This window comes from Photorhabdus laumondii subsp. laumondii, assembly GCF_003343245.1.
In the GTDB taxonomy this organism is placed as follows: Bacteria; Pseudomonadota; Gammaproteobacteria; order Enterobacterales; family Enterobacteriaceae; genus Photorhabdus; species Photorhabdus laumondii.
Genome location: NZ_CP024901.1, coordinates 4843710 through 4901380 on the forward strand (window position 1 = coordinate 4843710; position 57671 = coordinate 4901380).

The 57671-nt window shown below is 43.6% G+C and carries 42 protein-coding genes (2 of these 42 cut by a window edge); 8 read left to right on the forward strand and 34 right to left on the reverse strand.

Features of this window, described 5'->3' with window-relative positions:
- The 4 genes from PluTT01m_RS21285 to PluTT01m_RS21295 all read right to left on the reverse strand — a co-directional run.
- Window positions 1–881, reverse strand: the beginning of a protein-coding gene (locus PluTT01m_RS21285; protein ID WP_011148261.1) for an ABC transporter ATP-binding protein. It extends 973 nt beyond the left edge of the window; 881 of the gene's 1854 nt are visible here — the first part of the coding sequence; its start codon is at window positions 879–881; its stop codon lies beyond the left edge, outside the window.
- Between the two features lie 8 nt (window positions 882–889).
- Window positions 890–1327 carry a hypothetical protein gene (locus PluTT01m_RS21290; RefSeq protein ID WP_011148262.1) on the reverse strand — a complete coding sequence of 146 codons (438 nt, stop codon included), beginning with the start codon at window positions 1325–1327 and terminating at the stop codon, window positions 890–892.
- A 150-nt stretch (window positions 1328–1477) separates the two neighbouring features.
- A complete protein-coding gene (locus PluTT01m_RS27030; RefSeq protein WP_157866909.1) occupies window positions 1478–1783 on the reverse strand; it encodes a DUF6137 domain-containing protein in 306 nt (101 codons plus the stop codon).
- A gap of 66 nt (window positions 1784–1849) precedes the next feature.
- Window positions 1850–5533, reverse strand: coding sequence for a hypothetical protein (locus tag PluTT01m_RS21295; protein ID WP_011148264.1), 3684 nt, complete (start codon window positions 5531–5533; stop codon window positions 1850–1852).
- Between the two features lie 497 nt (window positions 5534–6030).
- Here PluTT01m_RS21295 and PluTT01m_RS21300 point away from each other — a divergent pair, with 497 nt between their 5' ends.
- Window positions 6031–7056, forward strand: a complete 1026-nt coding sequence (locus PluTT01m_RS21300) for an IS630-like element ISPlu19 family transposase (protein ID WP_011144720.1) — start codon at window positions 6031–6033, stop codon at window positions 7054–7056.
- Window positions 7057–7616: 560 nt separating this feature from the next.
- Here the strand turns inward: PluTT01m_RS21300 and PluTT01m_RS21305 are convergent.
- A complete protein-coding gene (locus PluTT01m_RS21305; protein ID WP_041380367.1) occupies window positions 7617–9284 on the reverse strand; it encodes a hypothetical protein in 1668 nt (555 codons plus the stop codon).
- A gap of 517 nt (window positions 9285–9801) precedes the next feature.
- Between PluTT01m_RS21305 and PluTT01m_RS21310 the strand changes: the two genes are divergently transcribed.
- The gene (locus PluTT01m_RS21310; RefSeq protein WP_041380369.1) at window positions 9802–10092 is read left to right on the forward strand and encodes a hypothetical protein; all 291 of its coding nucleotides are present in this window, start codon (window positions 9802–9804) and stop codon (window positions 10090–10092) included.
- 215 nt (window positions 10093–10307) lie between these two features.
- Here PluTT01m_RS21310 and PluTT01m_RS21315 read toward each other — a convergent pair whose 3' ends face one another.
- The gene (locus PluTT01m_RS21315; protein WP_011148265.1) at window positions 10308–10772 is read right to left on the reverse strand and encodes an Lrp/AsnC family transcriptional regulator; all 465 of its coding nucleotides are present in this window, start codon (window positions 10770–10772) and stop codon (window positions 10308–10310) included.
- A 261-nt stretch (window positions 10773–11033) separates the two neighbouring features.
- Between PluTT01m_RS21315 and PluTT01m_RS21320 the strand changes: the two genes are divergently transcribed.
- Window positions 11034–11648, forward strand: a complete 615-nt coding sequence (locus PluTT01m_RS21320) for a LysE family translocator (RefSeq protein ID WP_011148266.1) — start codon at window positions 11034–11036, stop codon at window positions 11646–11648.
- Between the two features lie 341 nt (window positions 11649–11989).
- Here PluTT01m_RS21320 and PluTT01m_RS21325 read toward each other — a convergent pair whose 3' ends face one another.
- The 3 genes from PluTT01m_RS21325 to PluTT01m_RS21335 form a co-directional block, all read right to left on the reverse strand.
- The gene (locus tag PluTT01m_RS21325) at window positions 11990–12301 is read right to left on the reverse strand and encodes a hypothetical protein (protein WP_125026256.1); all 312 of its coding nucleotides are present in this window, start codon (window positions 12299–12301) and stop codon (window positions 11990–11992) included.
- Between the two features lie 248 nt (window positions 12302–12549).
- Window positions 12550–12978 (reverse strand): IS200/IS605-like element ISPlu2 family transposase, encoded by a 429-nt coding sequence (gene tnpA, locus PluTT01m_RS21330; RefSeq protein ID WP_011145659.1) that lies wholly within the window; start codon window positions 12976–12978, stop codon window positions 12550–12552.
- 68 nt (window positions 12979–13046) lie between these two features.
- On the reverse strand, window positions 13047–14129 hold the full coding sequence (locus tag PluTT01m_RS21335) for a PLP-dependent aminotransferase family protein (protein ID WP_041381140.1): 1083 nt from the start codon (window positions 14127–14129) through the stop codon (window positions 13047–13049).
- Between the two features lie 390 nt (window positions 14130–14519).
- On the opposite strand from PluTT01m_RS21335, the gene tnpA (PluTT01m_RS21340) reads away from it, so the two are divergent.
- The gene (gene tnpA, locus PluTT01m_RS21340) at window positions 14520–14948 is read left to right on the forward strand and encodes an IS200/IS605-like element ISPlu2 family transposase (RefSeq protein ID WP_011145659.1); all 429 of its coding nucleotides are present in this window, start codon (window positions 14520–14522) and stop codon (window positions 14946–14948) included.
- Window positions 14949–15319: 371 nt separating this feature from the next.
- Here tnpA (PluTT01m_RS21340) and PluTT01m_RS21345 read toward each other — a convergent pair whose 3' ends face one another.
- Window positions 15320–16369 (reverse strand): 5-bromo-4-chloroindolyl phosphate hydrolysis family protein, encoded by a 1050-nt coding sequence (locus PluTT01m_RS21345; protein ID WP_011148268.1) that lies wholly within the window; start codon window positions 16367–16369, stop codon window positions 15320–15322.
- A gap of 60 nt (window positions 16370–16429) precedes the next feature.
- Window positions 16430–17533 carry a toxic anion resistance protein gene (locus PluTT01m_RS21350; protein WP_011148269.1) on the reverse strand — a complete coding sequence of 368 codons (1104 nt, stop codon included), beginning with the start codon at window positions 17531–17533 and terminating at the stop codon, window positions 16430–16432.
- 726 nt (window positions 17534–18259) lie between these two features.
- Here PluTT01m_RS21350 and PluTT01m_RS21355 point away from each other — a divergent pair.
- Window positions 18260–18526 (forward strand): hypothetical protein, encoded by a 267-nt coding sequence (locus PluTT01m_RS21355; protein WP_041380373.1) that lies wholly within the window; start codon window positions 18260–18262, stop codon window positions 18524–18526.
- Window positions 18527–18564: 38 nt separating this feature from the next.
- Here the strand turns inward: PluTT01m_RS21355 and PluTT01m_RS21360 are convergent, their stop codons facing one another.
- From PluTT01m_RS21360 to tnpA (PluTT01m_RS21370), 3 genes are all read right to left on the reverse strand, one after another.
- Window positions 18565–20070, reverse strand: coding sequence for an IS66-like element ISPlu20 family transposase (locus PluTT01m_RS21360; RefSeq protein ID WP_011145417.1), 1506 nt, complete (start codon window positions 20068–20070; stop codon window positions 18565–18567).
- 63 nt (window positions 20071–20133) lie between these two features.
- Entirely contained in the window at window positions 20134–20469 is a 336-nt protein-coding gene (gene tnpB, locus PluTT01m_RS21365) for an IS66 family insertion sequence element accessory protein TnpB (RefSeq protein ID WP_011144475.1), read from the reverse strand.
- A complete protein-coding gene (tnpA, locus tag PluTT01m_RS21370) occupies window positions 20463–20765 on the reverse strand; it encodes an IS66 family insertion sequence element accessory protein TnpA (protein ID WP_011144474.1) in 303 nt (100 codons plus the stop codon). The genes tnpB and tnpA (PluTT01m_RS21370) overlap by 7 nt, the downstream gene beginning before the upstream one ends.
- 69 nt (window positions 20766–20834) lie before the next feature.
- Between tnpA (PluTT01m_RS21370) and PluTT01m_RS27035 the strand changes: the two genes are divergently transcribed.
- Entirely contained in the window at window positions 20835–21008 is a 174-nt protein-coding gene (locus PluTT01m_RS27035) for a hypothetical protein (protein ID WP_157866910.1), read from the forward strand.
- An 80-nt stretch (window positions 21009–21088) separates the two neighbouring features.
- Here PluTT01m_RS27035 and tccC read toward each other — a convergent pair whose 3' ends face one another.
- The 15 genes from tccC to PluTT01m_RS21445 form a co-directional block, all read right to left on the reverse strand.
- A complete protein-coding gene (gene tccC, locus PluTT01m_RS21375) occupies window positions 21089–24220 on the reverse strand; it encodes an insecticidal toxin complex protein TccC (RefSeq protein ID WP_011148271.1) in 3132 nt (1043 codons plus the stop codon).
- 133 nt (window positions 24221–24353) lie between these two features.
- Complete coding sequence (tccB, locus tag PluTT01m_RS21380; RefSeq protein ID WP_011148272.1) at window positions 24354–29048, reverse strand: insecticidal toxin complex protein TccB; 4695 nt, start codon at window positions 29046–29048, stop codon at window positions 24354–24356.
- Window positions 29049–29142: 94 nt separating this feature from the next.
- Complete coding sequence (gene tccA, locus PluTT01m_RS21385) at window positions 29143–32043, reverse strand: insecticidal toxin complex protein TccA (RefSeq protein ID WP_011148273.1); 2901 nt, start codon at window positions 32041–32043, stop codon at window positions 29143–29145.
- Window positions 32044–32470: 427 nt separating this feature from the next.
- The gene (locus tag PluTT01m_RS21390) at window positions 32471–32938 is read right to left on the reverse strand and encodes a DUF6392 family protein (RefSeq protein ID WP_011148274.1); all 468 of its coding nucleotides are present in this window, start codon (window positions 32936–32938) and stop codon (window positions 32471–32473) included.
- Window positions 32939–33046: 108 nt separating this feature from the next.
- Window positions 33047–33514 carry a DUF6392 family protein gene (locus PluTT01m_RS21395; protein WP_011148275.1) on the reverse strand — a complete coding sequence of 156 codons (468 nt, stop codon included), beginning with the start codon at window positions 33512–33514 and terminating at the stop codon, window positions 33047–33049.
- Window positions 33515–33605: 91 nt separating this feature from the next.
- Window positions 33606–34073, reverse strand: a complete 468-nt coding sequence (locus PluTT01m_RS21400; protein WP_011148276.1) for a DUF6392 family protein — start codon at window positions 34071–34073, stop codon at window positions 33606–33608.
- Window positions 34074–34182: 109 nt separating this feature from the next.
- Window positions 34183–34644, reverse strand: a complete 462-nt coding sequence (locus PluTT01m_RS21405) for a DUF6392 family protein (protein WP_011148277.1) — start codon at window positions 34642–34644, stop codon at window positions 34183–34185.
- A 107-nt stretch (window positions 34645–34751) separates the two neighbouring features.
- Window positions 34752–35219 carry a DUF6392 family protein gene (locus tag PluTT01m_RS21410; RefSeq protein ID WP_011148278.1) on the reverse strand — a complete coding sequence of 156 codons (468 nt, stop codon included), beginning with the start codon at window positions 35217–35219 and terminating at the stop codon, window positions 34752–34754.
- A 108-nt stretch (window positions 35220–35327) separates the two neighbouring features.
- On the reverse strand, window positions 35328–35795 hold the full coding sequence (locus PluTT01m_RS21415) for a DUF6392 family protein (protein WP_011148279.1): 468 nt from the start codon (window positions 35793–35795) through the stop codon (window positions 35328–35330).
- Between the two features lie 108 nt (window positions 35796–35903).
- Window positions 35904–36362: a DUF6392 family protein gene (locus PluTT01m_RS21420; RefSeq protein ID WP_011148280.1), complete on the reverse strand. Its 459-nt coding sequence runs from the start codon at window positions 36360–36362 to the stop codon at window positions 35904–35906.
- A complete protein-coding gene (locus tag PluTT01m_RS21425) occupies window positions 36359–38020 on the reverse strand; it encodes an S-type pyocin domain-containing protein (RefSeq protein ID WP_011148281.1) in 1662 nt (553 codons plus the stop codon). The genes PluTT01m_RS21420 and PluTT01m_RS21425 overlap by 4 nt, the downstream gene beginning before the upstream one ends.
- A 400-nt stretch (window positions 38021–38420) precedes the next feature.
- Complete coding sequence (locus PluTT01m_RS21430; RefSeq protein WP_011148282.1) at window positions 38421–39344, reverse strand: GNAT family N-acetyltransferase; 924 nt, start codon at window positions 39342–39344, stop codon at window positions 38421–38423.
- The gene (locus tag PluTT01m_RS21435) at window positions 39341–40612 is read right to left on the reverse strand and encodes a phenylacetate--CoA ligase family protein (protein WP_011148283.1); all 1272 of its coding nucleotides are present in this window, start codon (window positions 40610–40612) and stop codon (window positions 39341–39343) included. Before PluTT01m_RS21435 ends, PluTT01m_RS21430 begins: the two co-directional genes overlap by 4 nt.
- Window positions 40613–40641: 29 nt before the next feature.
- Window positions 40642–43047 carry an acyl-CoA reductase gene (locus PluTT01m_RS21440; RefSeq protein ID WP_011148284.1) on the reverse strand — a complete coding sequence of 802 codons (2406 nt, stop codon included), beginning with the start codon at window positions 43045–43047 and terminating at the stop codon, window positions 40642–40644.
- A gap of 1 nt (window position 43048) precedes the next feature.
- A complete protein-coding gene (locus PluTT01m_RS21445) occupies window positions 43049–44179 on the reverse strand; it encodes a LuxE/PaaK family acyltransferase (protein WP_011148285.1) in 1131 nt (376 codons plus the stop codon).
- Window positions 44180–45891: 1712 nt separating this feature from the next.
- Here PluTT01m_RS21445 and PluTT01m_RS21450 point away from each other — a divergent pair.
- Entirely contained in the window at window positions 45892–48789 is a 2898-nt protein-coding gene (locus tag PluTT01m_RS21450; protein WP_011148286.1) for a YwqJ-related putative deaminase, read from the forward strand.
- A 316-nt stretch (window positions 48790–49105) separates the two neighbouring features.
- Here the strand turns inward: PluTT01m_RS21450 and PluTT01m_RS21460 are convergent, their stop codons facing one another.
- Complete coding sequence (locus tag PluTT01m_RS21460; protein ID WP_049789799.1) at window positions 49106–50206, reverse strand: cytochrome P450; 1101 nt, start codon at window positions 50204–50206, stop codon at window positions 49106–49108.
- A gap of 1031 nt (window positions 50207–51237) precedes the next feature.
- On the opposite strand from PluTT01m_RS21460, the gene PluTT01m_RS21465 reads away from it, so the two are divergent.
- On the forward strand, window positions 51238–51582 hold the full coding sequence (locus PluTT01m_RS21465; RefSeq protein WP_011148288.1) for a hypothetical protein: 345 nt from the start codon (window positions 51238–51240) through the stop codon (window positions 51580–51582).
- A 643-nt stretch (window positions 51583–52225) separates the two neighbouring features.
- Here the strand turns inward: PluTT01m_RS21465 and PluTT01m_RS21470 are convergent.
- The 4 genes from PluTT01m_RS21470 to PluTT01m_RS21485 form a co-directional block, all read right to left on the reverse strand.
- Window positions 52226–52927 carry a helix-turn-helix transcriptional regulator gene (locus tag PluTT01m_RS21470; protein ID WP_011148289.1) on the reverse strand — a complete coding sequence of 234 codons (702 nt, stop codon included), beginning with the start codon at window positions 52925–52927 and terminating at the stop codon, window positions 52226–52228.
- A 952-nt stretch (window positions 52928–53879) separates the two neighbouring features.
- Entirely contained in the window at window positions 53880–55034 is a 1155-nt protein-coding gene (locus tag PluTT01m_RS21475; protein ID WP_011148290.1) for an alpha/beta hydrolase family protein, read from the reverse strand.
- Between the two features lie 19 nt (window positions 55035–55053).
- The gene (locus PluTT01m_RS21480; RefSeq protein ID WP_011148291.1) at window positions 55054–56496 is read right to left on the reverse strand and encodes an SRPBCC family protein; all 1443 of its coding nucleotides are present in this window, start codon (window positions 56494–56496) and stop codon (window positions 55054–55056) included.
- Window positions 56496–57671, reverse strand: partial view of a class I adenylate-forming enzyme family protein gene (locus PluTT01m_RS21485; protein WP_011148292.1) — the 3' portion only. 372 nt of this gene lie beyond the right edge of the window; the window shows 1176 of its 1548 coding nt (coding positions 373–1548); its start codon lies off the right edge, out of view; its stop codon occupies window positions 56496–56498. Before PluTT01m_RS21485 ends, PluTT01m_RS21480 begins: the two co-directional genes overlap by 1 nt.

Below are 57671 nucleotides of genomic sequence, written 5' to 3' on the forward strand. Positions count from 1 at the left end.
ATATAGAGCAAGATAGCTATTCCAAATAACCATTTGTAGGTACTTTCAATCAGCAACACAAATACCCAGTAGCTACGTACCTGCCGACAGGCGTAAAGATCTTGTCGCAATGCCTGACTGAAACTGTGTCGCTCCGAGCGATAAGCAACAAAGCTCCTGATCAAAGGTACGTTAGTCACTATCTCCGCCAGATCTGAGATCACTTTGGCATGAGCATCGCTGGCGTCCTCAACAATATTCATACCGGTATAGGCTAAATAACTAGAAAGTAATAATGCCGTTATCATCCATATCCCAGCGGCCATTGCCATAGGTGCTGATACGCTGGCCAACACCAATGTAGTGAGAAGCGCCACAGAGAGTAACTTGACCACTGTCTGCGCCACCAAACCCACAACGTCTTCTAGGCTATTAGAAGCTAACTCAACACGTTCGACAAGATTGCCGACAGAGTTCTCCGCCAGATTCATCGGCTTAGCATGCATTAGCCGGGTAGAAAGATGGTCTGTCACACCAATACGCAGGTTTTGGCTTGAATACAAAAGGGCCAGGCTGTGAACAGCTTGCAACAGTGGCGCAGACACCCAAAGTGAGATAATAATGGCAAGCATCATCAACACTTGTTCCTGCTGACCTTGCAAGGCTAGCGCAGTCAACCCACCCAGCACATAAGATTGGCCAACATTACATACAGTACCCAGCACGGTAGCGACAATCATGATAATGGTACTTACCGGGGCACAAGCCAAGATTGCTGCACGAATGTACTGATATATACTGTTACCTGACTGTTCAAGCGGAATCGCCTTTGGCTTGGCAATATCTAAAGAGGCCAAGCGAGCAATGCTATGCCGCCAGGCCGATTGAAAAATGGATTGCATTAGGGTCCTCATAAGGGCTCAATTAATAGGCCACCCAAACGAACTATCATTCTGACGAGTTCAGCCACAGCCGCGGGACTGATCTTTCCAGCAACACTGCGCTCCAGTACCTCATAGGGTACTCGCTCACCAGAATTCAACAGTTCACACAAGGTTGCGAAGAGCTCATTAGGACGCCCCCAGATCACTCTACGCCTAATCAATAGTGCCTGCCGGCTGCCGAGATTCATACACAGCAAAGGGCAACATGGATGAATACGCAAAGTGCTGAGACGCAACTCTGCTTCATTCACTGGAGCAACCACTACCGTACTCAACTCGGGTGGCGTTATGATGAAGCCATTGCTACGTACTGCCAAACGCCTGAGCTGAACCAGTTCCTGCAAAGAGATAGGTTGTTCAGCCACTGCCGCAAACGACTTATCATCCGGTGCAAATAAACGCAAACCTTCCGCGGCAAAATCTATTTACAAGCTCATGCAGTAATTCTCATAAATTTTTCAACCTTCACTCTCTGTATCTCATACATCATGCCGGGCTTATAACGCTTGATCTGGACCAGTTGTTCATAGTATTCAGCAAATCCTGCCAGTGCTTCATCTCACTGACGCAGCTCCTCTGCTTGTTGACGAGCAACAAAATGTTGATGCAGTAGATACGCGCACGTTAAGGGCATTGTTCACGATTGCCGAAAATTCATCGATCTCTATTGACAAAGGCTCGTATCGCAAACATCCCAAGGTACAGTCGAACAGTGCTTCCAGGCGTACCATAAATTCAATTGCATCACGTGGAGGGATCTCCAGCCGCCCGCGCCCGATTAATTCTTCTACACTATCACCTGTCGTATCGCAGGCGACTTTGATAATTAATTGCCGAATGTAATTCACTGATATTGACATGATTTCTCCCAAAATCTTTCTGCATGATAGGCTGGCTGATATTGACATCAGGTTGAAAAGTCATACTCAAGCCTCCGTGCCTATGGCACGAATAATAGCAATAGGGTCAACTTCATCCAGTTTAAAACGACCTTTCTCCTCTGCTGCGGTGTGAATCAGAGCACGTTGAATATAGGTTTCAATTTCCTCAGTTATGCCATAAGGCACCAACCCAAGCTGTTTGACGCATTGCTGGCATTGGCTGTCAGAGAGTAAATTAGCATGATAAGCGAGTAGGTATTCCTTGCAGCGCTTAAATTTACTTTGCCAGCCTGCAACTTCATCTGCAATCGTGGCGGCAGAGCTTGCATTCACAGCGATTTCAGGTACATGGTGTAATACCAAATCGCGCAAAGCTGCATTTTCTGGCTCTGCAATTAGCTGTTGCAATGTGGCAGTCAAGTCACGACGATGCAACAGACTTACACCTATTCGCTCAGCGGCAACAGGTGATAGCGGCACTTGTACCATCCTCAACAGTGTCTGTTCCGGCCACATCGCTGAAAGCAGCAATCCCAATTGCCCTGCTGTGGTGTGAAGGACATGCCATTGATTTTGGTCAGCTTCTGTTTTCTCCAATTCTTCAGCCATACAACGAAAAGCTTTCCAGGCACCTTCAAAACCGGCAATGCAAGCTCCAATTACCTCATCACGTACAAACTGGTTCAGGCAGAGTGCTGCTAGAGTTGTGGCAAAGGGCAATGAATAGACTGTGATACGTTGAATAGAAAAATCAACCGCTGCTCGGTAAGCGGCATAAGCACGAAACAGGTCACGCCAAGGAGAATGACCAACCATTTCATATACATGTGAAACTTCATCGTTAGGAACATACGAGAAGTCGTAAGCTGTATCGAACAGCACTCGTAACCAGAGCACCAATTGATGGAGATCCTCAGCTTGCCAACGGGCACCATCAGTACGCTGCATGCGCAAGAAAAGCGTCCAAGTTCCTAACTGACAGACTCGATTCGGTGATACTCGCCATATGGGTTTCCATTCGACAATACGCAATGCCAACGCTTCGAATACATGTAAACGGCCAATGTCCTCTTCCGGAGCGTTCGGTAGTTCGGCAAATTCAACGATCAATTCCTTCTCATTAAAGAGGAAGCTGGCCTTATGTACTACAAAGGGGAGTGAAATCTCTAGAATGTTCCGTGTTAACCTCAGCAGGCAAGAGCGTGCATCACCAAAACCATCTGCGATATTTATCAGTTTGCGTAGGGGAGCAGGCAGTTCAGAACCGGAGTGAGCTCGAAAGTGAGCCAACATCCACTGATGTAAAAGATTATGTAGTTGATGAGCATTTTCCATAGGCAGTTGATCAGGCATCATATTGCCAGCAATGGGTATTAAAACTTGCCAGCGCAAGAAGTCGTCGCCCAAACATTCCACCATGTCTTCTTTTAACTCAAGCAAAAAATTGTCTGGCATGGGTTGATAACGAACATGCTCTATCCACCTTAGGAAAGAACGCAATGCCGCCGCCTCCGTGGCAGAAAGAGTCGACAGTTGGGCAAATGCAATCCAACCACTTAGCAAATCCAAGTAACGCTGATGTGTACTGGGATCACGCCGATCGACCACATCGATTAATACCGCTTTAAGCACTTGATCATAAGTATCCACCAAGTCAATGCGACAAAGGCCCTGCAATGTCGGTAAGTTTGCTTTATGTAGAGTCTCCATTAGGCTAGCGGTGGCTTGCAGTAAATCAGCAACTTCGCTGGCTCCAGCTAATGCAGCGGCAGCCTTAAAACATCTCAAAGGAGTTAAAAACGCCAGATAGGCAGCACATGCTTTTGGGGCACACACCAAACTAGCGAGTGCAGTCGGTGCTAGTTGGCCGTGATGTATTATCTCTAATAGAGAGGCCGGAGAAAGCGTAGATTCTGCTACATTGACCAGAGTATATACAATATTTAACCGTTCAGTATCCTCGTAAATGGACAGAATTTCTGTATCTGCAAGTACATGGAGTATACATTCTAACAACAAGCGTGCATCGCTATACGGTGCAGTTATCGCAGCATCGACCAATGACGTTAATTGGATAGACGGCAATTTTTCAATCCATGCTTCAGTTTTAATTAACTGCATAATTAAGCACAGATCATTGAATCGGGTGAGCCTGCCTGCAAGCGTTGGGATAGCTTTGCATAAGCGCGGTAACACAGATTGCGGATTGCTTTTAGCGGTAAGAGCACAGAGATAATCTGCCGTTGCATCAGTTGTCGGCCAATCAGAGGGGAAAAACTCAATAGCTCTCTCTCCTGCCTGTGCGAGGAGCCAACCTGTTAAACTGGGGCTTCGGATAGCATTACCATTTTGTAGCCAAGTGTCTGTTGGGAAAACCGTGCGTCGTTTAAGTGTGGTGTAGGTCTTTTCCGTTAACACAGGTAAGCCAATCAACGCATTTTGCAGAATATCGGTAACACGTTGAGATGTAAGCTCCGTTATTCGCAAGGATTCACTGTCGTCAAACACACGTTGTACTGAGATAGGCAAATTAACCGATTCGGCAGTTTCCGTTTTCAATTCGATAAGTGGCTTTTGTGCACTAAAGTAGGCCAATTCCCCCATACTATCAATGACTACCCAAGGAACAGCGGGTATATCCGTTAGTTGGGTAAGAAAAACCGGCAAATTTTGTTGTCGGAACATGATACCAGCATGTTCACTGCCCACCCCAGATTCAACGAAGACAGCGGTAAGAGCCGTTTGCACAGACAGGGGAAAACGCAGGTAACGAGACCAAGCATCGTTCAATGTCGATGCAGAAAGGAAGCTACCTAAAGAGGGAAAAGAAGGGGGTAATAGCGCTGCCACCGGTACTGCTCGCATACAATGCGCCAGCTCGGTGCGTACTTCGGCGGTTAACCGTTGAACACGACGTTCAAGCGTGTAACCAGGAGCAGGACGCACCTGTACTAACCAAAGTTTATCTACGTTCACTTGACGTAATTGTGTGCCATACCACAAGGGAGCGGCTAATGTTGGCCAATGATAGGCGACCGAGTTTACCCTTGAACCGGGCGATTGCGCCGCCGCAAAGCCAAAACCAAACGCCAGTTCTCCCCGAACACCATTAGAACCGGCTAAGGTCAGTCCGGTGGCCGATACCAATCCATGATCTGTTTCCAATACCCACTCAGTATCCAACGCAATTTCAGAAAAGTGCTGATGTAACTGCCTGATAATTTTGTACAAACTATGACATACATCAGCTGTCAGATAGGGTGCCTGTAAAAGTTCCACTTGAGGTGGAGTGCCTTGAATCAACCGCTGAACAAAACAAGTGACTGGCTGTGGCTGATAATCAGGATTGATTAACCGTTGTTGTGCGATAGCTTGAGGTTCAAAACCACTGAAAGTAACCTCAGCAACAGTGTCGGCAAAATCTGCTGTACGATGGCAAATGACACTCGCATAGCCACCCGCATTGACGAAAATATCACCATCTTCCAGACCTGCACTACGAACAATCCAGAGAGGTGGACCACATACTTCCTCTACTTGTTTTACCCAATCGTGATGCTCTGTAATATATTTGCTGTAGATGGTGCGTAACAGCTCAGCATCAGCATGTGGAGAAACCGCGGTGATGGCAAACGCTTTATCGGCAGGAAATGCCAACAAAGGGGGAATAAGAGCCGAAAAATCGACGTGCCGGGCGAGCTGTTGTAATCGTTCAAATTTTGCAGTCATACGTTTTATTTTCTTACCTTATAGAGCCAGAATCCCAAATGAGTTTTCACGTTGACAAGGGCGAGTCGCGATTTTCTTCCCATCGCTTGATTTATGCCAACACTAACAACATCGCTAATTAAGCCCCTAATAACACAAATATTACCAGCTCGATAGTCAATATATGGGAAAAAACAACTGTTAATTTTTCCTTGTCATAGTATCGATGTCGTTTATATAAAAAACTGGTCACACGTGCTTGTGTGTAATCTTAGTTTCTACCTCCGGTTTTACTTCAATTATAGGTTGTTCAAACGTTCTTAAAGAATTGCCTATACCCTATGGATTCCAAGATGAATCGCGACGGCAAGGGAGCGAATCCCCGGGAGCATAGATAACGATGTGACCAAGGTGAGAGAGTGTAGCCAACAAAGAGGCAACTTGAAAGATAACGGGTATATACCCGTAATCATTGAAGATGCTTGATTTTATCCGAAATGGAGATCATTATCCTCGCTATGAAAATATTCATTACCGATGAACAAAAAGCCGAACTTGAACATCTCCATCACACCTGCCGTGATAAGAGGGAGTGTGATCGCATCAAAGCGGTCCTGCTGGCCTCTGAAGGCTGGAGTTCAGTGATGATCGCTCAGGCCCTGCGTCTTCATGAAATGACCGTTAACCGTCATATCAGCGATTACCTTAATCAAGGTAAACTTAAATCTGATAATGGGGGGTCTGATAGTTTGCTTTCTCAAGAACAAACTGATTTTTTAATCAATCACTTATCTCAACATCTTTTCCATCACACCCATGAAATCGTGGCCTATGTTGCTCAGCTCTGGAATATTACCTTTAGCATTCCCGGCATGAATAAATGGCTACACCGTCAGGGTTTTTCTTATAAAAAACCTTGTGGCGTCCCTCATAAATTCGACGCAGAAAAACAGCGACAATTTATTGAATATTATGAGAATCTTAAAGTCACAGCGAAAGACGAACCCATCCTTTTTCTTGATGCTGTTCACCCGACTCAAGGCACCAAACTCGGTTATGGCTGGATGCGAAAAGGCGAGAAAAAAACAGTAAAAACAACAGGAAGCCGGACTCGCCTGAATATATTGGGCGCGCTCAACCTGAATGCCATTGGTCGTACGGTGTTCCAGGAATATCAAACCATCAATGACTACAACATTTGCTGTTTTTTCAATGAAATAAGAAAGTCTTATCCTGACTATCATCAAAAAATTCATCTTATTGTGGATGGGGCGGGTTACAACAAAGCTCATCTTGTTAAGGAGTGGGCTTATGTTAGCAATATTGAGTTACATTACCTTCCTCCCTATAGCCCAAATTTAAACCCAATAGAGCGATTATGGAAGGTCATGAATGAACAGGTTCGAAATAACCGTTATTTTGCGGATAAACATGAATTTCGAGACAACGTCTTCAAATTTTTCACCACAACGCTACCGGATATAGCGGACTCGCTGATGTCTAGAATTAACGACCATTTTCAGGTGCTAAAAACTGCATCTTGAAGTTTCTTGGGTATAGAATTATTAAAATTTGACGATTGAGTATTGAATTCATTAAACACAGGTTCCACCTTGTATTTTTTCGAATCGTCTCTATTTTAAATAGAGTGGCAAGACTATTCTTGCCACCGACTAAACTACAATTAACTAATCATGGGAATATAATAATGCTCTTCATCATCCCAAGTTCACTTAATAATCCCACTATTCCCATATATATTAGTCACCTTTACATTCAAACTATCGTTGACAGATTTCTATCCTAAAGCCTCACCTCTTACCTGAGGTAAAATAAATTCGTAGCTAACTAGTTTGAATAATTGATGAATAGTCAATAGATCCCAATACACTAACAACAACTTTCCATACCGGGCGTACCATTAACACCCGTAGAATATTCCTTATACCTTGCTGGTGGATTTGTTAATTTTCCTTTTACTGCAATTTGTTGCGTGTTGATAGTACCTTTATTTGTAATATAAAGAGGAATAACTTTTTTTAGATCGAAAATAGAATAATGAATGTTGAAGAGATTGAGCCATCGCTGTTTGATGCTGTCACTTTCACGGTTTCGACTCACCAATAGAGGCCACTGAAGGGGCTGTATAAAGTCCTGAAGTACTGATACTACCCAGATCTACAGGGCTGATTGACCATTTAACATTCTTAGCTGGGGTCACAGTAAATTGTTGGGTTTTATTGGCAGACAGAAGTATCTCTGCGGGTTCAACTTTCAGACCTGTCAAGGTAGGGCTAATATCGCCGAATAAGACCAAATCTCCAGGAACAGCAATCTGATCAAATTCCAAAACTTCCGAGTTCGGAAACAGAATATGCTGAATATAAAATGTATTGATATCAGGTAATTCGAAAAAACCAGTCTTATTAATTTTATCTGTGAGCTGATTTGCCATCTTCTCTGTTCCATTACTTTCAATAAGACTTAATCTACTATGTTCTGACTTAATACATTTAACGGTTATCTTGCCAACCGTTGAAAATGAAATAATATTATTTTCCTTCAGAGAAACTTCAGCCTTGCATTTCCCATCACAGCTAAAAGTGTAATCATTTAAATAATCTTGATGTATCCACCCTGCCGGGCCGTAATAATCCCAAGATGCTGAGAATCGATGATTATAAGTATGGTTCTCAGGGAATTGTAAAACAACATGCTTACTTTCATTATCTTCAACATCAGCAGCTATAGTAAATTTATTAAATGGCAGGTGAGCAACCTGCACCTCTCCTTTCTCATCACAGCTCTTATATCTAGTCGTTGAGTCTAAAAAAGTTACAGAACCATCTATAATTTCATTTGTCGGTGTATATCCTCCAGTAAACTGCAAAGTTACAGGACTATTCTGCCCTGAATTGATGGTTGTAAAAGCAGCATCATCAATATATTTTTTAAAATGTTCAGCAAATATATTACCGAATAGGGTTGCGTTCCCAATAATGAGAGCTGCCGATTTTCCTTCTGGAATAATGTAAGGATAGTTATCTCCTGGCAGGTTACCCCCACCTGCATTATAATTAGTGGCAATAAAAAGCAGTACAGCTCCATCACCATAGTTTTTAGAATCTCGTAATGTTCCGCTAGGGGCTGGTTGTGTGCGAACAATAAATTTTTTAGGATAAAGTCTATTTTTACCATTATTAGGCTTTAATACACCTAGAATATATTCATTAGGATTAGACTGAATATATTGCCTAAAATACTGCACAATCTCTGCTGGAGCATCATTTAATCCTTCTATATCCAGTAAAGTACCTTTCTCAAATTTGATGACAACCTTACCACTATTCTCAGAGACCCCATTACCGATATTCTCAACAACCCCATTACCATATTCCAGATTTACATTAAGCTTGATAGCATAATTATTCGCTGGACTGATCTTTTCCCATTTAATAACTTGACCATTAGAGTTTGTATAGACAATCGAACCAGAAATAAATTTCATAGTTGCTGTGGCCTGACTGGCCGTAATTTTGGAATCCTCAAATGAAATGAGTGGCACACCTAAAACGACATCCTGGAGTTTTATTCCATACTTCTCATTTTCAAAACTTATAGGAGGATATTGCACCCCCGCAGCTCTCTTTTCTATATATTGCTGAAGCAATAATTGATTAACTTTATTTCGATCATAAGCAACAACGGCATCCCAACCCAACGCAACACTGCACATTCTTAAAGAGTTAATTATATCATTTGCGTTACTCATTACATCCTCCATCTATTTAAATAACAAATATAGTTAATAGTGGCCAGTCAATTTAAATAGAGACTACCCATGCCACTAATTATCAATAAATTAACAATCCCAGATACAGAAAATCTAAGTCATTACTCCATACAACATTATTTTATGAATAAATCATTCATAGAAAATTAATAGCCCACCTGAAAAACACCCAACAATATAAATATTAGGCGATAAAAATAAACCCTCTTTAGTTTAATCCCCCGGATGATTTACTCAACACTTCCGACAAATTCAATTAACGATTAAATATTAACATTAACACTACCTTAATATACTATAAAAATAGAAAACCCATTCCAATAACCTAACTATTAACTACTATATCACTATCAATAAATCTTAACCATAATCTAATAGTTCACATCTTTAAATATAATAAATTAATGTATTATCAAAAACAGTCAGCGACAGCGGATTATATACTCCGCCGAAGAAGTTCGAGGGTGGTTACCATTTTGTCAGTATTATTGCCAGTTTGCCGTCAGGAGAAGAAACGCGAGCCATTGTCTGCCTGGCTAGTCAAAATACGATAGCTGAGTTTAAAGTGACGCCTTCATACGCTTTAAATATTACTCCACAGAAAAAAGTCACCTTTACAACAAAAAGTGAAGATTTTGAAGGTAATTTATGGGAGATTTATCCGAAGAAAGGGAGCATAACGGATGTAAGCTACAAAGAAGAAGGTGATTTCTCAGTTTATACCCGTCTTTGCTATGCTCCCGGGGATTCACTCCCTTGCCGCCGTGATGCATCTTTAAATCAATAGGGTATATACAGCAACGTATCAGAGCCCCATAGAACAAAACCAGCGGATGCAATGTCTTGTCCAGGTCATGCAAAAGAATAAACCGAAACGTTCTGGATATGCTGTAGTTGATTTAATTCCTTAATTGTTTTAAAGAAATTTTACAAGGTAAGCTCAGCTTACCTTGTAATCTAAATAGAAGAGTGCCTCATCAAGTTATTCTCTTCATCCTTTAATTAAATGCCGTATGCCAACGGAAGAGGGCGATCTTGGATAACGGTTTTCATGACGAGTGTAGATATTAGGCGCTGAACACCGGGCATACTAGACAACCGTTCGTCATAGAGCTTCTGAAAAGCTGGCAGATCATGCGTAACGACGTGCATGAGATAGTCAGGATCACCGAAAAGCCTTTGCGCCAAGATAATCTGCGGTATTTCCGTAACAGCGTCTTCAAATGACCTGATTGCCAACCTGTCCCCTTCACGCAAGGTTACGAACACAATCGCGGAAAAGTTAAAACCAAGGCTGCTGGGATCAAGATGGGCACGATAGCCTCTGATAATCCCCGCTTGTTCCAGTGATCGTACCCGGCGATGACATGGTGAAAGGCTGAGACCTACCCGTTCAGCAAGGTCGGTCACGGAAAGACGACCGTCCGCCTGTAGCTCAGCAAGAATCTTGCGATCAATCTTATCCATTTGGAAGGATCTCTCTTTTATCTGCATCAAAACAATCAAAGTTGGAAACACATTTTAACGATAGAAGGATATTCTTTCCACTGACGTAAACAGCCCGGATGTACTTATATTTTTCATCAAAATGGTAATCCGGTAGTGAGAATAATAAGGTGGAAAAAATATGTGTATATCCTCATGTTGCAGGAATCTTTCAGACTGGAAGACGCTAAAATTTGTGACTAGAGAAGCTGTAACCCTGCAATCTGATTGGGGGGTAAAACTATGGAGTTAAGTCTGTTTGCTGCATTCTGGATTGTATCCGTTCTGTTTATCATCACTCCAGGTGCAGATTGGGCTTACACCATCTCTGCGGGTATGCACGGTCGCGCAGTACTTCCCGCGGTCATGGGATTACTGTGCGGGCACCTCATTGCGACAATTGTTGTGGCAGCTGGTGTAGGAGCGATTGTTGCTGGTACGCCAATAGCTCTGACAGTGTTAACAGTAGCCGGAGCGGGTTACCTGCTGTGGCTTGGCATCAACATGATCCGTCATCCTTCCGTACCTACAGCAAGCAATGAGCGGGAGGTAGGTTCCAGGTCCCAATGGGCGATAAAGGGACTCTGGGTCAGTAGCCTGAACCCAAAAGTCTTCCTGCTATTTCTGGCACTGTTGCCGCAGTTCACCAATCCAACAGCCGCTTGGCCGATCCCGGTACAAATTATGGCACTGGGTCTGCTTCACATTTTAAGTTGTGGCGTAATTTATCTGATAGTCGGATACGGTTCCCGAGCAATCCTAAAAACCCGCGCACAGGCCGCGCACATTGTCAGCCGGGTATCCGGCTCTGTGATGATTATCATCGCAGTACTCTTATTGGCAGAGCAGTTCATCTGAGAATGTAACAAATGTCTGATATCACAATCACACAATTGAAGAGTATGAAACAGTGCAGCGAAAAAATCGCCACATTCGTTCCGTTGGACTTCAACCCCTAAGATGACCGGTTGTAGTACCTCAGTCCTTCACCTTCTCACTTGCACCTGCCAAGCAGCGAAGCATTTTGGAAAACACCGATGATGTAGAACTTGTGTCAGCGGAGAAGCCCTTGTAGTGCTCTGCACCACTAATAAAAACTCAGTCCGATTGGTAAAATTTTGTTGCACAATTCGGACTGAGTTTCCTTCTGGTAATTCACTATTTGGAGTGAATTAATTAGGTTTGAACCCCGTATAAAGTTATCGGAATCCAGTTCCCGGGTTGACCAGTTGCGACAGATTATTTAGAGCTCCTGTTCTGTCAAAGGCACCCGGCTGGCGTAATGCATCTATGAGCAAGTTAAGCATCTCATCCGTCACATGTTCCATAACGAAAAGATGTGCATACTCAATCCCATTTTTTGTCTCAGTAGAGAGAGAGAACTCTTCAACAATGTCGTTGTTAGGACAAAGGAACAGGATACTGAGAGAGAGTGGCGAGCGATGGACGTAAAGATCACGACCAAGTTCCGCACTCAATGCCTGTAGTTTCTGATAAGCGCTCTCACTCATCTGGAGTTGATGTACGATTTTTTCAATCTGGTCTTTATGGGAGTATTTAGTCAGGTAGTGCCAAAGAATCAAGGCCGAAAAACCATTTCGCGAGCCCGCTAATGTGGAATCCTGAGCGCCTATATAATCTACAGTTAGGAAATTCAGGAGATATTTTTTGTTTTGTTAACTAAACAACCACCTACTAAAGTAGGTGGGTTAGTGATTAACGGACTGAAAGTCCGGATACGCGTCGGCTAAACGACGCGTCAATTATCCATCCTGAAATTATCATTCGGATTGGGTTCAAAATGATGTTCTAAATAGCTTTTGATCATTTCCTCCGTTAACTGCCCCACCGTTGCACAAAAATAGCCTCGCCCCCAAAAATGTTGGCCCCAGTACCGCTTTTTCAAATGCGAAAATTCTTCAAACAGCTTACTGGCCGTTCTCCCCTTCAGCCTTCTCATGATTTCACTTGGCGCTAATGTTGGGGGACTGCTGACGAGTATATGCACGTGATCTTGACTCACAACTCCCTTTAATATTCTGATTTCAAAGGAGCCGCATGTCTGACGGATTAATTCTCGCACTCGACTTGCCACTTCTCCTGTCAGCACTTTGTATCTGTATTTCGTTACCCACACAAAATGGTATTCAATCTGAAATACCGTGTGGCTGCCATATCTGTAATCCATGTTGCACCTCCGGTACAACACAGTATCGCAGCTAAAGCTGACCGGCTAAAGCCGGTGGTTTTAACCTTTCATTTGGAAGAATAAATGCCGGTAGGCCACGGAGCACCCATTTCTTTGTGTCCGCTGGTCACGATAGAATGAACTGGGTTTCTGAAATCAAATGAAGGAAGATGTCCCTCACCAATATCTATTCCCTGCTCTCTCGCTTTCTCTAAAAACGGACCATACGCAGCCCCCAAAGCACCGTCAATGTGGAACCAATAGCCATTACGAAGGCTTTTAATAACTTTGCCATTTTCCAAGGTAATTTCAAGAGTCCGCTCTTTGAGGCCGTGCCGCTCAAGTATCGGTAGTAGCAGATCAATCGCGCCACTTACATCATCAAGCGCACCTTTAAAAGAGGTTCCATAGTTGAAGTTTACCACTATAGGGAAACCACGTGATGCAAAAAAATCCACCAATACACTAAGCTTAGCTATATCAACAGATCCCGTTGGGAGGGACGGAACCTTTGTCGGCCATTTTCCATCACTCGTCTTGATGGGACATTGCCCTGGATAAAGAGACTCCCCTAGTTTGGAGAAAGTGGAGAGCGCCAAAATATCTTTTGCTTTATCAATTGAGTAATGTGTATCTTCGGAATAAAAAAGTACGGGTGTAAGCGAGTTCTCGTTACCACCTACGAACTCCCCTTGTTCAAGGGAGCTGTTCGCATTCGAATCAACCCAGAGAACTTTTGCAGCTAGATAATCACGCGCATTGCGCAGTGCATATAAATTCCCCTCAGTGCTTCCCATTGACAACACATAGCCCCAGTATGCCTCGCCCGGAGTGGTGCTATCTCTGCCAGGAGCGTTCCAAAGTTTAGCAAAATAATCCAGTACGGCACGCTCAACAAACTTTGAGTTAAGTCTGAAATTGCCCGCCATAAACGGGTCGCCAACATTATTTAACTGAACATCTAAGTACTTGCTAAATTCCGATGAATAGTGGAGTTCTTGGTTGGCTTGATAGCCAAGAAATTTTTCTCGCGTTTTCTTTACATACGAATCTAACTCTGCCAGGGCCTGCCCTCGTTCAGCATCTGTTAATCCGTGTTCAGATAGTTCAAACAGAGATTCGTTAATTGCCACATAAGTTTCATTATTCATATTTGGCTCCAATGTAATGATCTATTAAGGCAAACGGTATGTTAAGCATGGGTTATATCTTGAGAGCGCCTCCTTAATTGTTGGCTTGTTGCTGAGGCGTAATTAATAAAAATAATTTATATAAACATCCCTGTGTTTCAATCTCTTTTTTCCTGACATATTGTAAACATCAAGCATGATCAACGGCTGACATAGTGATAACACCCATTTTGAGTTAGATTATATATAAATAAAATCAATTAATTCATTACTAAACGAATGGATAAAAAGCAACAAATGCAATGGAGTCAATATGGTGTTCATTATTTATTCTTCCAAATGAAAGGTTAAAACCACCGGCTTTAGCCGGTCAGCTTTAGCTGCGATACTGTGTTGTACCGGAGGTGCAACATGGATTACAGATATGGCAGCCACACGGTATTTCAGATTGAATACCATTTTGTGTGGGTAACGAAATACAGATACAAAGTGCTGACAGGAGAAGTGGCAAGTCGAGTGCGAGAATTAATCCGTCAGACATGCGGCTCCTTTGAAATCAGAATATTAAAGGGAGTTGTGAGTCAAGATCACGTGCATATACTCGTCAGCAGTCCCCCAACATTAGCGCCAAGTGAAATCATGAGAAGGCTGAAGGGGAGAACGGCCAGTAAGCTGTTTGAAGAATTTTCGCATTTGAAAAAGCGGTACTGGGGCCAACATTTTTGGGGGCGAGGCTATTTTTGTGCAACGGTGGGGCAGTTAACGGAGGAAATGATCAAAAGCTATTTAGAACATCATTTTGAACCCAATCCGAATGATAATTTCAGGATGGATAATTGACGCGTCGTTTAGCCGACGCGTATCCGGACTTTCAGTCCGTTAATCACTAACCCACCTACTTTAGTAGGTGGTTGTTTAGTGCAACGCGAACAGCCATATTAAACGGTGAGCTAGAAACACAATTTGGGCGCTGGTACCCAAGAGTAAAATTAGGGGAAGAAACAGAGAACCATTGTGGAATGAAAACACGAGAAAAATCGTCGATATCAAAGAAAAATTCGACTAATACAACTAATTTGTCCATGCCTGTTCCTTATTTAGATCTTTTTTTCTTGGTCGAAAGTTCTGATCTTGGAACAGGCGCTTAATTCAATTTTTTTATCAAGAATTCAGATATTTACAAGCTCATGCAATAATTCCCATAAATTTTTTCAGCCTTTTTGATCATACTTAGCAGCAAACCCTTGGGAACGGACCAACTGATTCATTACTTTTAGATCTACCAATAGATCGTCAATATCGTTATCTAACAGACGCTGGTGCATTTCGCTAAATACTACGCTCATTTCCTTTATCCCTTGATAAGTCAGGGATTTCACCTCTTCGAATTGGGCGCTATCAGCACTTTGCTCCTCTAACGAAACACAACGCTCCAATGCTTTGACAATCATTGGCAAATAACGGTTGAGAAATAACTTACCGGGAGTGACATCCCTGGCATCAGCCTGCATACAGTCAATGATCGCCTGCGTTTTCTCCTCAATCAGGTTAACCAATTCCTGCATCTCATACGCCATACCAGACTTATAACGTTTGATCTGAGCCAATTGTTCATAGTATTCAGCAAACTCTGCCTGTGTCTCATCTTGCCGACGCTGCTCCTCTGCCTGTTGACGAGCAACAAGCTGTTGTTGCTGTTGCAGCGCTTTCTGCCGTCGAAAATTATTCCAAGGCTCAATCAACACCGTTACCAGCACGACGACAAAAAATACGACACCAAACCAAACAGGAATCGCATGGGCATCAATTCTAAACAACGCGACAATAGTACTCGCTGTCATCAGTAATAATGGGAACCTGCTTACCTCTAGTTTACGTTGTCTGATAATCGTGATGAGCAAAGCCGCCAGCCCGCCAAACAATAGTGCGGCAGCCCACAGCTCCGCCAGCGGGCTCAACACCACCACCAACCAACCGGCCAAAGTCGCGGGCCTATGTGGACGTGACGGATAGAGAGCCAATAATCCGATATAGACTGATAACACCACTATGCTGGAAATATGACCATCACCCGCAGGCAAGACCAAAAAAGACCAAGGAGTATACAGAACAACACAAGCCAGTATAAAAGCGAGGACAAAGATTTTGATATGAAACAGTACACGTGATAGAGACCGCTTGATGCTACCGAACAGAGATATTACTCCCTGTTCCTGCTGTTGTGCCGCATCACGGTCAGACGATGATTGAGGTGTAGGCATAGGGTATTTTACTCCTCTTACTATTATCCATTACTGTCAGGAAAGCACCTGATAAGGTCGCTAATATTGTGCATTAGCCGCCGCAGTTAAACGCTGACGTAAATTACCTTCCATTGAGGAGAGCTCTTTCTCAATTTCAGTCCGCTTAATGCGCGCTTCTGACGCAATGCGCATTGTATCCTCAATCGTATTGACTAAACGGCTCTGCACATCGCGCAAGGTTTCAATGTCAACGATAGAGCGTTCCACTTCAGTAGCCGTTGCAATGCTGCTCTGTTGCAGGATTTCAGCATTTTTGCGTAATAATTCGTTGGTCGTATCGGCCACCTCTTTTTGCAATTTAGCCGCTCGACTCTGAGCTTTCAGTGACAGATTGAGTACCATCTGACTTTTCCAGATTGGTAATGTAGAAAGGATGCTACTTTGGATCTTTTCCGCCAGTTGCTGGTTATTATTTTGTACAATCCGGATCTGTGGGGCAGTCTGTATAGCAATGGTCTTTGACAGTTCCAAATCGTGAAGACGGCGTTCAAAACGATTAATATTCTCCAGCAGATCTTTAACACTCTGCGCATCCATCATATCTTGAGACGTCTCAGCCTTTCTCTGCAATGAGGGCAACTCCACCGTTTTAATCTGCCGCAACTTCTGTTTGCCCGCTTCAACATAGAGCGATATTTCTTTATAAAAACCTAGATTGCGATCGTAGAGTTGATCTAACACCGTGATATCACGCAGCAAATTAAGCATTGCACTATCCAAATGAGTGGCAATGGTATCGACCTGTTGTGTTAGCGTCTTTTGATCAATCATAGTGCGTTCAACTTTCTTAAAAATCCCGCCGATCAACGGTAATTTTCTCAGAAAGCGACTACTTTTCTCTTCTGGGGACAGCGCATCATGCTCACGAATAAACATGACCAAATCCGAGAGTTTTTGGCCTACCTCATCAGCTTCTTTGGTTTTTACATTCTCCAATAACGTATCAGCAAAACGGGCAATCCCTCCCATAGGCTGAGCACCATAGCCGATCACCGCCGCAGGTTGCGAAATATCGATCTTTTCTATTAGCGTGTTGATGTGCTCCTGATCAATCAGAACAGTTGACTCGTTGATAGCCATATCACGACCAAATGATGGGATAGGTGTAACTTTAGTACTCATAACATAACCCTGTTAGCTGAATCGATAAAATTAATTGCGTGGAAAATAAGGAATTATCATATAGCGTCTACGATGTGTTTAAAACAAATTCTACTTTCTAACCTGCCTGTAAATATTAAACATTAGCGAAAAATACCTGCATAAACCCGCGTTGTAAGCTAATTAGGTAACCTTAATTGTACCGAATACGTAACGCTCCCTAACCAGGCAGGAGTTATTCAACAACGATATTTTTGTCAAACTCATCTAATGAACAGATTTCAGCGAATTTCCTTCATTAACGTAGAAGAAAAACTTAAATTATTTAATTCACATTATTATCGGTATTATTGTAATAATTACTCCTAAGCGAGTTTTGGATTATAGTAAATAAAAATATGTCAATAAAACCAGCGCATATACCTATAGATTTCAAGATGCATCGCGACGGCAAGGGAACGAATCCCCGGGAGCATAGATAACTATGTGACCGGGGTGAGTGAGTGCAGCCAACAAAGAGGCAACTTGAATGATCTCCATTTCGGATAAAATCAAGCATCTTCAATGACTACGGGTATATACCCTATGGATTTCAAGATGCATCGCGGCGGCAAGGGAGTGAATCCCCGGGAGCATAGGTAACTATGTGACCGGGGTGAGCGAGAGCAGCCAACAAAGAGGCAACTTGAAAGATGACGGGTATAGATTATATTGAAGGTGATTATTCAATATAACAGGGTTAGAATCATGAAAAATTTGTTTGTTATTATGTTACTTCTCTCCGTAATAACCGGGTGCTCCGGTAAAAATAACCCAAACAGACAAACACAAGCAGAAGAGGGATTGAAATTTGCATTTTCATCCGGCGGCAATTTTATCTTAACTCACGCTTGTACCGATAAAATCGATTATTTAGGGCCAGACGAAGGGGGGAATGACCAGATAGAAATAGCGATAAAAAACGATAAACAATGCTTTGCTCACTTTGATGCTTTAATCGTAATGTTCCGGTGAACTCACCTTGCGTGGTCAGATAACCACAAAATGGGATGTTAACGGAAGGGATTCTCAGGCCAGGGCAACAGCTCATTCAACCGATTGTTCGGCCAGACAGGCAGCCGGCTGAGGACATCACGTAACCAGACCCAGGGCTCATGTCCGTTGGCTTTGGCCGTTTCCAGCAGGCTCATTATCATGGCCGCCCGTTGCCCCGCGGCCAGTGAACCCGCAAAAAGCCAGTTCTTTCGGCCGAGCGCCACACCCCGGACCGCATTCTCCGCCCGGTTGTTGTCTATCGGCACCCCCCCGTCATCCAGATAACACACCAGCGCCGACCAGCGCTTCAGCGTGTAATCTATCGCTTTGCGTAACCCCGAGTTGGGGGCCGTTTGGGTCTGCATCGTTTGCAACCAGGACCGGAACTCATTCAGCCACGGCCGGGCATAACGCTGCCGCCACTGACGCCGTTTATCCGGCGGCCGGTGTTTGATTTTTCGCTCCAGCTTGTACAGGTCACGAATGCCATCCAGCGCCTGTTTCGCCACCGGACTTTGGCTCGCTTTGTATTGGTCAAAGAATTTGCGGCGGGCGTGAGCCCAGCAACCCGCTTCGGTGATATCCGCCCGGGCATGCAGTGCGTTGTAACCGGCATAGTCATCCGTCACCAACGTGCCGCCCGACCAGTCTTTCAGCAGGCTCTGGGCATAACGGCCGCTGCGGCCGGGATGCAGCTCATAGTATACCACTGCCGGCGAGGTATCGGGGCCGGTGACAGACGTCCACAGGTAAGCTCGCTGGGTCTGGCCTTTTCCCGGGGCCAGTATCGGCAACGGGGTCTCATCGGCATGCAGCACCGGGGACGTCAGCAGCGTCTGCTTCAGGGCATCGGCTAACGGTTGCAACGCCACCGCCACCTGCCCCACCCAGTCCGACAGGGTGCTGCGGGCCAGGGTGACACCGCTGCGGGCATAGATTTGCTGCTGACGGTAGAGCGGCAGGTGGTCACGATATTTAGCGACCACCACCTGAGCCAGCAACCCCGGCTCTGGAAGGCCCTTTTCAATAAGATGGGCGGGCTGGGCTTTAGCATGCACACACTGACAGCGCGCGCAGCTGTACTGCGGGCTGATATAGCGCCGGACGATAAACGTGGCCGGACGGTATTCCAGTCGCTCACTGATTTCATCACGCAAAAAGCGCAGGGCATGACCGCAATCCGGGCAGCTCTCCGTCTCCGGCGCCAGCCGGATATCTTCACGGGGTAAAGTCGCCGGCAAAGGCTGACGTTTAGGCTGGGCCGGGGTCGCGTTTTCCTTGATATGCAGGCGTGACAGCCGGGTTTCCAGCACCGCGATATCGGTATCGGCATCTTCCTCAAACTGACTGCGTTTGGGACCGGCAGGCAGGGTTTCGCTGTGCGCGCCAAAACGCCAGCGTTGCGCCTGTTTCAGGGCCTCTTCCAGCTGGCGAATATAATCACCTTGTTGCTGAAGCAGCGCCAGTGCCCGCAGGCGGAACTGGCCGGGGTCATCCAGCGCGATTAAGTCATTGAGCGTCATGCCGACAGTGTACCGGATAATTCCCCGTCGTTATCCGGTAAAAGTGTGACCGGGGTAGCGGAATTAGTTTCGCCAGCCGGACAGGTCATCTCCCTCGACCTGTTGCCAGTGAATGCCGCGGATGAGCCAGTCAAACTGGGCGGGCGTCATCACCCAGCTGCGCTCGCCCTGCTTCGGCCAGACAAAATGGGCCCGGTGCAGACGGCGGGTACACAGCCAGACGCCGTGTCGGTCCCAGCGCAACACCTTGAGACGGGAGCGGGCCTTGTTGCAGAAAATAAAAGCGGCTTCGTCCTGCCAGCGCAAATTCAGCCCCTCCAGGTGCTGGGTCAGGGCATCAATGCCCCGGCGCATGTCGACGGGCTCTCGCACCAGAAAGAGCTGTTGCGGTTTCAGCATCGGGTCAGTACCCGCATCACGTCAGGCAACAGCGTCAATGGACAGGCGATGGCATAGCCGTCTGGGGTATGCAGGGTGACGGTGCGCGCGTCGTCAGGCTGGAGTGAAACCGGTAAGAGGGCGGGCAGTGTCTGGCTGAGAGGTTGGGGGATGTTGTTACTGTCGGCAATCCAGTCGCGGAAAGCGGAAAAACTCAGCTGATGCTGTTCGCAATACTGTTTTCGGGTCAGGTCACTGTGGCGCCATTGGGTCACATGGTGTTGTTTTTGTTCCGGGGTATATCGGCTACGGCTCATGGTGTCAGTCTCCAGGTGAAGATAAGGAAGCGGTAGCGTGCATGGGCCGGAGAGGAAGAACAAGGTGAGATGACCGGACGTTTACCTTTAATCAATAAAAACATCGGCACCCAAATGACAATATCATTTAAAGGTACTCATCTTGTCACAGCGACTATTCAAACTTCTTTAAATCCTTCATTCAGAATGGGGGTAAAAGATAAAGAGCAAGCCATGAGTATTATGAGCGCACTAAAAAATTAAATTGTTTTTGATATTAAAGCAGCCGCATCCCGCCTCGAAATCTCCGCCCAATATTGGACGGAGATTTCCGGCAATGTTTATTACAAAGAAATAACCCGTCGTGCGGCACCTATCGCACTGGTTCCATAATCTATCGCATTGGCGATCCCGGTTGTGGTCAGAACCCTGCCTCTGATCTGATTACCAATCATGCCAGCAAGATGATCTATACCACTACCAGCAGCACTTAGCCCTCTGGAAACCCAACTGTCTCTTCCCATCACTCTGTGCAGACCAGTTCCAATGCCACCGGCAAGCCCGCCGAGAACACTAAATATCGGCTCAAAGACAGGTCTGGCTATACTGAAATGCACTAATTGTCTGGCTAAACCGGCGGCATATGGGCTGACAGCCCGGCCTAATAACCTCCCCAAGAATCCGCCACCTATTACTCTGTTGATCGCCATTTCCGCCCCCAAACCCGCGGCATAACCCACCGCGTAATTCGCTAAATGTCCGGCAGGGTTACTGGCGACATCTAAACCAAAACCAATCCAGGAGCCATAATAGGTGCCAATACCGGCATGAATCCCGGCTCTGGTACTCCCCTGTGTACCGGTGATCATCCCACCAGCCGCTCCCCCCGCGGCGGCGGCTACTTCATGTGTAAGGGTGGAGGAAGTCCCCAACATGGTATCAATGGTGCCTACCGCACTCCCGGCCCCAATAGCGCCACCAATCCCCCGGTCAGCATTATTTATCCATGATCCCACCGCGCCCGTTACCGCCCCGGCGGCTGATGCAACACCTACACCTTGTGCTCGCGCACCATAAGCCGCGGCTGAACTCGCCCCAGCAGCAGCGCCCGCCGCTGACTGTACTAACGTCGATTTCCCCTGTACGAGTCGAGCGAGTAATGCCCCACCTTTTTCCAGCAAGCTACCGACGTTATACCCCATCAACGCACCAATCCCTGCACCTACGGCCGCAACCCCCAGAATGACAGGGAGAGCCGCGCCAGCCGTACCAGCAATGGCAGCCGCAAGACCGCCAATCGCAAGCCCGCCAGCAATGGCTCTGCCAATTTTTTGTCCCCGTCTCATTGACGCAGACATTCCCTCATCAGGTTTACGAAACAAAAATGAAGCAAACCAAAATGTATTCCGATTTCGGTTCGGAGACGGCGCTAATCCGTCATGGTCAGTCAATGTGATGGGGTTATTCCTCACCATCCGGTACACATTCAACCCATCCACGGTTCCCGCCGGATCAGCACTCAACCAGCGGCCCACCCAAGGCTGATAATAACGGTAGCCGTAATAATACAATCCGGTGGCATCCCGCTCTTTACCGGAATAACGAATAAATTTGTAGCTGGCTTCTGTCTGATTTTTCGCTGCCCATACCGCGGTGCCGCCATACGGATAATACTCTTCCTGACTAAGAATCTGCCCTTCGCTATCCAATTCAATCTGGCTGGAGCCGAGCAGATTATCGTAACTGTAGCGCACCTGATTGTTGTCGATATCTGCCGGCTTACCACTTTCCCAGTGCAATACCCTTACCTGTGCGCGCCCCGCCTCACCTACCGTAATCACCTGCAAATTTTGAGTTGTTTTATCTGCCACTCCAGTTATGCGCAGCTCTAATCCCGGCAGATAAGTCACCCGTTGTACTTGAGTACTGTTGCCCGTCTGCTGTTCACTCACTTTTAGCAGCCGCACGCCATCACTGCTATAACGATACCATTCACTGTCACTGCTATTTTCGCGGCTCACCGGTGTTACTCGCTGCAATTCACCCCGCATATTCCAATCCAGATTCTGCCCCGGTATTAACGTCTTCTGATGACCGCCGGCATCAAATAGCCCATCCACTTGGGTTGGATCTGTCGTTAATGTACTCAATACCGTCCGGTTACTGCGGCTTGAAACGGTCATCTCCGTGGTGTAACTATTTTGAGTCGCGGGTGAACTGTGTCGGATTTGAACCAAATTACCGCCACGGTCATAACTATAAGTACGCTGGTAATTGGTATAGGTGCTGTTGTCGGCAGGAACAGGCATAGCAGGTGAGGGAAGTTGGTTGCTTTGCTGGCCGATATTAGCCATTTCACGCCCTGTCGCACTCATAAGCTGATACAGCGAATCATAAACATAGCGGTTCTCAGGCTCCACTTTCTGATTGCGCCAAAAGCGGGTGGCTTCAGCATCATTATGGATACTGATGACATTCCCCACCGGATCATACTCATAGCGGAGATCCTGTAATACTCTCGCCTCTGATTGACTCTCTTCGGCTCGCCGGGTAGTGATACCCATCAAACGTTGAGTTTCCGGTTCATAACTGTACTCGGTAATCACGCCGTTACCATGCTCTTCACGCAGCTTATGACCTGCGGCTGACCAGCTCAGAGACTTAACAATCACCTGTTCACGCTGGCCTTTCACCGTCAACCAACTCCCTTTTAACTGACCGGCAATGTCATAAGCCAGACGCTGAATATTGCCTTTCGCATCGGTTTGGGTCAGTAAAGCCCCGATGGCATTGGTTGTACTTTGTGTTGTATAGACCTCACTTGCCAGCATCCGCTGCCAGACAGTTTCGTCGTCACCGCTCCAGTTAGCCTCCTGCCCTTCTGCCAGCCATTGGTGAGATTGGGATAAAATAGCACCCGCCAGTGACTGACTCATCAACCGGGTAACGCCCGCCGTGTCGTAGTGGCGTATACACAGACCAGAGAGGTTATATTCTTTCTCTGCTGTGGTGTTCTCCGCCCAGATAAAGCGCTCTGTCACTTGAGAAGTTTCCTGATCAAAAACTTGTTCACTCACAGATAACAAACGACCGGGCAAGGTATTACCTTCATAGCGACGAGTCTGACGAACACCTGTCGCATTCATCGTCATTACCGGACGACCTTCAATATCATTTAATGCAACAGTACGACCAGCATCGACACTCTCTGTCCGCAAGGCATGACCGGCCAGATCATACTGCCAGACAAAATTAGGTTTTACTGAGTTATCAGCCTGCTTTGCATCATACAAGCGTGGGTCAATACTGTGGTTCAGGTATCCACGGGCATCATACTGGTGACGGGTGACGCGGGTGTCAATATCCCCGCCAATCACAACACGGTGAAAACCGATATCACGAATGGACAGGCCACGATTATCTAACACGCTGACTGTTGGGGTTTGAGTATAAAGAGCAGTATCAGGCGTACTCATATCATATTCCTTTTATTTTGTTTTAAAGCTTCCCTTCCAATGAAATGGAGAAAGATCGCAAGATTGATTTTAGATATGACAGATCCTTTCCCACTCTGGCGACCAGAGTGGGAAGTCTTAGTTAAAAGTTAATTTAAAAGAGTGTCTTCTTGACTTGGTTTGCGAAGCTGGCACCGCCGTCGCAGGCGGTATAATGCACCTGCACCAGTACATCATCCATATTCGCCAACAGTGCGGCCTGCATCTCATCCGCCTTCAATGTTTTATCGTCAATATGCTCATCCACCGAACGCGGGAAGGTAAGCGTCCATTTGGAGACCGCACCCGTGCCCTCAAACGATAGATAGCGCTCATCTTCCAAACGCAGCTCAAAGCTACCGGCATCATTAATGCCAGAAGAGAGCGCCACCTGCTGGCTGGCCCGCAGATTGGTGACAATATGCGTCGCATCCCCCTCTTTACCTGTCGGATCATTGAGACGTTTAACACCATTGATATCTGCTGTGAGCAGCGTACTACTGCTGGTCTGGGTGAGCGTTGCCTTCACGTTTTGATACGGCCCGATCAACGTCGGCAGTGTCACTGACACGGTTTTAATCTGGCGCAAATAATGCCCCGGATAGTCGTTGTCAAACAGCTTTTCGCTTAATGGAAAGTCAACTTTGCCCTCAGTTTTTAACTTACCAAAGCCATCATCACCCAATAGGCTTTTGAGCGACACAGTACGGATCACATTAAGACGGCGCTCATGACGAACTAAATATGCCGCTTCCATTTGGAGCAAATTGAGTTGCAGAGTTTCTCCCACTTGCAAACCACGGTAATGGTCATTCCAAGTACCGGTCTGAATAAACGTGGTGGCGTAATCACCCAATTCATACTGCCAGCAAGCTTGGGCGGACAAACACAGAGAGACCACAGCGTCGTACGCTTGATAGTACAACGCGGATAATTGACCACTCAGCCACTGATATAAAGTCGCTTGGGTGAAACGAGTCGTTAGGTAAGTCAGCATGGTTCGAATTTGCACCTGCTGTGCCTTCGCCTGTTGCAGGGAAGTCTGAGCCGCTTTTTCGCGCACCGCCAGCGCATCCAACTGTTTCTGTAATGCGTCGACCTCAGACTGTGCCTGCTGGTATTGGATTTGCCACTCTTCACGGCGACGGCGGTAATTCTCCGTGGTTGCCAAACGCTCGGCCACCACGCTGGTGGCTTGTCCGGCAGCCATTAACCCAATGGCAATCGCTTCCGTTACCCCTTCATAGCGTGAGCCACCATCAGCCAAACCAAAGATATTCGGGATCACTTTCAGTGCGCCACTGGCAGTCTGTACACCGGTGGAGGAAGATATCAGGGATTGTGCTGACGTTTGGGTGTCCATCACCAGTTGTTCCGCACTGGAGATGTTATTTTGATACAGCGTGTAATAATGGTCATGACGCTGTTGCGCCGTCGCCTGACTAGCCAACAGCGCCAGACGATCCGCCGCCAATCCATCCAACGCCTGTTGTTGCAATGTGATGGCATAGCTGGACATATCCAACAGTTGCTGTTGCGCCAGCTCTTCTTGACCGGCCCGTTCGCTACGTTCCAACAAGCTAAGCAGGTTCTGACCAAAACTGGTCAGCGTACCCACAGCGCTGTAAGCTCGCGGCAACATAGCGCTGAAACGGTATGGCGGTACCGTCAATATGGCACCACTGACGCCATTCGCCAACGTGCCGGACTGAGCGCGCTGAGCCAACAATGCTACCGGATCAGCCGGCGCAGCATACAACGGCAGAGAAAGCGGCTTGCCATCAACGGTCAGGTTATGACGCAGGTTGTATAACCGTGCATCCAACGTATCCCAGTGGGACAACATCAGAACATTGAGCGGTTCGTTAAAGTAGCCATTATCTGCCAGTTTCAAGTGGCTAATGTTATTGCCCGGTAATGCGGGTAAGACAGTATTACTGTTAGCCAATTGGTGCTCAAAGTCACGCAAAGCCGTTTTTTGCCCGGCGGCCAAGGTATCCAGGGTTTGCGGTGTCCAGGTGCTGCTCAACGATACATCCGGCCGAGGCCCTAGCAACTCAGCGGCCAAATTGTAATAGACACGGGCCTGAGTCAAACCATCACGAGTCAATTGGCGATACCACATATCTCCCTGAGCAATCAAGTTGCTGACATAAGCGATAAACACTGCTTTCTGGTATATCACCGGATGAGCATAAGCCTGAGTATCCGGATCGATAGGATCTCCCAAGTGACGTGATAGATCGCTGTGTACTTCAACCAACGGACGTACATTCCAGTAAGCCGGAGCATTGTGTGGCTTGTTTTTCATCGCCGGATCAAAGATGTAATGCAAACTCTTTTGTGCCGGCGAAAATTGCTGTTCGTTGGCAAAGCGTGTAGCAACTAAAAACGGCAAGTGAAAGAATAACTCCCAGAAATAGAGACCGTTTGAACCATCAAAGTCCATCGGCTCACTTTTGCCGTCAGTGACCAGATCGGCCTCCAGAGAAGGATCTGCCTGCAAGGTGTAATCCAGCAAACTATCCAATCCCAGATTAGCCTTCTCAATCAAAGTACGCACAAAGGTGGTGTTAAGACGAGTTTTCGCAGGTAATGATGAGGTCCAGAAGTCTAAATATTGCACCAGACCACGCTTGCTATCGTAACGGGAAATCAATCGAGGAATGGCATCCGGAGCTTTGCTATCTTGCAACTCAACATACACGTTAAACCACTTGCTGACCCAGGAATAGGCCCCTTTTCTCCCTGATGGTCGGTCATAATGATCCCAAACAACGTTCAAACAAACCTGTAGGTAGTTTTTATCCGGATCAGTAGAGAAATCCGCTTCGGACAAAGTATAAGTCGTAGGATAGGTTGCACCACTGGCAAGTTGGAAAGTTTGCTCACTGTAGTGTTTAAATAGATTGCGCCCATCCGCCGTCTCAGCATTGATTTCCTGATAGAATTTGCGGTTATCGGCGATCTTACTGAAGTTTTTGATAGTGGTTAATGTTGGCCAATCTGGAGACGTAAATACAGATTCAAGCTTATTAAGACTAATAGCAAAATTTATTTTATCAGACCAATCTAGCAACATTGTACCGTCTGGGATAGGTAAATAATAACTGGCAGGTGTCTCCCCCTCCCAAGCGATATAACTGCCCTGCACAGTAATAGTATGGTGAGCATCAAGCAAGGGGGAAATAGCCCATCCCTCATTAACTCGCTGTTCCAACGCCCACGTTCCATTAGGAACAGATCCACCACCATATCCAGCCGGATAGTAGTTGATCGCTGCATTATGAAAGGTGTAATAATTGCCATCATGGTAATCCAGATAAAAACCTTCATTCCCTGACCACGTGAAACCATAACCAGACTTAGAATCATATACAATATCGTTATATCCAAATATATGACGATTAACAAAATCCCCATTAGTCGTGGTTTGGATATGGAGTGTCAGGCCATCTTGGTCGATATATACATAGGCCCCGGTAGTACCCAGTTTCAAATCATCAACTTTACCTACCCAACCGGTATTTTCGGGATCTTCGGTTGGCTTGCCTGAAATAACCTTAGTAATCACATACTTTTTATCGTATACCGCGAATTGCAAGCAGTTCTGATCATTTGTTTCATCACGATAGGTACTGAACAAAAAATCCTTACTCAATGGCCTGAGAATATGGTGATTGAAGGCTGAGTCACAATACAAGTAACCATACACAGCAGGACGGTTTTGATGTGGAGTCCCCGTAAAATTACGCACAAATACCCCCAACATCAAACGGCCATACGGGTTACTGTCCGTTTCCTCCGTCGGGTCAATACTAAAATCAGTGGTAGCCAGTAAATTAACCTTCCGCAGTGTAGTCTTCGATTCATCAATCAGCAGGCTGGATCGCTGTGTTTCTGAACTTTCATCTGCTTGCTGCGTCATCAGCGTGGTGGTATTCGGTGCCGTCCAGGTATCATCATAACGTTTATAGCCAAATTTTATGCTGTAGGCATGGGTTTTTCCGATATTTTTACCGTCAGCATCCTTCTGTACTGCCGGGTCACGTTCAACCCAAGCGACATACAGCCGGTCATTATAAAATACTGGGCGAACTGTATGCTCCAGCACCGTATCACCAGACAACGGCAAGGTAATTTCCTGCCAATCATTCCAGCAATTTGGCGTCACCGGATTCCCTGCTGGATCTTGACGATTTTTACTCAAATCCATCTGACGCCAGTAATACCGATATGGTTTGGTGGTGGTACGACCAATAAAATAGTAAATGGCCTGATCAAATTTATCCTGATTAATATAACCGCTGAGCACATACAGATTACTCACCGCCTCAAACTCATTGAGGTATCCCAGAACAGCATCCTGCACCCGGTCCGGATCGAGCCGGTTCTGGTTTAACGTGGTCTCCAGCTCCGAGAAATAATGGCTTTTTTCCTGCCGGGTGATGGGGGAAATGTAGTTTTCAGCGTAATTTCGAACCTCAGCCCCCGCAGCCCAGATAGCATATTGGCTATCATTGTCACGCCATTCGTTAGCGGTAGAAAGCTCCATCGCCTGACGCCCCGGTTCGGAACCATTGACCAGACGAGTCATATATTGCTGTATGCTGGCAATCGCTTGAGCAACTCGGCTGGTCTCAACTTCATCAGCCACTTCCGGGTCAATCAACAAGTATTCGTACAAGTCTTCCACCGTCACTGGCTGACCATCGACACCTTTCAGTGTCGAGGCCACAAAATTCATATAGCCAGTCACCAACGCATCACGCTGGGATTCATTCAGTTGCTTTTCCATTGTCGATAACATAATTATCTGCCTTACTTAAATGGCGGTTTAGAAATAGCCTCATTGGGCCATACGGAAAAATCAAATCCACTCAGGTAGTGAGCTTCTGCCATGCTCAGTGACTACCCTTAACATGAGATACGCCAGCCACCATCGCCTGACCGGTGCTTTGCCAAAGGGTATAATCACTATCACGGCTCAGGACATAGCCTTGCTGTTGCTGTGTAACGCCAAGGCCAGTCTGGCTCTGTGCCTGTTGCAGACGCAGCAGCGTATCCAGTTGCGGAGTGGTTTTGGCAATCCCGCCCAATACTTCCCAAGCGGCTTGCAACTCGTTTGTCTCCCAACCCAGTAGCGTTGCCAACGTTTGTGCAGCATCCGCCTGACTCAACGGCGTAGCAGCATTAGCCACGCGCAGGTAGGCCAACACATCATCTTCCGTACCACCACCGGCTTTACCCACTTGGAGCAGTAGATCGCTGTAACGGCTTAAGGTATAGAGCATCCACAAACTGATATCGGTCACTACTTCTGCGGAAGCGCCAAAATAGGCTGGATAGTCCAGCAAAGTTTGTACCATTGCAGGACTTAGCGTGAATTGTTGGGTCAACAAGGAGCGGCGTACCACTTCACGCAATAGGCTCAGATAGCCAGCGGGAATATCAGCCGCGATTTTAACAGTATCCTTCAATGCCCAAGTCGCACTCAGCCACTGATAGGTTGTTTGCCCACTCCAGCGCAACAACAACGCAGGCAGTGACTGACTCACGTTCAGAGTTTGCGCCAACAGACTGACAGCCACGCCTTGCTGAGTTTGCTGCGCTTGATACAACGTATTCGTCAGAGTAGTGATTGCCAGCTTCTTATCTTCATCAGATAAGCTTTGTGTTTTGACCACCATTGTTATAACACTTTCTATACCTGCATCGGTCACCAGACCAACCTGATCGATAAGCGGGCTATTACCTGCCGAGAGCAGAGCAAACCAGTCAATAGCGTGACCGTTGGTATCAACTAATGGTGCACCACTACGGGATAATAATGTTGCACTCACAAATGTACTGCCCAAGTTCTGCCACACCTGACGGATAAAATTCAATTGATCGTCAGTGCCTTGAGCGGTGAAGGTAGAACCGCTACTCAACAGTAAAAGTAAGGTTTCAATGGGTAAATCGCGCTGTTGTTGCCATTGAGCGATCACACTTAGCGCTTGCAGCAAACTCAAAATATCCGCCGCCAGCGGAGAATCTTTTTGCGGTACCATGATGATGGGTTTTCCTGCCAATTGCTGCCAGACGATGCCTGTACCTGCATCTAATCGATCAACCAAAGCACAGAAAGACTCTGGGTTTGTCCCCAATGTGCGCGCCAAATTAGCCAAACGGTAGAAAGCTGACACCACAAACAGATTACAGTTGAGTGTGCTTTGTGTGATATTCCCCTGTTGACGGGCAATATTATCCGCCAATAACAGGAACTGACGATGATTAAGGCCCAGTGCCGTGCTGATATGCTTAACACGCGCCCCATCTCCCCCGGTGGTCAATGTATAGACAAAATCCTGATTATCTATCACAAACGGTGTATCAAAGGTGCCAACAGAGTTAAACACCTGATCTAAGAATGGTGTTGCGGGTGTAATGGCAAACGGGGTTACCACGCGCAGCCAACCAGCAAATTGTTTAGCGGTAACACCGTACTTCGCCTGATAATGTTTGAACACCCCCAACATACGCAACGTATTGTCGTTCATCGACAACGCGGTATTTCCCGTTTCCGCATCCATAGCAGAAGTCACCAACAGGTCAATATCCTCATAGGGCAGATTCAGCCATTTTTGCAGACGTACTGTGCGGTTAATACGGTCCAACTTGTCATCGGTCAGATTGTTAACCGTCAGAGCAAAATGCGCCTCCGCTCCACTGCGACTCAGAGTAATCGCCTGCGGCTTACCGGCATGAATAAAGCGGGCACCGTAAGCAAATGGCGTCGCTGTCGTGTCACCAGAACTGACATTATCAGACTTAACCACCGTAGAACCGCCAACCGTTGAACACAACATCAGCTCTACCTGAGGTACAGTCAAACTTGTTCTATCAGTCAGTACGGTCATGTCGCTGAAACTGTTCGCCGTCAGCAAACTGTCACCATAATTTAGCTGATAGAAATTCTGACCGACGGTTTCCACCATGATTTTCTGCTGCTCTGGCGAAAGCTGACTCGCCATGATTTGCAGGCGAGTCAAAGCACCGGCAGTCGCATCACTCAGTTTTCCTTTTGCTGTTGCCCAGAAGTTTTGCGGCAGATCCAACGTCTGTGGCAAAGTGATATCTTGTAACGTGGTACCTAATACCGACTGAGCCGTCTGAATCTGCTGGTGACCATAATGATATGGCAAATTATTCGGGTAACGGGTGGTGGAGAGTTTGGCGTTTACCGCTTCCAAATCAGTCAAACTCAGTTTCTTCTGAATGGCTTTGGACAGAATTTCATTGACCAATTGTAATTGCGGTATCACCTCATTGATCGCTTTATCATTAATCAACAAAGCCCCGATATCGGGTCGGCGCTCCACCAGCGTATTCATAATGGCACTAGCACCACTCTTTTCCTGATCAAGGGCCAATTGATAAATATGAGTCAGATAAGCTACCGGAGCATCATTCGCTTCTGGTGACCCACTAGGTGCTTTATCTTTCCAGCCAGTGTTTGCATCAAGAAACTGATTGGCGTAATCGGGACCTGACACAGAGAATGGACTTCTTAAGCTAAACTGAACCGCTTCACTAAGAGAATTACGGCGAAAATGGTGTAACACCTGATGAGCATAGCCCACCGCCAGGTCATACATTTTTTCAGCACTGCGTCCCAGATCAGCACGATGCTCACGAATAAAGCGCTCACGCGGCATACGTACCACATCAAACACTGAGGTATAACCAAGATCGGTCAACTTACCGGGCAGGTTGTGGATCTCTTCGGTGCGGGAAATCAGGGGACTGGCGAGTTGATTCATACGGACTCCTGAATTGAGGTTTATTATGAGAAACAGGTTTTTTCGTGCAAAAAACAACCACCATCGTTATGTGTAAGAAAGGCACCAGAACAAACACACGCCTTTAGAACATCAGTTAGCACGACCTTCCAAAGACGCCATACACAGTGATGATGTGTGATGAAAAATATAATAAATCACAAAACTTGCTTACATTAAAAAACAAAATACAGACAATAAAATAACTTTACCTTTATATAATTACTTATAATAAACATTTACTTATATTGATGATTAATTTACAAAAAAACCAATACAATGAATATTCTTGGTGTATGTTCATTGTTTTTTTTAAGAAAAATAGTTTATTGAAAAGTAATGAGAAGTGAATAAGTCAAATTCCGCATATCCGAATAGTTAAAGTTCTAAATAAGAATCTCTTTATTGATTACCAACGGATTTCTGAGGTAGGTAAAAAAGTCACTAGTCTGACTCGTTCCTGCAAATCGTAATCAACCTGCATGCTAGTTGGAATACGGAAATCCAATAAGGTATATAATTCAGTCCAGCCAATTTCTTTAGTTAACCTTTTCCTTGGTGGAAGTGATTTTTCAGGTTTACCAAAATGCTGATGAATTAATTTCCGGGACATCAGCGGTATCAAAGGGGAAGGCAATTTATTAGGAAATATAAAATTAGGTCGTTTGTGATTAATGAAAGTTAACGTTATCTCTGTAAGTACTTTATTTTCTCGCAAAAATGATAAGAAAATCCCTTCTTTAGCCATATCAAGAGATATATCAGAGTCTCCGGGATAACCTGATGGCTTAGTTTTATAAGGAATTAATCCTTCATCGAAGATTTCCTGATAAGTTTTGCCTAAACTATTAATTAAAGCTTCAATGTTGATAGCCATTATTTATATCACCTCTGTTCTTGATTTAGCCAATTCACCTACGACTTTATTTTTCAAATTACCCGCAAATGAATTGGCTTTTAAAAATAACCTCCCATCTATTGTTGATTACCAAAGTACTTCTGATGTGGATAAGAATGCAACTGACTTCACTTGTTCCAACAGATCGTAATCAACCTGCATACTGGTTGGTATCCGAAAATCCAGTAGCGTATACAGTTCCGTCCAACCAACATCTTTCTTGAGAAATTTTCTCGGCGGAAGAGCCTTTTCTGGCTTACCAAACTGCTCATGAACCCATACCCTAGTCATCAAAGGCTTCAAGGGAGAAGGCAATTCATTAGGGAATTGGTATAAAGGTCTTTTCTGATCAAGCAGAAAAAGCTCTACAGCAAATAAAATCTTACCATCTCTTTTAAAAGCTAAATGCATACCCTCTTTAGCCATATTCAGAGCAATAAATGAAGCTCCAGGGTATCCTGTTGGTTTGGTTTTATAAGGGATTAGCCCTTCATCAAAAATTTCCTGATAAGACTTTCCTAGACTATTTATTAGTGCATCTACGTTGACTGTCATTATTCATACTCATGATCTATTATTTGGGATAAATTGTTTTTCAACCAACATATCGGTTGTCTGTCCTAAACTATTTATGATTGCAAGAACATCAATCATTATTTACCGACTGTTCAAATAACAGTGCATCCACACGAAGATCAGTTTGATAAAGGAAGCGAATTTCTGTATTTGGGTACTGATCATTTAGTTTACGAGTATAGGCATCAAATCCGCCTACTAAGCCAATTACCGGAATTCTCTCCGGTCCACTACTGTAATCGGGTTCTCCCATAAATGCTCTGACAATAGCTTTATTCATTTTGTGAAGGAATGGAGCAGGCATATCACCACTATATGTACCAGTATCATCAACAGTGTTGATTAATGTGAATTGAACAGAAATCAACACTGTTGATATAATATCGAAAACTAAAGTAAGACCCGTCTCTGGTTCAACACTAAATCTAGAATAACCTTCGAAAGCAAACTCAAACTTTTCCTCTGGAATAAGTTTATTTTCAACTAACATATCTGCGGTCTTCCCCAAACTATTAATAATTTCAATAACATCTATCATTATTTACATGACCTCTATTCTTGGTTAAACCAACTCATCTGAGATTTAACTTTTCAAGCTGTTGATTAATGAATTAGCTCTCAAAAGAACCTTCCCTTTCTGCTAACTATCAACGCACTTCACTTGTAGGTAGAAATGTAACTCGACTGACTCGATCTAGAACATCGTGCGATACTTGCATACTAATTTCCGACTTACCCTGATAGTAATAAAGATATGTCCAACCAAATCTATATGTCAATGCTTCAAATGGAGGTGCTGATTTAATTGGTTTACCTAAATTCTTATCTACCCATTGGCGGTTCATTTCCTTAATTAAGGGATATGGCATGTTGTTCGGAAAAACAAAACTGGGACGCTCAGGTATAAGTAAAGTTAAAGTCATCTCTATGAATGTCTTAGTTTCTCGATCAAATGATAAGAAAGTCCCTTCTTTAGCCATATCAAGAGATATATCAGAGTCTCCGGGATAACCAGATGGCTTGGTTTTATAAGGAATTAGCCCTTCATCAAAAATTTCCTGATAGGTTTTCCCCAAGCTATTAATTAACGCTTCAACGTTGATCACCATTATTCATATAACCTCTATTCTCGATTCAGCCAATTCATCTAAGATTTAATTTCCAAACTGTTCGATAATGAATTGGCTTTTAAAAATAACCGCCCACCTATTGTTGATTACCAACGCACTTCTGAGGTAGGTAAAAACATTACAGAATCAACACGCTCAAACAGGTCATAATCAACCTGCATACTGGTTGGTATCCGAAAATCCAGTAGCGTATACAGTTCCGTCCAACCAACATCCTTCTTTAGAAATTTTCGCGGCGGAAGAGCCTTTTCTGGCTCACCAAACTGCTCGTGAACCCATTTCCTGATCATCAAAGGCTCCAAAGGAGAAGGTAATTCATTAGGGAATTGGTATGAAGGTCTCTTCTGATCAAGCAGAAAAAGCTCTACAGCAAATAAAATCTTACCATCTCTTTTAAACGCTAAATGAATACCCTCTTTAGCCATACTTAAAGTAATATCTGGAGCTCCAGGGTATCCTGTTGGTTTGGTTTTATAAGGAATTAATCCTTCATCAAAAATTTCCTGATAGGTTTTCCCCAAGCTATTAATTAACGCTTCAACGTTGATAGTCATTATTTATATCACCTCTATTCTTGATTCAGCTAATTCATTGGAGATTTGACTTTTCAAACCATTCACAAATGAATTGGCTTTTAAAAATAATCGCCCATCTATTGTTGATTACCAACGTACTTCTGAGGTAAGTAAAAACGTTACCGATTTTACTCGTTCCATCATGTCATAAGAAATCTTCATACTTGTAGGAATGTGGAAATCAAGCAATGTGTATAACTCTTTCCATCCAAACTGACGTTTCATAACCATTTGGGGTTGCTGTGATTTCTTAGGTTCACCAAACTGCTCATGGACCCACTGTCGAGACATCAGAGGCACCAAAGGAGAGGGAAGCTTATTAGGAAACTGATATAGAGGTTTCTTTTCATCAAGCAAAGTCAACGTAATCTCTTTTAAACGCTTACCATCCCGATAAAAAGCTAGAAACACCCCTTCTTTTACCATATCCAAAAATATCACCTCATCACCAGAAGAACCTGTTGGCTTGGTTTTATAAGGAATTAGCCCTTCATCGAAGATTTCCTGATAGGTTTCCCCCAAGCTATTAATTAACGCTTCAACGTTGATAGTCATTATTCATATAACCTCTATTCTTGATTCAGCCAATTCATCTACGACTTTATTTTTCAAACTACCCGCAAATGAACTGGCCTTTAAAAATAATCTCCCATCTATTGTTGATTACCAACGAACTTCTGAGGTAGGTAAAAACGTTACCGATTTTACTCGTTCCATCATGTCATAAGAAATCTGCATACTGATTTCGTCTGTGAAACGATATAAATCTTTCCAACCAAATTGGTTTCTTAAAATTTGCCTTGGTGGTATTGACTTAATCGGATCACCTAAATTTTCTTTAACCCATACCCTATCCATAGAGTGCTTCAATGGTGATGGCAATTCATTTGGGAATATAAATGAAGCTTTATCGTCCCTAAGCAACCTTAAAGTAATTTCGTTTAATATTTTACTACTCCGTTCAAACGATAAAAAAATCCCCTCTTTCACCATATCAATGCCAATACTAAGTACCCCAAGGGGACCGCTTGGTTTACTTTTATAAGGAATTAGCCCGTCATCAAAAATTTCCTGATAAGATTTTCCTAAGCTATTTATGAGTGCATCTATGTTGACTGTCATTTGTATAACCCCTGTTCTTGGTTAAGCCTGTGTATTTTGGCTCTGGCGTTTTCAAGTTGTGCTTTTGTTGCCCCGTAATTTCTCAATTCTGGCTCTATCGTACTGAAATCACGCTCCACAGCTGCTCTTAAGTCTTTAGAATCCTGTTCTATTTGCGTCTGAGAATTCCGGCCGCCATAAGTTGCACTGAACTTCTGGTGAACCTTTGCCGGGATAATGATTGCTGCAACATTTTTTTCAATAAGACTTAACTCATCCATCTCCAAATCGGGATATAACATTTTTAATTTCGCTCGAACAGCCGCTGCCGAAGGCATATGATCCGCGTGTGTTCCATTCCTCAGCCGCCCAGCAAAGTTTCTATATAAATCCACTTCAAACAATTTCACCGGCGGTTTACTCAGATACACATACACCGGCGGCATATTCGGAATGGGGAATACCAGAATATAATCGCGGAAATCCTTCTCTTCCGGCATTGGCAACGATTCAATATCGCTGCCCACTTTATCCGGGATCGGCAACACGGTTATTTGCGACGGAATAAACGGCTGTTCTTCATTCCCGGTATGGGCTGGAGCCTTGAATTCCTGTTCATTCGGCGTCCATAAAATCGTCGGCCGGGTTTCTCCCGGTTCCCAGAACTCGTAATTACCGGTGGTCCGATTGAGCGTCATCATGCAAACCGGCACTTTATCCAAGCCGCTTTCCGGGCTGACGTGATATCCCTGAACCGTCATCCTGCCGCTTTTTTCATCTCTGATCCAGCGAAAACGTACACGAGTTGGTGCTTTTCCATACTGTTCCGCTATCTGTCTCAGGCGATACGGATCTAAGTAATCCTCTTCCCCCTGATTCAACGACGGTGAATAAAACAGCCCCATCAACCCAACCGTTACCGGATTCGGTGCCGCCAGCCAACGTCCAGCACTGATAGCACCGCCACCAATGTAACGCATCACCAGCGTTTCCCCTTCCGCTACCGCGCTGCGGGTAGTGGCGGCCACAGCGGTAGCCGCCGCTTCGGCATTATCTTTTCCACTACGAAACCACCGCTTATACCACGGTAATTTTTTATCCCGCGGCTTACCCGGTTCCGGCGGGTGTTTCTTGTCCTGCGGGGGTGGTTCAGGCTTTTGCGCCGTGGCTGGCGCAGGAGATGACGGCACCTGATATATCGCCATTCTGCCAAAGTTATTTGCCGATTCAGGCTCAGTTCCAGCGTCAGTACACCCTTTACCCCGCTGGCAGGACTTCGTAAACACCGGTATCGGCGGCGGAGGTACCTGCGTTGCAGGCGGGCTTCCCACATCCTTTACCGGAGAAGAGAAATGCTGTTGCGCCATATTCGTGGGAGCGGCAACCCGGTCAGCAGTCTTATCTTGCTTCTCATAACTGTCCATCTCCGAATTGATAAACCGAGCCCGACAGGGACAAGTACTGACACTATCCAACGTGCCAGCCAACTTGCGCCCCATGTCAAACACATCGGATACACCACCAACAATCACGTAAGTACCGGGATGTTTGCCACAGGTAACCTTATCCCCTTCACGAGCGGTTGCTCGCCCATTAAATGTCATGGTGTGGTCACCAGTAATAATCTGACCACCACAGGTTGTTTTATCACCAACGAGCAGGAAATACCCTATTGCCATTTATTCACTTCTCCAATGAGTTACAACATGAAGAGTGAATCTAACTGAAATCATCATCATGCTTTTGCCATTTATGGATTAATAAATGTTCAATAGTGCAATGAATTTCACTTAAAAATATATAGGAATATTCTGAAAGTTAGAGAAATAATGTCGATTGATGCTTGTAATTCATCATATTTTGCAACACTTTTATTACTATTAATTATCAAAAGTGAGAATTCAAGCAGCAGTGACGAATTGGCAGAAGTACACCGCAGATTTTTTCAAATTATGGTCAGACGGTTAACCGCTATCCGTCCAAAGTGCTGACCAAAAGACCAACACTTTGTCAAAAATCTGCAAAACTATTCAAGCTTTGATGGGCTTTACCAGATTACCTCTGATAATCGCAGGTGGGCTATGCTCCTGCACAAGCAAACATGCTTTGTTGGTGCAAACGACGAGCAAACTGACAATCTAAGGTCAACTCTTTCCTACTATGTCCTCGAACCAGTAAAGCTTCCCAATGGTGATGATGACCGGGCACAAACCCTGTACAGGCAAATCCCGCCTGCTGCAAAATTTCCATTGCCTGAAGCGTCCCTTCCCCTACCGGCAGTCTCACATATATCAGTTTGTGTGCCGGTAACTCTGCCACCTCTTTTACCCGCTCGGTTGTCTGCTTTTCTATCCACACTTCCAACCGACGTCCATGATTGGTTATACGGATATCTGCATCAACCAACTCCTCCGGTTGCAGAGGCTCTTGACCAAACACTTGAGTCACCGATGTCAACCACAGTTGCCAACCGGAAGGCCAATGTACCTCTGGAAACGGCCAGCTTTGTAAAGGTAAACAACCCAGTACTATGCTTTCCGGGCGTGCCTGATCAAACGGTGATGTTACATAGTCCGGCAGCAATCCCGTGGTGTGAAACCCCAGATTTTGGGCCAGACGCTGACTATGGTTATGCGACGACACTTGCTTAATTGTGAGGATACTTAACCCCATTTTCTTAGCCTGATCACACAAGTATCGTCCAAGCGCGGTAGCAATACCCTGCCCACGTGCCTGTGGATGTACTGCGATCAACGCCAGTTCAGCGCTTAATGAGCAGTGTTCATCCCGCCACAGTGCGGCATGCCCCAACACGTGTCCATCCTGTACCGCAACAGCGGAATACCACTGTTTTGCCGCGTTATAACGGCCAAGCATGGTAGGTAAATAGACTTCCGGGTAGACATAATCTTCGCCGTAAACAACCCGAAATAACGCACTAATACCGGTAGAATCCTCTTCCCGGAATAATCGAACTAATGGTATTCCTAGATTCATGCTCATGCTGCCTTCTCTTCAGCACCATAACCACGATGATCAACCACCCGCATTAATTTACCGGAGCGTGGATGAGTGACCATATTTTCCAAAGCGCAGTAAGTGACTTCCACATGCAAAAATCCCTGATCACATAACTTTGCCATCGCGGGTTGTGCCGCCAACAATGTCTGATGCACTGATGTTGTCGATGACGCCAGTGATGAATCGCCCGCTAACAAGAGTTCTATCTTATCCATGCCACCCTGACGGCTCAGCAATAACTGCCAAGCCAGTATGCCCTCTTGCTGTTGCAGTAAACGCGCAATATGGTCAGGAAAAATGGACAGCGAGAAAACTCGCACTCGGTGAGCGCTGCCCGCTCGCCCCTGCAAAGCGAATTTGCGACTCGGCTGCCCTGACTCTTCACACCAACAGGCCATGTCACCGGTAGGATAGCGGATAACTGGCATCAAGCGTCGCTGCAGATTGGTCACAACCAACAGGCCATTTTGGCCGGGCACCGTAATCGGCTGACCATTGGATTCGTCAATAATTTCAACAATGGTATCCGTATCAAAAACCCGATGTTCGCCGTAACAGCAATCGGGAGACGCCGCCCCAATGAGGCCCGCATCAACGCTGGCACAACCAACTGAACCAATACGCGCATTAGGAAATACCTGACTCAAGAGTGTCAATTGCTCTGGAAACAGGCTTTCACCGCCGTACAACAGACGATCAATGCCGGGAATAGACTGGCCCCACTGCTGCAAGGTACTGGCAAAACGTAATAGCTGCGCCGTCACGCCGGCCAAAACATTAATCCTCAAGCTGACAATCGCATCGGCCAGTGCCCGATCATCAACTGACCAAGTAAACGGATACTCCACTACCGGCACTGGTGAATAGGACAACGCACCGTGAATAAACAATAAACTGGTATACAAATCACCAGCCACAAACAGATTAGCAACGCGATCACCGGGCTGTAATTGCTGTGCAAGCCCTTGACCAAATGCGCGCACGAAAGCACGCCATTCGCTACAACTGAATACCGACAATCGACCATCACTGGTAGAGCCACCGGTTTTAAAAACATGACCACCGTTAACCGGACCGGTTAATACCGGCCAGTTTTCCAGCGATTGCGATTGCTGCCAATAGTCATCAGGATTGATCAATGGTAGATCAGTTAGCGCCCAACCGGATCGAGGCAGATCACGATAAAGATCCTTAAAAAAAGGTGCATGATTGCGGGCGTATTCAACCAGATCGTGTAATGATAGTGTCATGATTTACCCAAAAAGTAGTATTATTGGTCTCAGAATCGGCTATCCAGCACCAGCGGCGTTTTGCCACTTTGCGGGTGACGATGGAACTGTCCAACAGGTGTCGGGATAACTTCCAATTGAAGCAATCCACCACTGACAACCTGGTTCAGCATCCTATGTTGCAACAGATGCATACGTACCTGCTCAGCATCCCCGTCGGCTAATATATGGATATAATCACAACCACTGGAGCTGTTCCCTACCAACCACTGCACCGGAAACGGCAACCCGGCGGATAATTCGGTTGGGTTCAGAAAAATAGAACCTACCCGCGTCAACACCCCATGACGGCCTCCCAGTTTAAACCGCGGCGTTGGTAACCCGCAGTCGCAGAGATCTGGCAGCCAATAACCTAAGTCGCCTATATCATAACGCTGGACCACCTGCCCTTCCCGCGCCAGAGGGGTAAACACCAGTCGACCGCTTTCCCCTGTCGGAACAGGCTGATCACTATCAAGAGCCAAGATTTCCAACCATTGAATATCAGATAACAGATGGAACTCCCCCTCTTGGCAACAAGCACAAGCATGACCTAACGGACCGGCATCCACGGAACCGTAAATCGCCGAGCGAATTATCTGTACACCAAAACTGGACAGAAACCGACACCGCTCTTCACCAATATGCTCACCGCCAGTAAAAATTTTGCGTATCCCACCATAGGCGCGCAACGCAGCCTCTTCACATTCAAACAGTCGGTGGATAGTGCTTGACATTCCTGCCAGCGTATTGATTCCCTGAGTGACAATAAAGTGCCTGATTTGGCTAAAATCATCGTCTATCGGGCCGCCCATCGGGTAATGCGGCACGGATAATTTATCCAGCACAGTGAAGAAACTCGTCAAACCGCCATACAAGTTACTGCCATAAAACAAATTCATTACCCGGTCTTGGGATGGCTCCAGACCAGCAGCGAACAAACCATCTGCCGCGGCCTGCATTTGACTGTGATAATCTCGATGGCTGAAACCCGCCAACTTTGGCTCGCCGCTACTGCCACCGCTACGAAAAAACACCTGTGCTTTTGCCGTCACACCGCCGTTCTGAAACTTTGCTTTATCCATCACTGGAATCCCTGCCAGTTCCGGCGGATTGGCTGACCCTTTATCTAATGCGACATGTCCCGGCAGTTGCTCAGGTTTTAAGCTGACGGAGACGCGTCGCGCCAGCCGAGTCAATGCGTAAACACCATCATGTGGCTCACCCTCATAGCCATCATGCATAACTCCGGCCTGACATATCCGGCTAACACCGGCGGCCAACAACTGACGACTCAACATCGGCAGCTCTTTTTCTTTCACTATCAGAGCGCAACTTTGCAAATAGGGGCGCCACGGCAACAAAATCTCAACCAATTGTGCACGTGGTGCCGGACGGACTTGCAAAGTACGGTACAACGGTGATGGAGCAAGCTCTTGACGCTGTATCCAGGCGACTCGCCAGCCATTGCCCTCTTCTACCGAACCGCGGAGTTCAGCAAAAGTGTGATCCAACTTCAAAAATGCCATCTGACTGCTGATTTCCGCCGCTTCCTGTATGTCTGTCTGTAAGGCAGGCCATATTGTCGCGCGTCGTGCCAATGCGGCGGCCACAGCACTAACGACTTCCCGTAAAACGTTCTCGTCAGCGCTATCGACCAACAAACACTGTGGACTGGAACACGCTTGTTGGTCAAAACGGCAAACATCATCAGCCAATGCATCGTAATCAGCATCACTGGCAGCCATCGGGTCAAAATAAGCAAAACTGATACGATGTCCCCAATCTATCCAACGGCAACCGGGCCGCAATTGGCTACGGATAGCGGTCAGGGCGCTATTACTGCCCCAGGCGGATACGGCATCAGCACACGCCAGTAATTCTGATAATTGATCAGACGGCAAAGGCAACACAGAGATATAAGGTGCCAACGTGCCGCTCAGGTCATGACGTAGGAATTCAGCCAGTATCTGCGCATTAAGGCCGTGATCACTGCTACTAGGACGTAACCAGTTGACATTACCCACTAGCAAGCTCTCTAACACCGCCATAAATGGCAGTAAAGGCGCGTTGGCCGGCGTAATATGCACCACCAATCCCAATGGTTGCCAAGTTTCAAAACGGGGCTGTGTATAGTCAAAGCGACGCAGAGAAAAGGGCTGTTCTCCCAATTCGTGCCGCAACTTTGCCTCTAAAGAATCGCGATGGCAGAAGTGACGTAACGCAGTGAGGGCGGCGGTATCCAGCGCAAGCTTAACAGCAACATTATCGAGATCATCAACGAAGCGCTCAGCACACGCCAATACCTGTTGTACACTTGGGGGACAAGCCAGCGTCTCAGCCAAATTACCTTTCAGTTCCGCCAATACGCTAGCGGGCTCCAAGTCAGAGATAACCTTACCATTCACTAAATACATTTCAGGACTCCTTTATCAACTCAGAAGCGGCAATCGCACAACTGCGGCTTTTACTGGTACCGGCACGACCCAGTAACTCAAACCAATCGGTAGCTAACTCACAACCACATTCAGCAGCGGGATGCAGCACCGCCAAATCGCTCACCACAATACTGTGTGCCGGGCTGGAAGTGATATAAGGTGATACCAGATGCAGAAAACCTGGCTTACCATAGGGTTGAACCGCCATGTTAGCGGTATCGCGAACATAGGTTCGGGCATAGACCGGCACATGAAAATGGTGATTTCGGCATTCAACATAAGGCACCGGATGCTCCACCGAACCGTAACCATCCCGGCACCGCTCGTCAGGAATACCCAGTTGTTCCCCTAAACGCTGATACAGTAAGGATTTTGGAATAGCTTTATCCGCGTGCGTTTTCCAACCGCCACCTAAAAAGACCAGTGATTCAGGATGCAACTGCACCGGCGGCAACCCCATGTCCTGCATCCGTTCCAGCGTGAACCACAAAAATGCAGGAAAGCCCAAGATCCGCACCGGCAGCCCTTGTGCCGCAAATTCTTGTAAGGATCGGATCACACCAAAAGGATCAAACTCATTGCTTTTTCCATTGTGGCGCAGTGCATAACAGGCTTGGTTTACCGGTGCATATTTGCACAGATATTGATCGGTATACGCGGTTCCCAACGTCACCATACCGGCAGGCTCATAGCTTAGCAGCAAGTAATTACAAGGCTGCTGCGGCGTATTCCAACCGTAATACTCGAAAATCCGTTCAACCATATTTTGAGCTGCACGCATACTACGTGCATCGTAACGCATACGGCTCTTTTGGCCGGTTGTCCCAGAAGAGGTCAGTTCCAATGCATTCCTACCCGTGGTACTGAGCAACAACTGGCGTTTGAAATAATTAGCGAAAATAGGCGGCAAACGCGACCAATCGTCCAGTTTCTCCAGTCTTTCCACTTCCAGACCGTTAGCCTTCAACCACTGAGAATAACCGGGAGTATTTTCACAGTGGTACAGCGTCAACTCACGCATGGCAGCATCAAATAATTGGTCGCAAACGCTATCGACCCGATAAGGATGATCAAGCGCGCAAAGGGCGTCAACATAAGCAAGAGAGGTCAAAAGTCGTCTCCAGAAATTAAAGAAAAAAGGGCATTTACTCCCTTAAAATAATAGGTACGTTATTTCAACCTCCGGCAAATCAATTCCGCCGAAGAAAAAATAATGACATGTTGAATACAACGCCTTAACCAAATAAAAACAGGTCACCGTTCTGGTAAAACTAACATTTAAATTTGTTAATTCCTTGTAAGAAAAATAATAAAAACATAACAATTATGAATTAATAAACACTAATGTAATAAAAAATTTTATATTTAATAACCTTATCAACGAATTTGGACATCATTATTTATGCGTAAATAACAGGTGAAAAAAGTCTATAATCACTCATCAAATATGAATTTATAGTCAATATTTAACATTTGAAAAACAAATAGGATGCTGAGATCTCCATGATATTTACGCAATTAATATTTAGTATAATAATCAACAACGTTATTTCTTTATTCTCGTCAATTTCCCAACAGGTAAAGTCTCTAAACTTGAAGTAAAACCATCAAAAAGTTAAAAATAAAAAACACATTTCTATACCCATGATAGAAATTTGCTTTTATATAATTAATTTACCTATCTTACTAATCATTCATGTTAATATTTCTTTATCAACCATTATAACTCCCGGAAAGAATAAAATATTTCAATAACAACCAAAATAAGAATTGCCAATAAGCAATATTATATATAATGATATTTCAATAAAAAACCAAAAGTTTTTATTTTGCAAATATCTAAAATACACAAAATATAACACTTAATTTTAGCCGCAACCTCCATTTATAACACTATAAATATAACATTTATATTTATAATTGCCGATATCCATGCATTGCTTTACAATTTAACCAATAATTACAATAAAATATTATTTATTTTGTCAAGATAACAAAATAAAATTAACTAATATCTGACTCATAATGTATTTCAATATTAACCCGATGAAATAATCACATTATTTATACCCTATGGATTTCAAGATGGATCGCGAGGGCAAGGGAGCGAATCCCCGGGAGCATAGATAACAATGTGACCGGAATGAATGAGTGCAGCCAACAAAGAAGTAACTTGAAAGATAACGGGTATATTCCAAGCAAAGGTTTAAATCAGTGATACTGATTAAAATATCTGCCAGACAAACTCATCCGAGTTTCGAATATGGACGAATATCAAAAATTATTTAGCCAATAAAATAACTCATATTTACAACAGATAACTATATTTATAGTTAATATTCCCAAAACACAACTAAATGTTAAATAAAGATAAATTGCTTTTCATTTTGTTAAATTCACCTATTAACAGAAAAAACAGCCATAAGCGATAGCAAAAAATCCCAACGCTGTTTTCTACGATACTTGTGTACGTCTACCTATACTTGCTACTGTTGCTCGGTTACAGCAGCGCCGTTGAGCAGCATACTTCTGAATGAGATTATACCCAATGGATTTCAAGATGGATCGCGACGGCAAGGGAGTGAATCCCCGGGAGCATAGATAACGATGTGACCGGGGTGAGCGAGTGCAGCCAACAAAGAGGCAACTTGAAGGATAACGGGTATATTCCTGCTTATCCCCTGAAATCTTGCATACCGCTAGTATCTCAATAGAAAGGTTATCCTCATTATATGGAGAAATGGAACTTAACATTCATTCGCTGCTGTGCAGATAAAAAATTATTTAACACCACAATGAGTTAACACCACAAAGAGGGAAATTATGAACAACTTTGACCCCAAAATTTACCAACACACTCCCACTATCACTGTTCACGATAACCGTGGGCTGGATGTCCGTGAAATCCATTATCACCGAGCTACCGCAGAAAAAAATAGTGATATCCGTATCACCCGTCATCAGTATGATGTTCTCGGACACCTGCACCAAAGTATTGACCCACGCCTGTATGACGCCTGGCAGAAAGATAGCTCGGTAAAACCCAATTTTCTCTGGCAGTATGATTTAACGGGCAGCGTCCTACGTACAGAGAGTGCCGATGCGGGTAATACTGTCACTCTTCATGATATTGAAAACCGTCTGGTCCTGACTGTAACGGCAACGGGTGTCAAGCAGACCCGGCAATATGAAGATAATTCTCTGCCTGGTCGTCTGCTATCCGTAACCGAACAAGAGCCAGACGAAAGGGCATCCCATATCACCGAACGTCTCATCTGGGCTGGAAACACGCCGGCAGAAAAAGAGCAAAATCTTGCTGGTCAGTATGTACATCACTACGATACAGCAGGAGCGACCCAACTGAATCACCTTTCCCTAACCGGAGCGGCTTTATCACAATCCCGTCAGCTACTGGTTGATGGCCAAGAAGCGGATTGGTTCGGCGATGATAAAAAGATCTGGGATAAGAAATTAAGTAACGATGTATACACCACCGAAAACAAGACGGATGCTACCGGCACTCTGTTGACACAAACCGATGCCAAAGGAAACATCCAGCATCTGGCCTATAATGTAGCCGGACAATTGAAAGGAAGCTGGCTAACGGTAAAAGGCCAAAAAGAGCAGATTATCATTAAATCCCTAACCTATTCAGCCGCAGGACAAAAACTACGCGAAGAGCACGGTAACGGTATCATCACCGAATATACTTACGAGCCGGAAACCCAGCGACTAATGGGCATCACAACCCGTCGTTCAACTGATAGCAAGGCTTTACAAGACTTACGTTATGAATATGATCCGGTTGGCAACATAATCAGTCTCCGTAACGATGCAGAAGCGACCCGCTTCTGGCGCAATCAGAAAATGGTGCCAGAGAATATCTATACCTACGATTCCCTGTATCAGCTTATAAGCGCAACAGGGCGCGAAATGGCGAATATCGGCCAGCAGAATCAGAATCTCCCCTCTACAGCACTCCCTTCCGATAACAACACTTATACCAATTACACCCGCACTTATGCCTATGACCGTGGTGGCAACCTGACCCAAATCCGGCATAGCTCACCCGCGAGCCAAAACAACTACACCACAGACATAACCGTCTCGAACCGCAGCAACCGCGCGGTACTGAGTACCTTGACCACTGACCCGACCAAAGTGGATGCATTGTTTCAGGCAGGTGGTCATCAGGAGACATTACTACCGGGACAAAACCTAAACTGGAATGCACGAGGTGAACTACAACAGATGACACCGGTAAAACGGGATAACCTCACTGACCGTGACAGCGACATAGAGTGGTATCGCTATGGCAACGACGGAATGCGGCTGTTAAAAGTCAGTGAACAGCAAATGCAGAATATCCTCCAGCAACGACGAGTCGTTTACCTGTCAGGATTAGAACTACGTACAACACAAAACGGTGATATCACGAAGGAAGAGTTGCAGATTATTACCGTGGGTGAAGCGGGTCGTGCGCAAGTGCGAGTTCTACATTGGGAAAGCGGCAAACCGGAAAACATCAACAATAATCAGGTACGTTACAGTTATGGCAATCTCATTGGCTCCAGCCAGCTTGAGCTAGATAGTGATGGGCAAATTATCAGTCAAGAAGAGTACTATCCATTTGGCGGTACAGCGCTCTGGGCCGCAAGAAACCAGACAGAAGCCAGTTACAAAACGATCCGGTATTCTGGTAAAGAGCGGGATGCCACCGGACTGTATTATTACGGCTATCGGTATTATCAGCCGTGGGTGGGAAGATGGCTAAGTGCTGATCCAGCAGGAACGATAGATGGGCTAAATTTATATCGGATGGTCAGGAATAATCCCATTTCCTATCACGATAATAACGGATTACATCCAAATAGTAATAACAATGGACTAGAACGAAATCATCCACTTTACTATCTGGATTTAGCTGGAGTTTATTATAATGTCAACGATAAAGAAGCAATTTTATCTACACTTAAAAGAAGTTTTGCGGCAACTTCTTGGGGAAACAAAGTCAGTGATAAAACACAAACAATACTTTCCGCCTCAGCAGAATATGGAAATTTAAAACACAAAAAACAAATGGAATATAATAACAAAAAGTTAAATGAGACATCTCCTGATGGTAAATTCAAATATGCGAAAACAAAATTACAAGATCAAGCGGCACATGCCGGGATCGCATTTAACCTGCACCCGATATCCGATAACGAGAAAGAAGGATGGACATTTAATTATAAAGATGAATTTGTTAACTTAAAAGATAAAGAAAAATCCTTAGGAAAAGGAAAATTATTCCCTGGTGTCGAACTCCTGCCGGATAATCCAGAGCACTATAAAGTTCAGAATGTTAGCGAATTTATTTCTGGGATTGAATCCGCCTACAAAAATAATGGAGTAGAGTTACATCCATTTACATCATCATTAATTAAAAAACACATTCTTAAAAATGAAGAGGTTTTACCAATGATGGCGGGAATCGCGGGTCTACATGCTGAAGTTCAGGCAATGAATTTTAGATTTATAAAAGGTGATTTGGATAGTAAGGTAGAAATCGGCTCAAGAAGTAAACGGAGTTATGAAATAGACATGCTTGATTCATATATTTTTACTGAGCGTCTTACAACTAAAGAAAAAGGGAAAGAATTCACTGCATGTTTTAATTGTACAGGTATATTGCAATGGCCAACGAGGGTTATGACAGGAACGATGAGGAGACAATAATTATCCTGATGAATCTCTAATCTGAAAGGAATAACTGAGATTTATGACTAAAGTAAGAGTTTGAAGCGTCATCTCAAAAAACCATATATATTCTATGGATTTCAAGATGGATCGCGACGGCAAGGAAGCGAATCCCCGGGAGCATAGCAAACGATGTGACCGGGGTGAGCGAGTGCAGCCAACAAAGAGGCAACTTGAAAGATAACGGATATAACGCAGTGTTGCCGTCCTATTCTTGGGAATATCTGACGGAAAACTAAGTGAAAAATAGTGAGAAAGAAAAAAGAGGTGAAATTCTTATTTTCTATAAAATCTTTTATTTCTTCGATATTTTCAATGTAAACTTTGAACAACCGATGGCTAACGAGCCAACAGTGACTTCATGAATTTCAACATCATCAAGTTGATAACAAGAGAGTATTTTAGTTATCAACTGGCAGGTAAAATGTATGGCGATATTCATACCAATACACTTTTTCACTCCTACACCAAATGAAAGTGGGCAGCCTTCACGATCAAGCTGAAATTGGTAAGGATGGTCAAAAACCGTGGCATCGAAATTGGCTAATCCGGTATAAAACAGGACTCGATCGCCCTTATTGAAACAGCTATTTTTATATATCAATCTCTCTTTAAATACTCTATTTACCGCAAGAACTGGGCTAGATAAACGATAAGTTTCAGTAACAATACTTTTAATATTATTTTCCGTCACCGTGATTACATGGCTTTTAATATAAAGAAATGTGGCAATGATCAATTGCATCGTCGTTTCATGAGCGGCAATAAATGTTACCGATAGATCAGCCACAAATTTTTCAATATGGATCACATCCTCTGCCCCACCGTTGATGGTTATTTGCCGTAAAACTTGCTGATATATAGCAATAAAAGATTCCGCAATCGATACAAAATGCGCTCTCCCACTCATGCTACCATCAAAGAACATACCGACATTCAGGGCATGAGCAGAAAAGAACGCCGAAGCTTTCAACCCCACTAAAGAAGCAGCCAATAAGTTATTCACTCCCCTTAGATGTTTTGCAGTCAAAAGATCACACTGTTTTAAAGGAGATAAAAGATCATTAGCGATGACTTCAAAATTCATCTCATTAAATTTTCCACGTATAAAACTTACTGCATCAGTATTATATTTATCATCATTAAAAATGAGAGAATTATTAAGATAAAGAATGAATCTGGCAACTCTACTCTGATCTGACGCAGAAAATATTTCCAGCGGAATGCTCAACTTCTTTTTAGTCACATAATCCGAGTTCAGAAAATAAGAGCAGATATCATATGAATAGCAATGCCATATTGCTTGCTTTGCATCGTAAAAAAATCCCTTTCTCTCAGGATCACCTAATCTTACACTATCCATTTTCTTCTTATATTCATTTATTAAAACATTCATCACAGATGCGCCTATGTAAATTTCATCTCTTTGAGTTATAAATTCTCACGCTATTTGACAATAAATATATTTATTGCCATCTATACCCTATGGATTTCAAGATGCTTCGCGACGGCAAGGGCGCGAATCCCCGGGAGCATAGAGAACTATGTGACCGGGGTGAGTGAGTGCAGCCAACAAAGAGGCAACTTGAAAGATGACGGGTATAAAAACCATAAGATATTTCACCGGCTATTATTTTTAGTCTGTTAATCCATTTATAATCAAGAGACCTTTTTTACCATTAATGGCTGACCTCACACTGATATAAACTCACCTCTTATTCTTATATATACCCTATGGATTTCGAGATGCATCGCGACGGCAAGGGAGCGAATCCCCGGGAGCGTAGATAACGATGTGACCGGGGTGAGTGAGTGCAGCCAACAAAGAGGCAACTTGAAAGATAACGGGTATAAAAAATAAAACCGTTCTAACCTATATTCAGGCCACATAATTAAAAACATAACCTCTCAAATAACTCTGCCACATGCCCTCTATTTGTATTTCCATTACGTTTAACAACTCAAAATAATCACCATACAAAATTATCACATTGCTTTTTATTTTTAGTTCAATATGGTTACTTGTGCGCGTTTTTTAACATAAATCGTGATAAATATCACAAAATTTTTCCTCCCCCTAAAGACGAAAAATTAATTAAATCATTAAAATCAACATATTATAAAAATTCATCTCATAATGGCCTATTTTTCCTGCCTGAGATACCAACCCAATAAAATAGCTATTCAAACCATTTTCCGATTCACAATTAACCTTCATTTAATATTCATGTAAAACATTCATGATGATATACTTTATATTCTGTATTTTTACACTAATATAAAAACATATTATATATAATTTCTGACTATTACTCATCATAAATGAAATTAACCCATAGACAACAAACCATCCAGAATAGTAATAAAATACTGTGACTAATAGATCAATAAAAATCACCCATTTTACCCATTAACCAGGAGTTAAAGATGAGAGAATCTGAGGAAAAAGAAAAAGGGGAAATGCTTGAAATTAATAATCATTATTTTTTCGTCATTAATCTTACCAATGAAAACTTAATCGGTGATGTGATTTGGAGCAGCTCTGGAAATACGAGCACTCTCAATGTTGATGGGTTAAATCCAGCAACCGCTTCACTTATCCAAGAATTCTATCCAGAAAGTTGGAAAAATGATTATTGGCAATGGACGGCAAAAGGGAGGAGATATCAATTAAATTGTTATGACAATGATATCTATGTCGCTGTTGTAATTAGCGATTTTGGCATTAGTGTATTACCCACTGGCACCAGCCCGGATGCATGGAAATGGTAGCTTTTCTTCCACTTCATTATTTATGTAAGAAACATGCATCATGTAGAAAATATTAATAGCACTCTTACATAAAGACAAGCTCGCAAGTCGACAAAACAAAGATCGTGATGGCATCACGATCTTTGTTTAATCGAATTAAAATCTTACCCTGAAAAAATTCTTGAACTTTATTATCCACAATCTCAAACCCACCCTATGTTGTTCATTACCCCAGATTACCAAATTAAGTGATTTATACCCGTTATCTTTCAAGTTGCCTCTTTGTTGGCTGCACTCACTCACCCCGGTCACATAGTTATCTATGCTCCCGGGGATTCGTTCCCTTGCCGTCGCAATCCATCTTGAAATCCATAGGGTATATACTACCATTCACAATCGGTACTCTAGGGCTTTTTCCTAATAATTATTCTTGTCCACTCGATCCTTTAAGGGATCTCGTCCCTAATTTTTAGCAAATAAAACCGAATCTTAGCAAACCTAATAAAATCACTAAACTTTTCGAACCCTCAGTATAAATAAAAGTAGAAAGTTCAGATAACCATCAGAATTTACTCTATATTTGCAACTCTATACTTAATAGAAAGAACAATTAAACATGAATAGGATAAATACTCACATAAATTACTCATCCGTAATCATTTATTTAGGATAAATTATTATCAGACAATCCCTCTTTCTCACTCCATTTTTTTAGTAATAATATTCTATCTTGGATATATTTTTCAGACAATACTTCCAGTTTCTCTATTTTCCCTACTTGTAACTTAAGAAAATTATGACTGAATTCACACCAAGAAACTAAAAAGAATTCATTATTGAAAAAGATCGACAGTGGGCAGGTCGTCTTCACAATATGTGTATTATTTAAATCAATAAAAGTTATCACTATTTTTGATTTATGGTATATCGCCCTTCTGATATCAGATAACATTAAGTTATTATTTGTAACTTTGCTGTAACCTTCTGTTTTTACAAACATTGGCGAATAATATAGCTGATCACGCTGTTCTTCAGGCAACACTGCGGCAATCTTAGATATAAAGCTATGAGCAGATTTAGCCAAAACAACATCATTTTGTTCAATAACCCATTTATTGCCCAAAACTAAGGCATCAATTTCATCCATCGTAAACATTAAAGGAGGTAACATGAAGCCCGGCCGTAATATATAGCCCAAACCTGGCTCACCCTCTATATTTGCCCCCTGACTGTTTAGTAAAGCAATATCTCGATAAAGTGTGCGCAAGCTTACATTTAAATCACTAGCGAGTAATTTACCACTGACAGGGTACCTTCTCTGTCTCAAGTATTGCAATAATACGATAAGTCTTTCGGTTCTTGACATTTCCGAACTCCTCATTTTAATAAAAATTAAATAGGATAAGGTTTTACTGAATAAATAATATTGCGTTACTAGCTAGTTACCCAATATATCCGTCATCTTTCAAGTTGCCTCTTTGTTGGCTGCACTCTCTCACCCCGCCCACATCGTTATCTATGCTCCCGGGGATTCGCTCCCTTGCCGTCGCAATCCATCTTGAAATCCATAGGGTATAACTATCTATTCTTAATTATCTATTATGGAACAATATCGAGATTTCTCTATAAAACCATCAACTCGAAATCCTATACTTAATATAGACCTCAATTGTCAGGATTGACGAAAATGCTATTGCCGTCTTACATAATTACCAAACTCTGTCAAGAGTAAATGTTCAATGCATTACGCCGAAACAAGGTTAAAGTAAATATCGAACATCAAACATAGCGCAAATATTTAAAATTTTAATATACTGCTAATTAATACAAAAAATAAAACTTACACTCAACAAGATAACTTATCATAAGTAAATTTACTATGTATTAATGATATAAGAAAACACAAATATTAAAGTCAATTTTCATACTGCCAGTTAATACCTCAGCAGAAAAATTATGGCTTTATTATTCTGACATATCGCTTCGTAATGCCTGGGAAGATGTTTTGATTTTATTACTAATGTAAAATAGCAGTGGAACTAAAAGGCATACCCAAATAGGTTTAACCTTAACTTCTGTTGAAAAAATAAATTTCTTTAGACAAGATGAATAATCCCTAGCTTATCTTTAATTTATTTTTAATATCGAATAACAATATCTCAATTGGTTAATAACTTTATGATCTATACCCGTTATCATTCAAGTTGCCTCTTTGTTGGCTGCACTCTCTCACCCCGGTCACATAGTTCTCTATGCTCCCGGGGATTCTCTCCCTTACCATCGCGATGTATATTGAAATCCATTGGGTATAAAATCAATTAACCTTTTTTATAGCCATTTAGCCAAAATTGTTCACTAACCCAATCTGAAACTTGTATCATATATTCGTTTATTTTATTTAAGCAAACATGAGCCTCTGATTCATAACATAATAACTGGTGATTATCACCCCATAGTTGATCTAATTTTTTCACTTTATCGATCTGAAATATATCATCTAATTCACCATGAACAGTAAAAACCTTGGTTTTACAAGGTAAAGAGATGTCCAATTTAATTTCGTCAAAAATAGACTGCATATGACTATTATCTTGCATAAATGCAAACTGGAAATCTTCTTTAAGCCTTCTTGGCAACTTATCAAACTCTGCTATTTCAGGCCCACCGGATAAATTGACGATACAACAAAATTTATCGCCAATTCTTTGCGCAACGCGTAGAGCAAAATAACCACCAAAACTAATTCCTAAGAAACAAAGAAGATTACTATTAATTCGGGCATCATCTTCTAATAATTTAACTATAGAGCTAACATATAATTCCATATCAATAGCTATTGGTGATTTCCCAAGATTTATTCCCTGCCCTGGTCCATCAAATATAGCTACCGCCATATTTTTCCCTAAGAAAAACTCGGCCAAAGATAATATTTCAATTTCAGTCATTGAATCCAATCCATTGGATAAAATAACACAAGGCAAAGGATGATTCTCTTCTTCTTTATACCCTTTAGGGAATATAAGGAAGAACGGCATATGAAATTTATCGACGACAATATATTGGTGGTCAACCAGCAAATCACTATATTTTATACTAGATAAAAAACATGAACGAATATACTCTCTGAGCTGTATCTTTCTACTCCTATCACTAAAATACATAAATTCTGCCCAATGATAACAGGCAGCGGCACTCCTCAAAGCACGAACATGACTAACTTCACTCTTAGCCGAGTTAGCGATATTAATATAGCTATCACCCACTTTTGACCAATTAATCATCCATTCATACCAAAACTCTTCAGAGGATAAGTCTAAGTTTCCCGCTGGAAAATGACTCAATGCCGCAACAACATCTCCCCAATGAACTTGGGGAGCATATTGAGAATTTAAGAAGAATATTCTTGGCATAAAATAACCACAAGTAGCAAGAAGTTCTGGCGAAATTCTATTGGGTTTATTTTTATTATTCATCTTATTTTCCTTTAAGTTACTAAATACGAGTGTCTAACCACTCTTTGCAAGCAAAAACCATTTTTTTACTATTTTCTGAAATAGCATTTTTTACTATCTCTCGTTGTTTTTCTTTATCTTCCGTACCAAATTTAACTGCACATAATTCATAATTTAACTCAACATCATGGCTAGAAACAATGTACGAACCACTCCCTTTACTCAATATCTGCCATGAACCACTATGAGACTTTAATACTAAAGGCGGCTCTGGTTGAAAATATTCAATCAATAAATTATCCACATCACAGAATCGTATACTACGGAAAGTCTCATTTCCATTTGGTGTTGATACTTCCATATTAAATTCTTGATGTTTATCATCATTATAAATGACTTTTACTGAATCACAATGCGGTAATATCTTGCTCCAGTCATCGATATTTAAAAAGATCTTATAAACATCATCAACCTGATGAGGAATATAATATCCCGCTGAGAAAGTTAATAAATTTGATTTTTTATGACTTTCTACCTGACTCTTTATACTATCCATCTCCATTCGAGTATTATCATTGATAAATGAGATAATAAAGGAATTAGCCTGGTCATGATTATCAATACCATCAACGATACCACTGACATCTTCTAATAAACCCCAGTTCCTTTGTACCGTTAGAATACAGCGTTGATCATTAATAGGAATAATTTGCCATCTGCCATTCATTGTTTTTAATAATGGCATCGGTGTAGGCATAACATAATCAACCCGGTAAATAGTATCAAAATAATATCGCTGCGTTTGCCAACTTACTGCTTTATTATTTTGTTTTGCTTTGATTTCAACTAATTCTTCATTACCTGATCTCTTTAAAACTTCTGCACCATCACAGAATGAAAAAATACCTGTCCAACAAGAGACATCTTTAACTAAAGTATAAACCTGCTGTGCCGGCACCTCACATACGACTGAATGAGTAATCGTTCCTGTTAATACTTTTTCCGATCCCTCCGTTGATTCGACGATATTTTTTATATTATTGAGCTCTTTAACTGAATTGGTATCAATAGCTTTACTAATAAATTGGTGCGCCTGCTCTATTGTTTCAACACCATCAATTAACCCGGCTACTTCAGACTCAAGATCATATAAATGCTCCAACAACAGTACACATTGCTGAGAATTGATTTTAATTACGCGCCATGACGTTTCCATTTCTTTAACTAATGTCATTGGGGGATTCAGTTTTGATTTTATACTGAATGTTTCTGGATAAAATTTACGATTTGATTCCCACTGCATTAATATACCGTTAATTAAGGCTTTAATTTCTATTTTTTCACCTTCTTTATCCCTAAAGAGAGTTTTTACTTCCTGGCAAGGTTCAAACATTCCTGGCCATTTATCAGAATTAATAATAATTTCATATACATCTTCTATCTGAGCATTACAAATAATTGAATGTGATTCTACATAATTCATTATTGATTCCTCAATGTAAATAGTTTTTTAGGATCGATTGACTTAATTAACTCTGCTTTCAATATCTTATCATTATGGCTTTTTGGAAAGTATTCATCAGTAACATAGAACCAATCCGGCCATTTTTCTCTACTGAGTTTACGACTTAAAAATGATGAAATAATATCTTCAATTTCAGGTAATGATTTCTTCGATATCTCGCCACTCATGCAGGCAACCGGTTGATCAATAGCAACACCATTTTCATGGAAAGAAAAACCAACAACCGTAGCCACATTCACATTGGGTATTCGGGATAAAATAGATTCAACTTCTTCAGGATAAATTCTATGTCCGTTAGCACTCATAAAAGTATTTTGCTTACGTCCTTTTAAGACTAAATAACCCTCTTCATCTATATAACCGAGATCACCAGTGGCAAACCACTCATCAGGAGGTGTTATTTCTCCAGAAAGGACATCATAATATCCTTCCATAATACTTTCACCCCTTATTATAATTTCTCCAATATTATCAGATGAGCCTATAATAGGTTTAACCGCTACCGCCAATGTATTATCAATTTTGCCAACACAATAAATTGAATTGAGATATCTTTTATCACGATGATCTTGCTCATCTACCCAACAAAAAGGACCATAAGTTTCACTTAACCCATATCCCTGCATCCATTCACAGCCAATTAATTGACGCCCTTTCTCCAGTACGCTAGGCGGCATCGCTGCGGCACCATAAGCAACAACTTGTAAGTCAGAGAGATCGATATTATGTTCTGCGGTTGATTTAACGAATAACTTCATCGACTCTGGGCGTAACATAATATGAGTGATTTTATTACGAGAAAGATAATCAGGCCATCTCTCTACATTTCTGTCTTCCGGTATAAAAAGTGTTGATTGATGTAATAATGAACCGAAAGAAAAAATCACTCCCGTTGTATTATTCAACAAACCTGACATAAATATTTTAGCATCTTGAGTGAATTTTAATTTCTCTGTCACCGAATAAATTCGTCGACAAACTAATGATTCTGAAATACTAATGGCTTTCGGTTTACCTGTACTACCACTGGTGAACAGGACAATAAAGTTAGCAATAGATTGCGGAGAATAAGTTATTATTGGGATTTCCGCGATATCATCACTGACCCGGATCTTATGATCTGAAATATCAAT

Coding starts and splice junctions, on each gene's coding strand:
- PluTT01m_RS21335 (WP_041381140.1), bottom strand. CDS start 14,129: ATGAATAATGAAACTTATGTGGCAATTAACGAATCTCTGTTTGAACTA.
- tnpA (WP_011144474.1), bottom strand. CDS start 20,765: ATGAGCCGTAGCCGATATACCCCGGAACAAAAACAACACCATGTGACC.
- PluTT01m_RS21320 (WP_011148266.1), top strand. CDS start 11,034: ATGGAGTTAAGTCTGTTTGCTGCATTCTGGATTGTATCCGTTCTGTTT.
- PluTT01m_RS27030 (WP_157866909.1), bottom strand. CDS start 1,783: ATGTCAATATCAGTGAATTACATTCGGCAATTAATTATCAAAGTCGCC.
- PluTT01m_RS21395 (WP_011148275.1), bottom strand. CDS start 33,514: ATGACAGTCAACGTAGATGCACTAATAAATAGTCTAGGAAAGTCTTAT.
- PluTT01m_RS21425 (WP_011148281.1), bottom strand. CDS start 38,020: ATGGCAATAGGGTATTTCCTGCTCGTTGGTGATAAAACAACCTGTGGT.
- PluTT01m_RS21345 (WP_011148268.1), bottom strand. CDS start 16,369: ATGCCTACACCTCAATCATCGTCTGACCGTGATGCGGCACAACAGCAG.
- PluTT01m_RS21350 (WP_011148269.1), bottom strand. CDS start 17,533: ATGAGTACTAAAGTTACACCTATCCCATCATTTGGTCGTGATATGGCT.
- PluTT01m_RS21355 (WP_041380373.1), top strand. CDS start 18,260: ATGAAAAATTTGTTTGTTATTATGTTACTTCTCTCCGTAATAACCGGG.
- tnpA (WP_011145659.1), bottom strand. CDS start 12,978: ATGGATTACAGATATGGCAGCCACACGGTATTTCAGATTGAATACCAT.
- PluTT01m_RS21360 (WP_011145417.1), bottom strand. CDS start 20,070: ATGACGCTCAATGACTTAATCGCGCTGGATGACCCCGGCCAGTTCCGC.
- PluTT01m_RS21430 (WP_011148282.1), bottom strand. CDS start 39,344: ATGAGCATGAATCTAGGAATACCATTAGTTCGATTATTCCGGGAAGAG.
- PluTT01m_RS21315 (WP_011148265.1), bottom strand. CDS start 10,772: ATGGATAAGATTGATCGCAAGATTCTTGCTGAGCTACAGGCGGACGGT.
- PluTT01m_RS21305 (WP_041380367.1), bottom strand. CDS start 9,284: ATGAGTAACGCAAATGATATAATTAACTCTTTAAGAATGTGCAGTGTT.
- PluTT01m_RS21325 (WP_125026256.1), bottom strand. CDS start 12,301: ATGAGTGAGAGCGCTTATCAGAAACTACAGGCATTGAGTGCGGAACTT.
- PluTT01m_RS21435 (WP_011148283.1), bottom strand. CDS start 40,612: ATGACACTATCATTACACGATCTGGTTGAATACGCCCGCAATCATGCA.
- PluTT01m_RS21460 (WP_049789799.1), bottom strand. CDS start 50,206: ATGAATGTTTTAATAAATGAATATAAGAAGAAAATGGATAGTGTAAGA.
- PluTT01m_RS21400 (WP_011148276.1), bottom strand. CDS start 34,073: ATGATAGATGTTATTGAAATTATTAATAGTTTGGGGAAGACCGCAGAT.
- PluTT01m_RS21470 (WP_011148289.1), bottom strand. CDS start 52,927: ATGTCAAGAACCGAAAGACTTATCGTATTATTGCAATACTTGAGACAG.
- tnpB (WP_011144475.1), bottom strand. CDS start 20,469: ATGCTGAAACCGCAACAGCTCTTTCTGGTGCGAGAGCCCGTCGACATG.
- PluTT01m_RS21295 (WP_011148264.1), bottom strand. CDS start 5,533: ATGACTGCAAAATTTGAACGATTACAACAGCTCGCCCGGCACGTCGAT.
- PluTT01m_RS21415 (WP_011148279.1), bottom strand. CDS start 35,795: ATGACTATCAACGTTGAAGCGTTAATTAATAGCTTGGGGGAAACCTAT.
- PluTT01m_RS21420 (WP_011148280.1), bottom strand. CDS start 36,362: ATGACAGTCAACATAGATGCACTCATAAATAGCTTAGGAAAATCTTAT.
- PluTT01m_RS21480 (WP_011148291.1), bottom strand. CDS start 56,496: ATGAATTATGTAGAATCACATTCAATTATTTGTAATGCTCAGATAGAA.
- tccB (WP_011148272.1), bottom strand. CDS start 29,048: ATGTTATCGACAATGGAAAAGCAACTGAATGAATCCCAGCGTGATGCG.
- tccC (WP_011148271.1), bottom strand. CDS start 24,220: ATGAGTACGCCTGATACTGCTCTTTATACTCAAACCCCAACAGTCAGC.
- PluTT01m_RS27035 (WP_157866910.1), top strand. CDS start 20,835: ATGACCGGACGTTTACCTTTAATCAATAAAAACATCGGCACCCAAATG.
- PluTT01m_RS21405 (WP_011148277.1), bottom strand. CDS start 34,644: ATGGTGATCAACGTTGAAGCGTTAATTAATAGCTTGGGGAAAACCTAT.
- tccA (WP_011148273.1), bottom strand. CDS start 32,043: ATGAATCAACTCGCCAGTCCCCTGATTTCCCGCACCGAAGAGATCCAC.
- PluTT01m_RS21390 (WP_011148274.1), bottom strand. CDS start 32,938: ATGGCTATCAACATTGAAGCTTTAATTAATAGTTTAGGCAAAACTTAT.
- PluTT01m_RS21410 (WP_011148278.1), bottom strand. CDS start 35,219: ATGACTATCAACGTTGAAGCGTTAATTAATAGCTTGGGGAAAACCTAT.
- PluTT01m_RS21475 (WP_011148290.1), bottom strand. CDS start 55,034: ATGAATAATAAAAATAAACCCAATAGAATTTCGCCAGAACTTCTTGCT.
- PluTT01m_RS21450 (WP_011148286.1), top strand. CDS start 45,892: ATGAACAACTTTGACCCCAAAATTTACCAACACACTCCCACTATCACT.
- PluTT01m_RS21465 (WP_011148288.1), top strand. CDS start 51,238: ATGAGAGAATCTGAGGAAAAAGAAAAAGGGGAAATGCTTGAAATTAAT.
- tnpA (WP_011145659.1), top strand. CDS start 14,520: ATGGATTACAGATATGGCAGCCACACGGTATTTCAGATTGAATACCAT.
- PluTT01m_RS21300 (WP_011144720.1), top strand. CDS start 6,031: ATGAAAATATTCATTACCGATGAACAAAAAGCCGAACTTGAACATCTC.
- PluTT01m_RS21440 (WP_011148284.1), bottom strand. CDS start 43,047: ATGTATTTAGTGAATGGTAAGGTTATCTCTGACTTGGAGCCCGCTAGC.